46 protein-coding genes, 1 other RNA gene and 1 pseudogene (2 of these 48 running past the window's edge) are annotated in these 57,671 nt (G+C 33.2%); 24 read left to right on the forward strand and 24 right to left on the reverse strand.

Translation table 11 applies throughout. The features are described 5' to 3' along the window. A protein-coding gene (locus tag EDB96_RS08505; protein WP_208326188.1) for a DGQHR domain-containing protein crosses the window boundary here: on the reverse strand, window positions 1–140 show its start. 913 nt of this gene lie to the left of the window's left edge; the window shows 140 of its 1,053 coding nt (coding positions 1–140); it begins with the start codon at window positions 138–140; its stop codon lies off the left edge, out of view. 391 nt (window positions 141–531) lie between these two features. On the opposite strand from EDB96_RS08505, the gene pyrR reads away from it, so the two are divergent. From pyrR to EDB96_RS08535, 6 genes are all read left to right on the forward strand, one after another. After that, window positions 532–1,071: a bifunctional pyr operon transcriptional regulator/uracil phosphoribosyltransferase PyrR gene (gene pyrR, locus EDB96_RS08510; RefSeq protein ID WP_057116460.1), complete on the forward strand. Its 540-nt coding sequence runs from the start codon at window positions 532–534 to the stop codon at window positions 1,069–1,071. 104 nt (window positions 1,072–1,175) lie between these two features. Then, entirely contained in the window at window positions 1,176–2,102 is a 927-nt protein-coding gene (locus tag EDB96_RS08515) for an aspartate carbamoyltransferase catalytic subunit (RefSeq protein ID WP_029273654.1), read from the forward strand. A 258-nt stretch (window positions 2,103–2,360) separates the two neighbouring features. After that, window positions 2,361–2,693 carry a hypothetical protein gene (locus EDB96_RS08520; protein ID WP_057116459.1) on the forward strand — a complete coding sequence of 111 codons (333 nt, stop codon included), beginning with the start codon at window positions 2,361–2,363 and terminating at the stop codon, window positions 2,691–2,693. 105 nt (window positions 2,694–2,798) lie between these two features. Then, window positions 2,799–3,704, forward strand: coding sequence for a ribonuclease Z (locus EDB96_RS08525; protein WP_057116458.1), 906 nt, complete (start codon window positions 2,799–2,801; stop codon window positions 3,702–3,704). A gap of 209 nt (window positions 3,705–3,913) precedes the next feature. After that, on the forward strand, window positions 3,914–4,558 hold the full coding sequence (pdxH, locus tag EDB96_RS08530) for a pyridoxamine 5'-phosphate oxidase (protein ID WP_134140149.1): 645 nt from the start codon (window positions 3,914–3,916) through the stop codon (window positions 4,556–4,558). A 172-nt stretch (window positions 4,559–4,730) separates the two neighbouring features. Continuing rightward, complete coding sequence (locus EDB96_RS08535; RefSeq protein ID WP_166669281.1) at window positions 4,731–5,234, forward strand: CAP domain-containing protein; 504 nt, start codon at window positions 4,731–4,733, stop codon at window positions 5,232–5,234. Between the two features lie 121 nt (window positions 5,235–5,355). On the opposite strand, the gene EDB96_RS08540 is transcribed toward EDB96_RS08535, so the two are convergent. The 4 genes from EDB96_RS08540 to EDB96_RS08555 all read right to left on the reverse strand — a co-directional run bounded on the left by EDB96_RS08540 (window position 5,356) and on the right by EDB96_RS08555 (window position 15,398). After that, window positions 5,356–7,299, reverse strand: a complete 1,944-nt coding sequence (locus tag EDB96_RS08540) for an OmpA family protein (protein ID WP_134140151.1) — start codon at window positions 7,297–7,299, stop codon at window positions 5,356–5,358. Window positions 7,300–7,310: 11 nt separating this feature from the next. Then, entirely contained in the window at window positions 7,311–8,222 is a 912-nt protein-coding gene (locus EDB96_RS08545) for a type IX secretion system membrane protein PorP/SprF (protein WP_057116455.1), read from the reverse strand. A gap of 67 nt (window positions 8,223–8,289) precedes the next feature. After that, window positions 8,290–14,829: a gliding motility-associated C-terminal domain-containing protein gene (locus tag EDB96_RS08550; RefSeq protein WP_134140153.1), complete on the reverse strand. Its 6,540-nt coding sequence runs from the start codon at window positions 14,827–14,829 to the stop codon at window positions 8,290–8,292. A gap of 17 nt (window positions 14,830–14,846) precedes the next feature. Beyond that, window positions 14,847–15,398 carry a hypothetical protein gene (locus EDB96_RS08555; RefSeq protein WP_134140155.1) on the reverse strand — a complete coding sequence of 184 codons (552 nt, stop codon included), beginning with the start codon at window positions 15,396–15,398 and terminating at the stop codon, window positions 14,847–14,849. 498 nt (window positions 15,399–15,896) lie between these two features. Here EDB96_RS08555 and EDB96_RS08560 point away from each other — a divergent pair, with 498 nt between their 5' ends. The 6 genes from EDB96_RS08560 (at window position 15,897) to EDB96_RS08585 (ending at window position 21,414) form a co-directional block, all read left to right on the forward strand. Continuing rightward, a complete protein-coding gene (locus EDB96_RS08560; RefSeq protein WP_134140156.1) occupies window positions 15,897–16,382 on the forward strand; it encodes a SixA phosphatase family protein in 486 nt (161 codons plus the stop codon). 5 nt (window positions 16,383–16,387) lie between these two features. Then, complete coding sequence (gene ppk1 / locus EDB96_RS08565) at window positions 16,388–18,466, forward strand: polyphosphate kinase 1 (RefSeq protein ID WP_057116450.1); 2,079 nt, start codon at window positions 16,388–16,390, stop codon at window positions 18,464–18,466. A gap of 31 nt (window positions 18,467–18,497) precedes the next feature. Beyond that, complete coding sequence (locus EDB96_RS08570; protein ID WP_057116449.1) at window positions 18,498–19,388, forward strand: Ppx/GppA phosphatase family protein; 891 nt, start codon at window positions 18,498–18,500, stop codon at window positions 19,386–19,388. A 137-nt stretch (window positions 19,389–19,525) separates the two neighbouring features. Beyond that, window positions 19,526–20,098, forward strand: a complete 573-nt coding sequence (locus EDB96_RS08575) for a TMEM175 family protein (protein WP_057116448.1) — start codon at window positions 19,526–19,528, stop codon at window positions 20,096–20,098. Between the two features lie 16 nt (window positions 20,099–20,114). Next, complete coding sequence (locus EDB96_RS08580; protein WP_134140157.1) at window positions 20,115–20,675, forward strand: Crp/Fnr family transcriptional regulator; 561 nt, start codon at window positions 20,115–20,117, stop codon at window positions 20,673–20,675. Between the two features lie 160 nt (window positions 20,676–20,835). Beyond that, window positions 20,836–21,414 carry an NAD(P)H-dependent oxidoreductase gene (locus EDB96_RS08585; protein ID WP_134140159.1) on the forward strand — a complete coding sequence of 193 codons (579 nt, stop codon included), beginning with the start codon at window positions 20,836–20,838 and terminating at the stop codon, window positions 21,412–21,414. Between the two features lie 15 nt (window positions 21,415–21,429). Here EDB96_RS08585 and EDB96_RS08590 read toward each other — a convergent pair whose 3' ends face one another. Beyond that, window positions 21,430–21,873 carry a hypothetical protein gene (locus tag EDB96_RS08590; protein WP_057116445.1) on the reverse strand — a complete coding sequence of 148 codons (444 nt, stop codon included), beginning with the start codon at window positions 21,871–21,873 and terminating at the stop codon, window positions 21,430–21,432. Between the two features lie 248 nt (window positions 21,874–22,121). Continuing rightward, window positions 22,122–23,207 (reverse strand): DNA polymerase III subunit gamma/tau, encoded by a 1,086-nt coding sequence (gene dnaX, locus EDB96_RS08595; protein WP_134140160.1) that lies wholly within the window; start codon window positions 23,205–23,207, stop codon window positions 22,122–22,124. Between the two features lie 244 nt (window positions 23,208–23,451). On the opposite strand from dnaX, the gene EDB96_RS08600 reads away from it, so the two are divergent. The 5 genes and pseudogenes from EDB96_RS08600 to EDB96_RS08620 all read left to right on the forward strand — a co-directional run bounded on the left by EDB96_RS08600 (window position 23,452) and on the right by EDB96_RS08620 (window position 25,937). Continuing rightward, window positions 23,452–24,093, forward strand: a complete 642-nt coding sequence (locus EDB96_RS08600) for a DUF6000 family protein (RefSeq protein ID WP_134140162.1) — start codon at window positions 23,452–23,454, stop codon at window positions 24,091–24,093. Window positions 24,094–24,163: 70 nt separating this feature from the next. Next, the gene (locus tag EDB96_RS08605) at window positions 24,164–24,601 is read left to right on the forward strand and encodes a hypothetical protein (RefSeq protein WP_134140163.1); all 438 of its coding nucleotides are present in this window, start codon (window positions 24,164–24,166) and stop codon (window positions 24,599–24,601) included. 79 nt (window positions 24,602–24,680) lie between these two features. Next, a complete protein-coding gene (locus EDB96_RS08610; RefSeq protein WP_134140165.1) occupies window positions 24,681–25,160 on the forward strand; it encodes a BON domain-containing protein in 480 nt (159 codons plus the stop codon). 6 nt (window positions 25,161–25,166) lie between these two features. Continuing rightward, window positions 25,167–25,538, forward strand: a complete 372-nt coding sequence (locus tag EDB96_RS08615; RefSeq protein ID WP_134140166.1) for a LysM peptidoglycan-binding domain-containing protein — start codon at window positions 25,167–25,169, stop codon at window positions 25,536–25,538. A 143-nt stretch (window positions 25,539–25,681) separates the two neighbouring features. Further along, a pseudogene (locus tag EDB96_RS08620) lies at window positions 25,682–25,937 on the forward strand (type II toxin-antitoxin system ParD family antitoxin). A gap of 148 nt (window positions 25,938–26,085) precedes the next feature. On the opposite strand, the gene EDB96_RS08625 reads toward EDB96_RS08620, so the two are convergent. Next, window positions 26,086–26,379: a hypothetical protein gene (locus EDB96_RS08625; protein WP_057116439.1), complete on the reverse strand. Its 294-nt coding sequence runs from the start codon at window positions 26,377–26,379 to the stop codon at window positions 26,086–26,088. Between the two features lie 124 nt (window positions 26,380–26,503). On the opposite strand from EDB96_RS08625, the gene rnpB reads away from it, so the two are divergent. Next, an RNA gene (gene rnpB / locus EDB96_RS08630) (RNase P RNA component class A) lies at window positions 26,504–26,846 on the forward strand. A 31-nt stretch (window positions 26,847–26,877) separates the two neighbouring features. Beyond that, on the forward strand, window positions 26,878–28,128 hold the full coding sequence (locus tag EDB96_RS08635) for a cation:dicarboxylate symporter family transporter (protein WP_134140167.1): 1,251 nt from the start codon (window positions 26,878–26,880) through the stop codon (window positions 28,126–28,128). A gap of 108 nt (window positions 28,129–28,236) precedes the next feature. Here EDB96_RS08635 and EDB96_RS08640 read toward each other — a convergent pair whose 3' ends face one another. The 3 genes from EDB96_RS08640 to EDB96_RS08650 form a co-directional block, all read right to left on the reverse strand. Next, window positions 28,237–28,431: a hypothetical protein gene (locus EDB96_RS08640; protein ID WP_057116436.1), complete on the reverse strand. Its 195-nt coding sequence runs from the start codon at window positions 28,429–28,431 to the stop codon at window positions 28,237–28,239. Window positions 28,432–28,639: 208 nt separating this feature from the next. Further along, window positions 28,640–29,329 (reverse strand): response regulator transcription factor, encoded by a 690-nt coding sequence (locus EDB96_RS08645; protein WP_134140169.1) that lies wholly within the window; start codon window positions 29,327–29,329, stop codon window positions 28,640–28,642. 10 nt (window positions 29,330–29,339) lie between these two features. Continuing rightward, entirely contained in the window at window positions 29,340–30,698 is a 1,359-nt protein-coding gene (locus tag EDB96_RS08650; protein WP_134140170.1) for a sensor histidine kinase, read from the reverse strand. A 200-nt stretch (window positions 30,699–30,898) separates the two neighbouring features. On the opposite strand from EDB96_RS08650, the gene EDB96_RS08655 reads away from it, so the two are divergent. Further along, the gene (locus EDB96_RS08655; protein WP_134140171.1) at window positions 30,899–33,013 is read left to right on the forward strand and encodes an outer membrane beta-barrel family protein; all 2,115 of its coding nucleotides are present in this window, start codon (window positions 30,899–30,901) and stop codon (window positions 33,011–33,013) included. 114 nt (window positions 33,014–33,127) lie between these two features. On the opposite strand, the gene EDB96_RS08660 is transcribed toward EDB96_RS08655, so the two are convergent. Continuing rightward, window positions 33,128–33,733, reverse strand: coding sequence for an RsmD family RNA methyltransferase (locus EDB96_RS08660; protein WP_057116432.1), 606 nt, complete (start codon window positions 33,731–33,733; stop codon window positions 33,128–33,130). Next, complete coding sequence (locus EDB96_RS08665; RefSeq protein ID WP_134140173.1) at window positions 33,730–34,551, reverse strand: DUF3822 family protein; 822 nt, start codon at window positions 34,549–34,551, stop codon at window positions 33,730–33,732. The genes EDB96_RS08660 and EDB96_RS08665 overlap by 4 nt, the downstream gene beginning before the upstream one ends. A gap of 306 nt (window positions 34,552–34,857) precedes the next feature. Here EDB96_RS08665 and EDB96_RS08670 point away from each other — a divergent pair, with 306 nt between their 5' ends. The 3 genes from EDB96_RS08670 to kdsB all read left to right on the forward strand — a co-directional run bounded on the left by EDB96_RS08670 (window position 34,858) and on the right by kdsB (window position 38,025). Continuing rightward, complete coding sequence (locus EDB96_RS08670) at window positions 34,858–36,267, forward strand: ATP-dependent RecD-like DNA helicase (protein WP_134140174.1); 1,410 nt, start codon at window positions 34,858–34,860, stop codon at window positions 36,265–36,267. An 85-nt stretch (window positions 36,268–36,352) separates the two neighbouring features. Further along, entirely contained in the window at window positions 36,353–37,183 is an 831-nt protein-coding gene (gene ygiD, locus EDB96_RS08675; protein ID WP_134140175.1) for a 4,5-DOPA dioxygenase extradiol, read from the forward strand. A gap of 107 nt (window positions 37,184–37,290) precedes the next feature. After that, the gene (gene kdsB / locus EDB96_RS08680; protein ID WP_134140177.1) at window positions 37,291–38,025 is read left to right on the forward strand and encodes a 3-deoxy-manno-octulosonate cytidylyltransferase; all 735 of its coding nucleotides are present in this window, start codon (window positions 37,291–37,293) and stop codon (window positions 38,023–38,025) included. 196 nt (window positions 38,026–38,221) lie between these two features. Here kdsB and EDB96_RS08685 read toward each other — a convergent pair whose 3' ends face one another. The 10 genes from EDB96_RS08685 to EDB96_RS08725 form a co-directional block, all read right to left on the reverse strand. Then, window positions 38,222–40,633, reverse strand: coding sequence for a thiamine pyrophosphate-dependent enzyme (locus tag EDB96_RS08685; protein WP_134140179.1), 2,412 nt, complete (start codon window positions 40,631–40,633; stop codon window positions 38,222–38,224). 188 nt (window positions 40,634–40,821) lie between these two features. Then, window positions 40,822–43,572, reverse strand: coding sequence for an aminopeptidase (locus EDB96_RS08690; RefSeq protein WP_134140180.1), 2,751 nt, complete (start codon window positions 43,570–43,572; stop codon window positions 40,822–40,824). Between the two features lie 301 nt (window positions 43,573–43,873). Next, window positions 43,874–44,602: a TIGR00730 family Rossman fold protein gene (locus EDB96_RS08695; protein WP_057116425.1), complete on the reverse strand. Its 729-nt coding sequence runs from the start codon at window positions 44,600–44,602 to the stop codon at window positions 43,874–43,876. A 60-nt stretch (window positions 44,603–44,662) separates the two neighbouring features. Beyond that, window positions 44,663–44,788 (reverse strand): hypothetical protein, encoded by a 126-nt coding sequence (locus EDB96_RS21250; RefSeq protein ID WP_262487368.1) that lies wholly within the window; start codon window positions 44,786–44,788, stop codon window positions 44,663–44,665. A gap of 199 nt (window positions 44,789–44,987) precedes the next feature. Further along, window positions 44,988–46,082, reverse strand: a complete 1,095-nt coding sequence (locus tag EDB96_RS08700; RefSeq protein WP_057116424.1) for a hypothetical protein — start codon at window positions 46,080–46,082, stop codon at window positions 44,988–44,990. A gap of 12 nt (window positions 46,083–46,094) precedes the next feature. Then, window positions 46,095–48,926 (reverse strand): excinuclease ABC subunit UvrA, encoded by a 2,832-nt coding sequence (uvrA, locus tag EDB96_RS08705; RefSeq protein ID WP_134140181.1) that lies wholly within the window; start codon window positions 48,924–48,926, stop codon window positions 46,095–46,097. 143 nt (window positions 48,927–49,069) lie between these two features. Then, window positions 49,070–50,038 (reverse strand): tetratricopeptide repeat protein, encoded by a 969-nt coding sequence (locus EDB96_RS08710; protein WP_057116422.1) that lies wholly within the window; start codon window positions 50,036–50,038, stop codon window positions 49,070–49,072. Between the two features lie 95 nt (window positions 50,039–50,133). Then, the gene (locus EDB96_RS08715; protein WP_057116421.1) at window positions 50,134–51,918 is read right to left on the reverse strand and encodes a chloride channel protein; all 1,785 of its coding nucleotides are present in this window, start codon (window positions 51,916–51,918) and stop codon (window positions 50,134–50,136) included. Between the two features lie 73 nt (window positions 51,919–51,991). Then, window positions 51,992–53,677, reverse strand: coding sequence for a gamma-glutamyltransferase (gene ggt / locus EDB96_RS08720; RefSeq protein ID WP_134140183.1), 1,686 nt, complete (start codon window positions 53,675–53,677; stop codon window positions 51,992–51,994). 33 nt (window positions 53,678–53,710) lie between these two features. Further along, window positions 53,711–54,295 carry an ACP phosphodiesterase gene (locus EDB96_RS08725; RefSeq protein ID WP_134140185.1) on the reverse strand — a complete coding sequence of 195 codons (585 nt, stop codon included), beginning with the start codon at window positions 54,293–54,295 and terminating at the stop codon, window positions 53,711–53,713. A gap of 203 nt (window positions 54,296–54,498) precedes the next feature. Between EDB96_RS08725 and glmM the strand changes: the two genes are divergently transcribed. Continuing rightward, window positions 54,499–55,887 carry a phosphoglucosamine mutase gene (glmM, locus tag EDB96_RS08730; protein WP_134140188.1) on the forward strand — a complete coding sequence of 463 codons (1,389 nt, stop codon included), beginning with the start codon at window positions 54,499–54,501 and terminating at the stop codon, window positions 55,885–55,887. A gap of 1,082 nt (window positions 55,888–56,969) precedes the next feature. On the opposite strand, the gene EDB96_RS08735 is transcribed toward glmM, so the two are convergent. Beyond that, window positions 56,970–57,671, reverse strand: the 3' portion of a protein-coding gene (locus EDB96_RS08735; RefSeq protein ID WP_134140190.1) for a cellulase family glycosylhydrolase. 783 nt of this gene lie beyond the right edge of the window; the window shows 702 of its 1,485 coding nt (coding positions 784–1,485); its start codon lies beyond the right edge, outside the window — the gene reads right to left on this strand; the stop codon is at window positions 56,970–56,972.

Below are 57,671 nucleotides of genomic sequence, written 5' to 3' on the forward strand. Positions count from 1 at the left end.
CCTTCTTCTTCGTCCTTACCTCTAACTGCAACATAATAAATATGCAGTACATCTTTTATTTTCATAGTTTGAGTGAAGACAGTTAATTCTCCAAATTTTGTCTTCAAGGATTTTGTTTTAATTCTTTTAATTGGTGCCATATTTTTTATGAATTTTATAGAATTATAATTTACTGTGAAATAATGTAGTAGATAAAAAACTATTTCGCTATTATAAGTAAGTAGAGTTAATTTGAAGCTAAAATATAATTTTATACTTAAAATTATCTATTAAAATGAATTTTTCTTTTTTAATATCTTTTTGAGTTTTATGATTAAGTAAATGGCTATTGTTATATTTACTAAACAATTTAGTTTTATAAATCGGCAATATCAGCAAAAAAATCAATTTTTTAATACAATTGTTTATTAGTAAATAAATAAGTGATAAATGATTTTTTATCTAAATCCAAAAAAAAATATTTCCAACCCCAACACCCCAACAAATAAAATCAGATTCCGTATATTTGCAAACCAAACATTACAATTACTTATGAGCCAAAAAGTATTACTTAATTCAAAAGAAGTTACTATCATACTCCATCGTTTGGCTTGTCAGTTAATCGAAAAACATCTTGATTTCTCCGATACTATTTTAGTGGGAATTCAGCCAAGAGGTGTTTTTTTAGCTGAACGTTTAAAACAAATATTAGAAGACGAATACAAGGTTCCTGAAATTTCTTTGGGATATCTAGACATCACTTTTTTTAGAGATGATTTCCGTCGTACTGATAAACCACTTGAAGCCAATAAAACGCAAATCAATTTTATAGTCGAAGACAAAAAAGTCATTTTTATTGATGATGTATTGTTTACGGGGCGAAGCATTCGTTCTGCATTAACCGCGATTCAATCTTTTGGAAGACCATCAGAAATTGAATTATTAGTTTTAATAGACAGACGCTTCAGCCGTAATTTACCAATTCAACCCGATTACAGAGGCCGTCAAGTAGATGCTATTAATGGCGAAAAAGTAAAAGTGAGCTGGAAAGAAAATGATGGTGAAGATGTTGTTCACTTAGTAACGAATTAGTTTAATCGGTTAACCGGTTAATTGTTTAATCGGCAGATAGACCGATTAAACGATTTGAAAAAAACGATTAAACAATTCAAAGAATAAACAAATAAATAATAAAAATGAAAGAATTAAGCGTAAATCATTTATTAGGAATCAAATATATCAACGAAAATGATATTAACCTGATTTTTGAAACGGCAGATCATTTTAAAGAAGTCATTAACCGACCAATTAAAAAAGTTCCTTCATTACGAGATATTACCATTGCCAATATTTTCTTTGAAAATAGTACCAGAACCAAACTTTCCTTTGAATTAGCGCAGAAACGTCTTTCTGCGGATGTTATTAGTTTTTCTGCAGCGCAGTCATCGGTTAAAAAAGGAGAAACTCTGATTGATACTGTAAATAATATCCTTTCGATGAAAGTTGATATGGTTGTAATGCGCCACTCCAATCCCGGAGCGGCTTATTTTTTATCTAAAAATGTCAAAGCCAGTATTGTAAACGCTGGAGACGGTGCGCACGAACATCCAACGCAGGCTTTATTAGACAGTTATTCTATTAGAGAAAAGCTGGGTGATGTTGCCGGAAAAAAAGTAGTTATCGTTGGAGATATCCTGCATTCAAGAGTTGCCTTATCAAACATTTACGCTTTGCAAATGCAGGGTGCAGAAGTAAAAGTATGCGGACCAAAAACGCTGATTCCGAGATATATTGAATCGCTTGGTGTTACGGTTGAGCCGAATTTAAGAAAAGCATTAGAATGGTGCGATGTTGCCAACATGCTTCGTGTACAAAATGAACGTATGGATGTAAATTTCTTTCCATCAACACGCGAATACGCGCAACAGTATGGAGTTGATAAACCGCTTTTGGATTCTCTTGGAAAAGAAATTGTAATCATGCACCCAGGACCAATCAATAGAGGAGTGGAGATTACTTCTGAAGTAGCAGATTCTGATCATTCTGTTATCTTAAATCAGGTGGAGAATGGTGTTGCGATTAGAATGGCGGTTATTTATTTACTGGCTTCTAAGATTCAGTAGCTTCTAGTCGCAGTTTTCAGTCTCAGTAACAGTTTTTTGATCGCGTTTTTCAGTTTTGAAAGAATGTCACACTGAGCGATCCCGAGGCTTTGGGAGAGTGCTTTTTTAATACTAAAAGTGGCTTCTGCCGAAGCCTCGGGATCGCTCAGCCTGACAAACTTGAAATCTGAAACCTAAAACTTGAAACAAAAAAATAAAAAAACTTCGTACCTTAGCTCTTAGAAAATCAATTTTTATATAAGCCCCACAAATTAAAAAATGAAAGTAGATCAAAAAGGACATACCGTTACTATTAAAGATACACAAGGAGATGTAAATTCTTTCCTTGAAAAAGTTACGCAGCAGTTTAAAACCTTTGAAAAACAAAATATTATAATCGATTTATCATCAGATTCTAAGCTGTCAGAAAATGATTTAAAAGCTTTTTTACCGCTTTCTAAAGCTCACAAAAAAGCAAAAAAATCTTTCGTAATTGTTGCTTCTGATCTTGATTTTAATGCTATTTCAGATAAATTGGTTGTGGTTCCTTCTCTTTTAGAAGCGCACGATATTATCGAAATGGAAGAAATCGAAAGAGACTTAGGATTTTAGATTTCAGATTTTAGATTTTAGATTTTAGATTGTTACTAAATCTAAAATGCTTTTATCAATTCTAAAATATTTCATCAATCTAAAATCTAAAATCAACAATCTAAAATGAAGTTGACTATACTTGGCTGTTATGCCGCAACTCCCAGAACGCTTACCAACCCAACTTCGCAGGTTTTAGAAATTAAAAGCCGATTATTTTTAATTGATTGTGGAGAGGGAACTCAGGTTCAGCTTCGAAAAAATAAGATTAAATTCTCAAAGATTAATCACATTTTTATTTCGCATCTTCATGGAGATCATCTTTATGGATTGATCGGTACGATTTCGACTTTTTCCCTTTTAGGAAGAACAACCGATCTGCATATTTATGGTCCAAAAGGAATTAAAGAGCTTATTCTGCTTCAATTAAAATTGACAGAATCGTGGACAACTTACAGCCTGTTTTTCCATGAATTGGAATCAAAAGAAAGTGAAGTAATTTTTGAAGATAATAAAGTCATCGTTAAAACAATTCCACTGAAACACCGCGTTTATACCAACGGATTTTTATTTCAAGAAAAACCAGCTGAGCGCAAGCTGAATGTTGAAGCTGTTCAGCATTACGATGTTCATATTGCTTATTATCAAAAGATAAAAAACGGCGGCAATGTTACTCTGGATGACGGAACTGTAATTGAAAATGAAAAACTGAGTTTTGATCCCGAACCGCCAAAAAGCTATGCCTTTTGTTCAGACACAGTTTATAACGAAGATGTGATTCCGATTATCAAGGATACAGATGTCTTATATCATGAATCTACATTTTTAGAATCTGAAGCGCGTTTAGCATTAAAAACATTGCATTCCACGGCAAAAGAAGCGGCTAGAATTGCTTTAAAAGCCAATGTGAAATATTTGGTTTTAGGTCATTATTCAACACGATATGACGAAATTGAACGTTTTAAAGAAGAAGCTAAAACCGTTTTTCCTAATGTACTTTTGGGTGATGATGGGGTGAGTTTTGAATTTTGATCTAAGATTCTAAGGGGCTGAGGTACTAAGATACTAAGTTTAGGAACGCGAAAAATGGATGTCACCCTGAGCGATCCCGAAGCTCCGGGAAAAGGGCTTTTGTAGCACGAGAGGCTTCTCCCGGAGCTTCGGGATCGCTCAGCCTGACAACTTGAAACCTGAAACAAAAAAATCTAAAATCTGTAATCTAATATCTAAAATATAAAATCATGAATGATTTAAGTAATTATAGAAGATCCTACGAAAAAAGCGAATTACTGGAAACTAACATTCCTGAAGATCCTATTAATTTATTTAATAGATGGTTTCATGAAGCAGAAGATTTCGGAGGAAGTGGAGAAGTAAATGCCATGACAGTTTCGACAATTGGTTTGGACGGATTTCCAAAATCGCGTGTTGTTTTGTTAAAGAAATTCTCTGAAGAAGGATTTATATTTTATACCAATTATAATTCTGAAAAAGGAAAAGCGATAGAAGCGAACCCAAATGTTTGTTTGTCTTTTTTCTGGCAGGAAATGGAACGTCAGGTAATCATAAAAGGAATTGCACAAAAAACTTCTGAGATTATTTCTGATAATTATTTTGATTCCCGCCCAGAAGGAAGTAAACTTGGTGCAATTGTTTCTAATCAAAGTGAAGTGATTCCGTCAAGAACTTTCTTGGAAGAAAACTTGAAAAAACTAGAATCAGAATTTGAAGGAAAATCAATTCCCCGACCAGATAATTGGGGTGGTTATTTAGTTACTCCACTGCAAGTTGAATTCTGGCAGGGAAGAGCTAATAGGCTTCATGACAGAATACGCTATACAAGTCAATCTGATTTTACGTGGAAGATTGATCGACTTTCTTCTTAATTTGTAAGTTTTTTATAGGTAAAAGAAAAAAACACATGTAGTTCATCGATTAATTTTGTAGTTTAACGGTAAATTGAATATGTTTGGTACAGAAATCAGACGATAATTATTCAAAAATAAATTTAAAGGATTTGCCCCAACATTTACTTTAAACCGCTAAATGCTGTTGATTATGAAAAAGATTATGCGCATCATGTTGTTCATTGCGATTCTTATCGCAATGAACTCATGTTCTGCTGAGACTGCCGAAGGAAGCGTGGATAATACTCCTGTCGAAACGCTTGTTGCCAATTATACTTACAACGATACAGAAATACAAACCATGAAGCTAATAAACGAATACCGTGTGAGTATTGGTTTAAATGCTTTGGAACGCATTAATCATATATCTTATAAATGTGAAGAGCATAATAAATATATGATTGAAAATAATGTTGTAAACCATAATGATTTTACTGAAAGATCTAAAAATCTCACAGATGTTTTGGGAGCTAAAAAAGTTGGTGAGAACGTTGCCTACAACTATAAAACTCCCGAAGCAGCTTTGAGAGCCTGGTTGGACAGCCCTGGTCACAAAGAAAATATCGAAGGTGATTATTCGCACTTCGGATTATCTGTAACGACAGACGCTGCTACAGGAAAAAAATATTACACTAACATTTTTGTTAAGATTTAAATCGAATATTGAACAGGTTGGTTTTTTAGAGGTCGTTGTAATTCTTTGAATTGCAACGACTTTTTACATTAAAAAAGGCTGTCTTTTACAGACAGCCTTTTTAAAATGAAATGATCAATTTTTATAAAGCAGTAATAATAAATTCACTTCTTCTATTGGCTTGATGTTCTTCTTCGGTACATTTTACACCGTCAGCACATTGATTGACAAGCTGTGTTTCGCCGTATCCTTTGCCGGTTAATCGGTTTGGGGCTACGCCATTTTTAATCAGCCATTTTATAGTTGATTTTGCTCTTCTTTCAGATAAAACTTCATTGTATTGATGTGTTGCTCTGCTATCTGTATGCGAACGAATATCGAGTTTCATTGTTGGGTTATCGTTTAAAACAACCAATATTTTTTCTAAATCTAAAGCAGCTTCTGTTCTTATATTGTATTTATTCAAATCGAAATAAATCATTTTAATTCCAAAACATTTTCCGAGGTCATCTCCAACAGTAACTTTGCAGGTTGATTTTTCTAATGCAATTGGTAAAGTTGTTTTACCGCTTGTTTTGGCAATAGTAACATTAACTTCTTTTGTGGTGTATTCAGGCTTTTCTGCTCTTACATTATAGGTTTTGCCGCATTCTACAGGAAAAGAATATTTTCCTGAACCGTCAGAAACAGTAGAGTTTTTAACTGCCATTTGATTGTCGTATAAAGTAATTATTGCTCCAGGCAGAATTGCTACTGTTTCGGCATCTGTTATTATGCCTTCCAGTTCTTGAATGCATTTTAGTTTTTTGGTTTCTAAGAATTTATAAATATCATCAGAACCTTGTCCACCGTCTTTATTAGAGCTAAAATATCCTCTTCTGGAAACTGGATCAATGATATAGGCAAAATCATCATTTGGGGAATTCACATCTCCTCCGACATTTTGAATATTAGTGATTGTACCATTTTCTTCGATATTAGCAACAAAAATATCTAATCCTCCTAAACCTGGATGTCCGTCTGATGAAAAGTAGATTTCATTTTCATTTGTAACAAAAGGATAAGTCTCTTTTCCTTCTGTATTTATTGTATTTCCCAGATTCTCAGGAGTTCCGTATCCGCCATTAGAATTAATGCTCACTTTATACAAGTCTGATTGTCCTACTGAACCGGGCATATCTGATGAAAAATATAATGTTTTCTCATCTGGACTTAAAGCTGGATGTCCAGCGCTGTAGTTATCGCTGTTAAAAGGAAGTTCGGCAATATTGGTCCATTTGTTATTACTGTCCAATTCAGCTTTATAGATTTTGATTAGCGTAATCTTGTTATCGTCTTTTCCTTTTTTTCCATTGATGTAGTTATTTCTAGTAAAATAAACTGTTTTTCCGTCTTTGGTAAAAACTGGAGAAGCTTCATGGAATTTTGTATTTATAGCAGATTTAAACTTATTTACTTTTGCAGCTTTTCCTGTTTCAGGATTAAGATCTGCATTGTAAATATTCGTAAAATATTCTCCTGTCCATTTGTGTTTTCGTTGCGAAAAATTTCCTGTATCTCTTGCCGAGGCAAAATAGATTTTATTATTGTAAACAAAAGATCCGTAATCTGAATATTTGCTGTTTATTCCAGCATCTTCAATTTTATATCTTCCAGAATTTGCTTTAATTTCATCGAGATAATTGACATCATTCTTATAAAGTTTGGCTCTGGTATCGTTTTTTGATTGAGTATTAAATTCATCAAAAATTTTATTTGCCTTAGCAATATCTCCAGTAGACTTTAAAGATTGGGCGTATCGATAATAATACTCTGGTTCAACAACACTATTCATGGCAAATAACTCACCATACCATTTTGCGGCACCTTCAAAATCAGAATTAAAATAATAAGAGTTGCCTAATTTTTTAAACATGTCTTCAGATTTATAACCCTTATTGGCTACTTTTTCATAAGTTTTTATGGCATCAACGTAGGCGTAATTATCGTATTTTTTGTCTCCAGAATTTATTTTTGACTGCTGTGCATAACTGCTAAATGAAAAAGCACTTATGATTGTGAAGAAATATAGTGTATAGTTTTTCATAATACTTTTTTTTAGAAGAAACGAGGAGTTGTCATTTTACCATTGTTTTTAAAGAATTCAAAGCGCAGGAAAATTTCATGTGAGCCAGAATTGTAATTTCTTAATCGGGTCGTTTCATTATCATAGGCATAACCAAGATATAGTCCGTCTGTGAGTTGAAATCCTGCCATTGCACTTACAGCAGCATCCCATCTGTAAGCAACACCCAAGGTGAGTTTTTCAAAGAATAAAAAGTTAGCAGACACATCAACTTGAAGTGGTGCGCCTTCGACCATTTTAGTTAAAACTGCAGGTTTGAATTTTACTTCTTGAGAAAAATCAAAAATATAACCTCCCATTAAATAGTAATTTATTTTGTCTTTGTAAATGGCAACATCATTGTCGTCGTAACGATTGGTTTGTATAAAATTTGGAACAGATAATCCGATGTAAGCGTTATCAGAATGCCAATAAATACCTGCACCAATATTGGGTGAGAAATCATTGTTCAGATTCTGGAATTGCGGATCTCCTTGAGTTTCTGGATTTAGTTTTGTTACGTCAAGATTAAAAATATCGGCTGTACCTTTTATACCAAAAGAGAGTTTCCAAGTTTCTGAGGTTGGAACTGTATAAGACAGATCTACAGAAAATTGATTCTCATTTGTTGGACCAATTTTGTCGTTTACCAAAGACACTCCAAGTCCGACATTACTATTATTAATTGGGGTATTTACTGAAATTGTATTGGTTTTTGGAGCTCCATCAAGTCCCACCCATTGATCACGATGCAGCGCAAAAATGCTTAATGCACCACGAGAACCGGCATAAGCAGGATTGATATTTATGGTATTGTACATATATTGAGTAAACTGCGCATCTTGTTGTGCATGCCCCATATAGGTAACTAACAGAATGACGAAGAAAAATAATTTTGTTCTCATAGTAGATATATTATTTTAATGTTACTAATGATTTAAAAATCAGTTAGTTGTTTTATTCAAAATGGAATTATTTCGATAGATATAAATACCCGTCTAGTTTGTTATCTTGAATAGTGTTGTTTCCATCGACAGACTTATAATTAATAATATAAAAATAAGTACCAGTTGGGAGTCCGTCAGATTGCTTTACAGTTGTTCTTCCTCTTGAGTTACCGTCAAATGCATTTGTTGTATTGTTATAATTTTTGGTTTCAAAAACTAGAATTCCCCAGCGGTTATATATTTCAACTGTATTTTCTGGATAACAAGTTAAATCTTCAATATTGTCAATTTTGAAAATATCGTTCGTTCCGTCGCCATTTGGAGAAAAGGCATTATGAGGTAAAACATTGCCACAGGCTAGTACTTTACAATCATCGTTTACTTCCATATCTAGGACAATACTTCTTGGACATTTTTCATCTGCTATTATATACTCAAAAGAATAATTACCAAGCGCTATACCAAAAGGATTAAATACACTTCCCTGAAGGCTATTCGTATTATTTCTATCAATCCAAGAACCAGTAGTGGGACTGCCTTCTGGCAGTAAAGTTGTTAAGTTAATCAGGGTTGAATCATCAGTACAAGCTGTACTTTTAATTTCTGTAATTCCGTTTGGAACTACAGAAATAGTGACAATTGCAGTATCACAATTCTCAGCACTCAATTTGTCACAAATTCTATAGCTATAAGTGTAATTTCCTGCTGGTGTCAAACTAGAAACGGTTACATTTCCAGAAGCGTCAATTGTAATGTTTGGATCTGTTTTAGTATTATTTTCGTTAATAAGCATAAAGTTTACTAGTTGCAGCGTTGCAGGATTTAGCCCTTTGAAATCATTACTTAAAACATTGCCGACAAGTCCAAAAGTATTACATCCGATATTGTTGTAACTATCATCATTAGCCACAACTGGAGTAGGCGGAGCAGGAGCATCTAGAATTATGATAGTTACAATAGCTGTATCACAGTTTCCAAAATCGGCCTTTTCACAAATCTGATAAGTCAATATGTAAGTACCGGCAGGTGCATTGGCAGCAACGTCTACCGATCCGTTTGGATTTAATGTTAAAACTCCTTTAGGATCTGGCGTTACAATTGTTAATGTTAGATCATTAATATTTGCAGCATTATTGTTTAATGTATCGTTAGTAAGAACATTTACAATATTGGTAACTGCTCCAGGTCCTGTAATTGGTGCTGGATTATCGTCATTAGCATTAATTGCAAATGCTGGTCTGGCAGTACAATACGGATCTGCTGGAGGGTAATTAACAGTAATAGTTTCGGTTGGATTTAAAGATATTATCAGATTAGCTGCAGGACGTAATTTTTCAAATCCATCAGGACCTTGGATCCAAGTATTGTTTTCAAAAATCCATCCCGGCCAGTCAATTCCTTTTCCAGTTCCGTCGACAACAGCTCCAGGCCATAATACACGACCATTTAAGGGTAAATCGGTCATTGTTGTAATAATAGTATTGCTACTGTCTGCCCAAGCAATTGTTAATCCGTTCACAGGAGTGAAGTTTATAGGAGTAACCACATAATCAATGTAAGGAACGTCGTTGATACAAATAGGTGTTGCAGTAACCGTCATTTTTGGTGTTTCAATTGTAATTGTAACAGTTGCAGTATCACAGTTATCTGTTTGGCCTGCTTCACAAATTTGATATACTAATGTTAATGTTCCTGCCGGCGCATTTGGTAATACATCTACAGAACCATTAGGATTTAATTGTAAATAATTATTTGGTGTTATGGTTGTCAGTATTACATCGGTTGGAGTTACTGAGATACCTTCAACAGTATCGTTTGAAAACACATTCAAGACATTTGTGGTACTATGATTTACACCGGCAACTGGTCCAGCAGTATCATCATTCGCTACAATGACTTTTATAACTTTACAATTTACACTAAAGGTCTGAACCAATTTAGTGATGTTTCCAGCGCAATCTGTTAAAGTGTAAGTTCTCGTTACGATAGAAACATTTCCGTCGCACTCAGTACTGGTATCTGCTACAGTTATATTTACTGTTGGACTGCAATTATCAGCAGCATCTTTTATGTCTGATGGACTTCCGACAGGAATCAAATCTATACTGGCTAAATTATTTACATTCGCAGGAGCTGTTCCAGTCGGAGCCGTTTTATCTCTTACAGTAAGAATTTGAGTATATGATGCTGTGTTTCCACTACAATCACTCGTTTTCCATGTGCGGGTTAAAGTGTAGTTAGAAGCACATCCATTTTGAATATCCGATTTTGTTTCGGAGAATACAATTGGCAAATCTCCATTGCAATTATCTGAAGCATGCATCTCAGCTGGTTCAGGAACTGCGTCACAAGATACTTCGATATCCAAAGGAAGAGTACCTGTAAATATTGGTGCAGTTGTATCTTGAATAGTAATCACCTGCGTGAAAGTATCAGAAGTATTTCCGCAGTCATCTTTCACAGTCCAAGTATTGGTATAAGTTCCAGCATTTGCACAATTTGCAGAAGCTGTAAATGAACCGCTAACTTTTACAATATTGGTTACATCAGCATCACAAGTATCATACGCTGTTGGAAATAAAGCCTGCGCAGCTGTTAAAGCTGATGCGTCACTGCACTCAATAGTTTGATCTAAAGTTCCCTCTTGAGTTGTCCAAGTTGGAGGAGTATTATCTTGTACCATTATGCTTTGGCTAACAGGAAGCGAAATGTTTCCACAAGTATCTTTTGCGGTCCAAGTTCTTGTAGTTGTATACGATCCAGCACAATTTCCTGGCGTAATAGTATCAACGTAGGTTAATAAAGAAATAGTTCCATTAGTATCAGAAGCAGTTGCTTGTTCAAAAACAGGCGCTCCTGGACAATAAATTGTAGTTGTTTGTGGTAACGGGTTTATAATTGGTATAACAGAATCTCCATCAATAATTGTAAATGATTCCGAAAGCTGGCATCCATTTGCATCTGTGATAACAACGCTATAGTTTCCAGCAGTAAGACCAATTGCCGAAGCAGTTGTCTGCACAGGATTTGTATTCCAAGTATAAGTATATCCAGAAGTTCCGCCAGAAACCGTTACGGTAGCAGAACCGTTATTACCGCCTCCACAAGTAACATCAGTTTGTGTTTTTACTGCACTTAATGCATTTTGTGGCTGCGAAATTGTTACAGCATTAGATTGAGAAGAACAAGAATCGGTTACCGTTAAAGTATAAGTTCCCGCAGGTAGATTTGAAACAGAAGTTGTACTTCCTACTTCAACATTTGCACTGTTTTTCCAGGAATACGTTACTGTTCCCACAGCATTTGTAATTGTTCCTGCGGTTACAGTTCCAGTACTTTCACCAAAACATAAAACATCTGTTTTAGAAGAAATTCCCAAAGTTAAAGCAGCGAGTGGCTGATCGATTGTAACCGAATTAGATTGAGAAGAACAAGAATCGGTTACCGTTAAAGTATAAGTTCCCGCAGGCAGATTTGAAACAGAAGCTGTACTTCCTACTTCAACATTTGCACTGTTTTTCCAGGAATACGTTACTGTTCCCACAGCATTTGTAATTGTTCCTGCGGTTACAGTTCCAGTACTTTCACCAAAACATAAAACATCTGTTTTAGAAGAAATTCCCAAAGTTAAAGCAGCGAGTGGCTGATCGATTGTAACCGAATTAGATTGAGAAGAACAAGAATCGGTTACCGTTAAAGTATAAGTTCCCGCAGGCAGATTTGAAACAGAAGCTGTACTTCCTACTTCAACATTTGCGCTGTTTTTCCAAGAATAAGTTAGTGTTCCCACAGCATTTGTAATTGTTCCTGCAGTTACAGATCCAGTACTTTCACCAAAACATAAAACATCTGTTTTTGAAGAAACTGCAAGGGCTAAAGGTGCATTGGGTTGTAAAATGCTAATTGTTATTGTTCCTTGGCAGCCATTGGCATCAGTTGCTGTAACCTCATAAACTCCAAATCCCAAATTATTTAAAGTTTGAGAAGTTCCAGCATACGCAGAACCGTTCTTTTTCCATGAATAAGTGTATGGGGCAACTCCTCCAGAAGCATTATTTACAATAATTGAGCCAGTAGCTTCATTAAAACATTTTACATCTACGTGCGAAGCCGTTAATTCTGTAACTATAACGGTGCTTTTGGTAATTACGACTGGTTTTATATCGTAACAATTAGAAGAATTTGTTCCTTTGATATAATAAGTTCCAGGAACGGCAGTACTAAAATTGGCATACGGAATACTCGCAGCAGCATCAGTCCAATAGGTATAAGTCAAACCTGATGTGCTGCCAGCAGTGATATTTGCAGCGGTTAAATCTACTGTTGCTGCTGGTGCACAAATAGGAAGTGGATTGGTTATAGTTATTGTTGGTTTTGAATTTATATTGACTACAATTGCTTTTTTAGGACCAATACAAGCATTAGTTTTTCCTTCTGCAACATAATAAGTAAATTGTCCTGCAACAGCAGTAGAAGGTGTTAATGTCTGCTGGCCTGTTGAAGTGGCAGTTTGGTAATAGTATAATGTATACTCGGGTTTGCTTGGTACCGCAGTTAAAGGAAGCGCATTATCGCCAATACAATAGTTTACAGGATCTGTAACAGTTGGCATTGTTGTAATGCTTTCAACTTTAATCGTAAATTGAAAGTAACATCCGGCAGCAGCTCCGGGAGGAATTGCATAATAAGTTGATGTTCCCACTGTCGCAGGGAAAGGGTTGTTAATCGTATATTGGGTTGTTGTTCCCGCTACTACTGGGTATGCATTGTAAAATGTGGAACCAGAAGGAAACGAACCCGTTACATCTGTAATTGGAATTGAGGATGCATTATTACAAAAAGTAAAAGAAATAGTTGGTGAAGTAGCCTGACAATTCACATTTGTATAATTTGAAGAATCTATAGTGGTTTGAAGCGGTGCAGATATAGTAGTTCCTGTACAACTTCCAGAGGTTGTATAACCTAAAATTAAAGGTTTGTCGGTTACTGTTACAGTCGAATTTACACCTTGTCCGCTTAACGAGCCGTTTACTTGAACTACATTACTGCAGTTTGAGTTTTTAAGCAAAGCACAGTTTTCTGTAGATTTTAATTGGAAGGTCAGCTCCGCCAAAACAGTATTTGGATCAGATGGTAAAGGTAATGTGCCAATGTTCCAGACAATAGATCCGTTGGCGCCAATTGTAGGTTCGTAAGTAAGCAAATTTGGAGAAGGAGCTGGATTGAAATTCACTGTTTTAGCTAAACTTCCGCTAACAAATGTGGCATTGTACGGAATTGGAATAACAATCTTGCTGTTTTGAATCGCTTCAGAACCTCTGTTTTTTATTTGTATTTTATAACCAAGTTCTTGACCTGGCAAAACAGTGTAAGGACCAGCACCAGCAGAACTTCCGTTAATAGTTGTAGCTGTAAGAACACCTTCAATTTCTGGTACGTATGCATCAATTGCCATTACGATCGAGAAAATCGTATAGGTGTCAACCGTAGATCCATATTTAAAAGTCGTAGAGGTCTGATTGTTTCCAATAATATCTTTGTTACTGTTTGGAAGTTTAAACATGCTGATATCAAGTCCCGAATTATTGACCAAATTCGGATTTCGGTTGTTTCCACCAGTGCTAATAGAAGAATTAAAAAAGTTATTGGCAGAATTTCCAGTTCGGCTTAAGCTTAAATAATTGTTGGTATTCAATTTTTGAATCTGAAAGTAATCACCCTCATAGTTCACATCACCTTCGCCGGCCATAACTCCAAGTTTAACATCGACTGGCCCAGATGTTACAGAGTTAAAGCCCGAAACAGGAAAACTATGTTCTGCGGTTATATTATTTTGCACAAAAGCGTGTCCGTCAAAAACAGTAATATCTCTGTTTTTCATGTTAGAATTTTCATAAACCACGACCAAACCCCATCCCGCATATTTTCCTATCGCGCCTCCGTCAGCGCCTTCAGTTGCCGCAATGTTGGCCGCAAAATATTCACCAATTCCGTTTGTTCTAACATAATCCGTAACCTCCGCGTAAGCAGTAAACATATTGTTATCTGCATTTGTCGGAAAATAAATATCTGTCGCCGTAAATTCATCATAAGTACTGTCATTAGGCCCTTTAAACAGAATTTTTCTTTTATCTAAAGTTTTATTCACGCCATTTTTAGTCACATTAAAAGAGTTTGGGCTGTAAGCCGCATCAGAAACTCTCCCAGTCCAGTACAATCCAGCATAAACAATATTATAGCAGTTCGTTAACTTTACTCCGCTGTCATTTAGCAAATCCAAAGTTGCCGCAGAAGAGTTAACAGTTTGATTGTTATTATCCTTATCTACATATACCATCGGGAAAGGTCCGTTGGTTTCACCAGCGTCATAATTCTGCATAGTTAGATTAGTGTTTCCAATCATCGTAAAATCTCCTTTAATTTTATAAATCGTTTTGGTAGGAGAATAAGAAGATGTTCTTTCTTTAAACGGTTTTATAACCTGCGCATTTGCTTCAGTAATACCAATGATAAGCATCAACAAGAAATAAAAAACCGCAAAATATTGAGAGTAGATTTTTTTCATAATAGTAGTTTTTTAAATTATCCGCCTATAGAAATTTTATACAGAAGAACATATTTTGAAGTATCATTTTTTATCAAATTATTGATAACAGAAGGATTAGTCCCAATTCCTGAAATGATGAAAATGTATTTTAATTTTTCGAAAGCGGAGAAAGCATTCAGATCGATGGATTGGTTTAAATCTGTCGTTTTTTCAATTTTAATCGATACAATTTCGATGTCACTTTTTGTAGCAATAGAAGAATTAAGACTATTAACCGAACTAATATCTGTGAACAAAGCAGTAGGCTGGTCGCCGTAAATATTTATATCTCCAGAAGAAACATAAACAGCTGATTGTAAATCGTAAAGAAGATGTTTGAGATCACTAAGCTTAGAATCCTGTCCCGAATTTTCTAAGTTGGTTAAGTACGAATCCACATTTTCACTTTGAGCAAATGAAAAAGTTGTTGTTAAAAAAAACAGCACGAAAAAAATGTTTTTTTGAAAGATGTTCTTTTTGAACGAAAAAATAAACTTACAATTGTAAACAAATTTTACTGCTTTTTCAAGAGTAGATTTAGTTCTCATAACTTAAGACTTTGTTTTGAAGTATTTATAAAATTTTAACAGAATCAAAGTTATAGGGTCTATTTATTTTTGATTTTTTTTGTCTGTAACTAACCTAAAAACTCGTTGAAATGTATTTTTTGTATATAAAACAGCGTCAAAAAGCATTTTTTTTAACACAAAAAAGCCAAATTTTTAATACATTTTTTTTGCTTTTTTGTTGAAAACAGAGCGTTTTTAAATATTGTAAGTTGTTAAAAATCAAATATTTAGTTAAAATTTTGAAAATTTAAAGAATATCGACTAAATACTCATTTTATAGATGAAGTACATAAAAAAGAAAAATCTGCGTTTTATGTTATACTTAAAAGTTAACGATTAATAAACTATTCATTCTTGTTAAAATTTGGATATAATGTTAACACAAATAAAAAAAAGAAAAGGTTTAAAATATCTTTTGTAAATTAGAACTTAATTAAAAATATAAGTCTGCAAGTCAGGTTTTTAAATTTATTGTTTATGAAAAATCTTATTTTAATACGTCATGCTAAATCAAGTTGGGAAGCACCATTAAAAGATTTCGATCGTCCGTTAATGAAAAGAGGAATCTTAGACGCGCATGATGTGTCATTAAATATCTCAGATTACCTTCCTAAAACCTATATAATTTGGAGCAGTACTGCAGCAAGAGCTTCAGAAACAGCTTTAATCTTTGCACAAAACATTTCTTACCCTATAGAAAGCATCGTTTATAAGGATGACCTTTATACTTTTGATGACAAACAACTCGAAAAAGTTATCAAATCGTGTGATAATAGTTTTGAAAGCGTTATTCTTTTCGGACATAACGAGGCTATTACAAATTTTGTTAATAAATTTGGGGATGTTTTTATAGAAAATGTTCCAACATCTGGCTTTGTCTCATTGCAATTTGATGCCGACAGCTGGAACACAATCGATAAAGGCAAAACACATAAAACTATTTTCCCCAAAGATTTAAAATAATTACAGTGTACGAACAGAAATATATCGATAGAGAAAAAAGCTGGTTAGCGTTTAATGCAAGAGTGCTTCAAGAAGCAGCAGACAACACGGTTCCACTTTTAGACAGACTGCGTTTTGTTGGAATTTTTTCAAACAATTTAGATGAATTCTTTAGAGTTCGGTATGCAGCCATTCGTAGATTAAGTCTCTCTGGAATTTCTGGCGAAAAATATTTGGGAGGTATTTCTGCCCATCAATTAATTAAAGATATTACAGAAATCGTAATTCAGCAGCAGTCTGAAAGTTTACGTATTTTAGGAAATATCGAAGCAGAGCTTGAATCTGAAAATATTTTTATTATCAACGAAGATCAGATCACGCCAAAGCAGGAATGCTTTTTAAAAGATTTTTTCACCCAAAAATTAAGTCCAGAATTAGTAACAATTATTCTGAATGATTTGGCTGTTTTTCCAGTGTTAAAAGATACCTTAGGATATTTGGCAGTACGTTTGGAATTGAAAAATGATGAGGTTCGATATGCTTTAATCGAAATTCCGAAAAACATAAACAGATTTGTCGTTCTTCCTTCAGAAGACGAAAAACAATATGTAATTCTAATCGATGATGTTATACGTTTTAAACTAAAAAACATCTTCAATATATTTGATTATAAGACTGTTTCGGCGCATATGATCAAAATTACTCGTGATGCGCAATTGGACATTGACAGTGATTTGAGTAAAAGTATGCTGGAAAAAATTGCTACATCTGTAAAAGACCGCCGAATAGGAGAACCAGTTCGTTTTATTTATGATAGTTTAATCGAAGAAGATACGCTACGTTTCTTCCTAGATAAAATGAAAATCGTCGAAACAGATAGTATTATTCCAGGAGGAAGATACCACAACCGACGTGATTATATGAGCTTTCCAAATTTAGGACGTTACGATTTATTGTATAAGCCAAATGAGCCGCTTCCGGTTCCGGGTTTAAGTTTAGAAGGAAGTATTTTAGAAAAAATCAGTAAAAAAGATTATTTGGTACATGCACCATATCAGTCTTTTTCTTATTTGACAAAGTTTTTGCGCGAAGCAGCTTTAGATCCTAAAGTTACAAGTATTAAAATTACTTTATATCGTTTAGCAAAAAATTCACAGATTATCAGTTCGCTGATTAATGCTGCTAAGAATGGAAAAAGAGTAGTGGTTCAAATCGAGCTTCAGGCGCGTTTTGATGAAGCTTCGAATATTTCCTATGCAGAACAAATGCAGACAGAAGGTATCGAACTGATTTTTGGAATGAAAGGTCTTAAAGTACACAGTAAAATATGTGTTATTGAAAGAACAGAAGAAGATAAAAACCGACGTTACGGATTCATTTCAACTGGAAATTTCAACGAATCGACCGCAAAAATTTATACCGATGTTACGCTTCTTACCTGCCATCAGGGAATTTTGAAAGACACATCAAAAATATTTGAATTTTTTGACATTAATTATAGAGTTCACAGATACAAACATTTAATTGTGTCGCCGCATTATACCAGAACAAAATTTATAAAACTGATTGATCGTGAAATTCTTCATGCCTTAGCGGGTAGAAAGACACATATTAAATTAAAAATGAATAGTTTATCTGATTTTAAAATGATCGATAAATTATACGAAGCCAGTAATGCCGGTGTGAAAATTCAGCTTCAAGTGAGAGGAATTTGTTCTTTAATTCCTGGAATTCCGGGAATGAGCGAAAACATTGAAGCCATAAGCATCGTTGATAATTATTTGGAACATTCAAGAGTTTATATTTTTGGAAATGCAGGTTTAACAGAAGTTTACATTTCATCTGCCGATTTCATGACCAGAAATCTTGACGGAAGAGTTGAAGTAACGTGTCCGATCTATGACCTTGAAATTAAAAAAGAACTGATAGATAATTTCAACATTGCCTGGAAAGGAAACGTAAAAGTGAGATATCATTCGTATAAATTAGATAATAAATATAAACCTAAAAATCATCATGCCCCATTTAGAGCACAATTTGAGACCTATAAGTATTATCAGAATAAAATAGCAATGCTGGATGAGGTTCCTCAAAAAGTAAATTAATAATAAAACAATTTCAAATCATATAGTGAGCATGATTAATATAAGGAAGTTTGCAGCGATAGATATCGGTTCAAATGCCATGAGGCTTCTGATATCCAACGTTGTAGAACAAGATGGGAAAGAACCGCAGTTTAATAAAAGTTCCCTTGTTCGTGTACCAATTCGTTTAGGGCAAGATGCCTTTACAGTTGGAGAAATTTCGCCAGAAAATATAGACCGAATGGTTGATGCTATGAAAGCATTTAACCTTTTGATGAAAGTACATAAAGTAGAGCGTTATATGGCATTTGCAACTTCTGCAATGCGTGAAGCCTATAATGCAAAAGAAGTCGTGGCTTTGATTAAGAAAAAAGCCGACATTAAAATCGAAATTATCGATGGTAAAAAAGAAGCAGCAATTATTGCTTCTACAGATTTACATCATTTATTAAAAACAGACGAAACCTATCTTTTTGTAGATGTGGGTGGTGGAAGCACTGAATTTACATTATTCTCAGATGGAAAAATGATAAATTCGAGATCTTTTAAAGCTGGAACCGTTCGTTTGCTGAACAATATGGTTCATGATGTGGTTTGGGACGAAATCGAAAAATGGATCAAAACGAATACCGCTGGATACGAGGAAGTTACTTTAATTGGTTCTGGGGGAAATATTAATAAATTATTTAAAATGTCTGGAAAGCAGCAAGAAAAACCGCTTTCTTACATTTATATTAATTCACAATATGCTTTCTTAAATTCTTTGTCTTACGAGCAAAGAATTGCCGAACTAGGTCTGAATTCTGACCGTGCCGACGTTATTATTCACGCTACCCGTATTTACCTAAATGCGATGAAGTGGAGCGGCGCACGCCAGATTTACGTTCCAAAAATTGGACTTTCTGACGGAATCGTAAAAGCGATGTATTACGGAAAAATTTAAAGTACAATAACTTTTTTTGCCACGAATTCCACAGATTTACACGAATTATATTTTACAATAAGCATAAAAAAGTGTAAATCTGTGGAATTCGTGACAGACTTTTTTAACCTATAAGTTGAAAACTTAAATCTTAGTAAATGAATAAAACTAGACTTGAAGCCTTTAGTGATGGTGTTTTGGCAATTATAATAACCATTATGATCTTAGAAATTAAAGTGCCGGAAGGAAACGAGTTTGCAGATCTAAAACCATTAATACCTAAGTTTTTAAGTTATATATTGAGTTTTATTTACGTTGGAATTTACTGGAACAATCACCATTATTTACTGCACGGTTTATCTAAAGTAAACGGAAAAATTTTGTGGAGCAATCTGCATTTATTGTTTTGGTTATCTTTAATTCCGGTTTCGACAGGATGGATGGGAGAACATAATTTCTCAAAAGCAGCAATGGCATTATACGGAGTCATTTTGTTGTTGTGCGCAATAGCTTTTGTAATTCTTCAAAAAATAATTGTTGATACAGAAGGAAAAGATTCGCTCTTGGCTAAAGCATTAGGAAAAGATTTGAAAGGAAAAGCTTCTGCAGTTTTGTATATAATAGGAATAATAGCTTCATTTTATAACGAATGGATCTCAGGAGCTGCTTATTTTATAGTAGCAATGCTATGGCTTATTCCTGATAAAAGAATTGAAAGAGTTTTTTCTTAAAGTTGATATTTAATAAATGAGGTCAATTTTCCAGTCCATTCAAGATTTTTCTCAGGAAGAATTAGATCTTTTAGATGATTTAATCACATTTCGAACACTGAAAAAAGGCGAACTTTTATTAACAGAGAATCAGGTTTGCAATGAAATTGTATTTATAAAGAAAGGAATTCTTCGTTCCTTTTTTATCAATCATAAAGGAGATGAAATCACCATTTGCTTTGCCTTTGAAAATGAATTTATGGCTTCGTTTGCCAGCTTTATAACAGAAGAAAAAGCAGAAGAAAGCATTCAGGCCTTAGCAGATACAGAATTACAGGTTTTAGATCGAAAAAGCCTGGAAGAATTATATAAATCAAGTTTCAACTGGCAGGAAACGGGCAGGAAATTAACAGAACTAGAATTTGTAAACCTTCAAAAGAGAATGATTTCTTTTCAGAAATTATCAGGCGCACAGCGTTATGAAGAGCTTTATAAAAATCAGAAAAAATATATTGAGTTAATTCCATTGCAATATTTAGCTTCCTATTTAGGAATAACTCCAAGACATCTAAGCCGAATCAGAAAAGCAGCGATATAGTATTTTTTGTTTTACACAGATTTTGCAGATTACGCAGATTTTTTCAATCGTTTCTTTAGATAAAAAATCTGCTAGAAAATTAAATCAAGCAATCTCAATATTCAGGACATTTGTCCAGTAAAAGAAATAAGTCGAATAGTATTTTTGAAAAAAGAACAATATGAAAAAAATACTGATTATAAATGGGCATCCGAATCCTGACAGCTTTAATTTTGGCATTGCAGAATCCTATAAAAATGGAGCCGAAGCTTCTGGCGCTGTAATAGAAACTATTACAATTGCATCTCTAGATTTTAATCCCAATTTAAAATTTGGTTACCAAAAACGAACCGAATTAGAACCCGATTTGTTGGAATCTTGGGATAAAATCAAAAGAGCAGATCATTTGGTATGGATACATCCCGTTTGGTGGGGCGGACTTCCAGCTATAACAAAAGGCTTTATCGATCGTTTATTTCTTCCAGGAATGGCTTTTCAGTACAGAGAAAATTCAGTTTGGTGGGATAAACTGCTAAAAGGAAAAACGGCACACATAATTACAACTTTAGATCAGCCGAGCTGGTATTATAGATTTGTTTACGGAAGACCAAGTGTTAATCAGTTAAAAAATTCTACTCTAGAATTTTGCGGTGTAAAACCTGTAAAAGTCAGTTATATAGGAGTTATCAAAGGTTCTAAAGAAAAGCAGAGAAAAAAATGGCTTGATAAAGTTTATAATTTCGGAATTAGAAATCTGTAAGCAGAAACAAAAAAATTAATCTTTCAAATCCAATCCAAATGTTGAACGTAACAATTCGATGTTTGGATTGATCTCTAAGAAACGATTGTAACGGTCCTGATTGTTATAACTTCTTTTAGCTTCTACTTTTTCATTTACAATTACTTCAATAGTAATATCATGATTGTGTAAATGTCCTTTTAAATGCCCTAATAATCCATTAATCTGACTTTCAAATTCTAGTTTTGAACCTTCGTTTGGCAGTTCGTAAAGAATTCTTGTACCATCCAAAACAGGATCGTTAATTAATAGGATAGATTCCATAATTTTGAATCCTTTTTGACCTAAACGTTCTGCATATTTGTTCCAATGCAATAACATTTCAGTTTCTGTAAATTCTTCAGTAGGTAAAACAGATGAAGGTTTTACGTAAGATTTACTGCTTGCCTCAAGTTCTTTCTTTTTTCGGATACTTGCCAATGAAAATGCAGAAACCTTAGGCGTATTGCTTGTTTCTGTTTTCGGAGTTTCCGCAGTTTGAGTTTTTGGAGCTTCTGTAGCTGGAGTACTATTTCCAGTTTTTGGAACGTTAGAATTATCGTTTTCACTGCCATTTTGATTGACATCGATATTGATTTTTTCTTCCGTATTTGGATTTTGGGATTTTAAATCTGGGGTTTTAACTTCCGTTATAGAGAAGCTTCCATTTTTATAATAAGTAGGCGGAATTATGAATTGCTCAACTTTTTTTTTTCTCCATCAAAGTTGATAGAGGCCAATTGCATCAAACATAATTCTACTAAAAGTCGCTGATTCTGACTCAATTTGTATTTCAAATCGCAGTCGTTTGCAATATCAATTCCTTTCAATAAAAATTCCTGAGAACATTTTTGAGACTGAGCGCCATACATTTGCTGTGCTTGTTCTCCCACTTCTAATAAAGCAATGGTAGAAGGCGTTTTGCTGACTAGTAAATCTCTAAAATGAGAAGCCAATCCAGCAATAAAATGATGTCCGTCAAAACCTTTTGCAAGAATATCGTTGTATGCTAATAAAAGATCTGGAATTTTATTTTCCAAAATCAAATCGGTAATCGAAATGTAAGTTTCGTAATCTAAAACGTTTAGGTTTTCGGTTACGGCTTGACGTGTTAAATTAGTTCCGCAATACGAAACCACACGGTCAAAAATAGACAAAGCATCACGCATTGCACCATCTGCTTTTTGAGCAATAATGTGCAGTGCATCATCTTCAAAATTGATTCCTTGACTTTTTGCAACTTCAGCTAAATGTTCTTTAGCATCTTTTACTGTAATTCTTTTAAAATCAAATATCTGACAGCGAGATAAAATCGTCGGGATAATTTTGTGTTTTTCTGTTGTTGCTAAGATGAAAATAGCATGTTTTGGCGGTTCTTCTAAAGTTTTAAGAAAAGCATTAAAAGCAGCCGAAGACAACATATGAACCTCGTCAATAATATATACTTTGTATTGTCCAGTTTGCGGCGGGATTCGAACCTGATCAATCAAGCTTCGAATGTCATCAACTGAGTTGTTTGAAGCAGCATCTAACTCAAAAACGTTAAAAGCAAAATCTTCATTTGGATCGTCATATCCAGGCTGGTTTATTTTACGGGCCAAGATACGCGCACAGGTAGTTTTTCCAACTCCACGTGGTCCGGTAAACAAAAGGGCAGAAGCAAGGTGATTGCTGTCAATAGCATTCAACAAAGTGTTGGTAATGGCTTTTTGCCCCACAACATCCTTAAAGGTCTGCGGGCGGTATTTACGAGCCGATACTACAAATTGTTCCATATTCTGTTTTTATTCGATAGCAAATATAGGCTGAAAATTACCAAATCACAAATCTGAAAATCATAAAACTTTTAAAGGTTTTTTGAGTGGATTGAGTATTAGAAGATAATAGAGTTTATTAGCTAAATATCTTTTTTAATTAAGTCATTTTATAGGTTGAAATGAATATTTTTACAGAAGTAAATTATTTTAAAGTGAGATAAGTTTATAATTAAAAAACTCAATTAAATGAAAATATCTTGAGATGAATAAAAAAGAATTGAATGAACTAAAATTGCATGTTGCGGGTGCAACAGTAAGTCACAAGTCTCCTTTTGAAAATTTATATTTGTTTAAAAATGATTTTGAGTTAACGGAAAATTTTATTAAAAGATGGGTAATGCCATTCTACATGAATATTAACGATATAAGTGAAGAGTGGATTAGAAAATTGATTGATGTAAAAAATGAAATCTCACCTGAAATTATTCAAAGCAATCTTGGTGATTTTAATTGGCGAACAAGGCAAACCGGAGCTTTTTTTTCTGCAATCACAAATCAAACACAATTTATAGATATTATTGGAACTCATCTATTAAAAAGTGAAGTCTGTTATGCAGGAACTGTATACTGTAAAGTCTTAGCGCACTTTAATTCAGAAAAATGTGTCGAATATTTGAATTTATATCTCGATTATTACTTAATAAAACCAGATTTATGGTTTGATCAAAGATCAGCACTGGAGGCTATTGTATATTTAGATAAAGTAAACTCAACAAATCATTTCGAAAGACATTTTGATAATTGGATGAAATTTTTAAATAACAAACCATTTTGGAGTAAAGAAATTTCAACAGTAAATTTAGAAAAACAGCTGGAATTAATTGAGTTGGTGGAACGTTTTTAATTAATGTAATTTATCAAATAATACCTTAAATTTAAAAGTAAAAAAATCTCCGTTCTTAGTGAGAGTAGTGATGTTTTCCTTAGCTTTTTCTTTTTTTATTGCACCTTTGGCAGGTTTGATTTTTGCTATTGTATTTACCACTGTTTTTAATATTGGCTATTTTATTGTAACTGGAATTTTCTGGATTATCGGATTTTATACACTTAGAGTTTCTCTGTGGAATACTTACGGCGAAGAAAATATTCAGTTTTTAGAAAACAAAGTCATTTATGAAGCCAATTATGGCTGGTTTAAAGATGGAAAGAAGGAAATATCAATTTCAAATCCAAAATTTTATGCTTTAGCTGCAGGATATGAAGAAGATAAGGAAGGAATTTTAGTAATAACTTCTAATGAAGCTGAAATTGATACTGTTGTAAAAATGCCAATGACTGAAGTAGGTGAATTAGTCTTACTGTTAGAAACTCTCAAAAATAAATCTAGCTTATTTTTACTGGAAAAGATATAAAACTCATTAGCATATCCTATAATGTTTTGATATTTAAACTGTTTAATTTTAGATAGTTAATTATTAAAACTTTATTATTATGAAAATCAAATCAATTTTATTGGGAATCGGTCTTTTTGTTTCACTTGCAGCATGCGCCCCTAAAGATGCAGATATAGAAAAAGCAATCAGCGAAAAATTAAGTGACACAACAAACATACAAGTTACTGTGCATGAAGGTGTCGCAACAATTACTGGAACTTGCGACGACGAAATTTTCAAAAAAAATATCGAAAAAAGTGTTAGAGCAACGAAAGGTGTAAAATCTGTAGTGAATACCTGCGAAATTGCAAGAGCTAATCAAGAACCTGCTGCAGCAACTGTGGTAATCAATTCAGATGCTGAATTAGATAAATCGATACATAAAGTAGTAGATGCTTACGATGGCGTAAGTGCAACTGTTGTAGGAGGTGTTGTAACACTTTCGGGAGAAATTAAAAGAGATAAATTACAGCCTCTATTACAAAACATACAGGAATTGAAACCCAAAAAAGTTGATAACAAATTAACTATTAAATAAAGCATCATGAGTTTACTAGATAAATATAGAGAATTGACAAATTTGGCAGCTGAATTAGGAATCGCCAATTTGCAGTTAAGAGAGCAGGATAACGTTTTATATATTGACGGAGAAGCAAAATCTGCTGAGGACAAAGAAAAACTTTGGAATTCTTACGCTAAAATTGATCCAGATTACAGATCTGGCGATGTGGTAATGAATATTCAAGTTGTCGCAAGACCTACAACAGATTATACTGTAAAAAGTGGTGATTCGCTTTCTAAAATTGGAAAAGAATTTGGAGTTTCCTGGCAGACAATCTTTGAAGCTAATAAAGATGTTATTTCAAACCCAGACTTAATTCAACCTGGTTGGAAATTGAAAATACCAACGGCGTAAATTAAATTACGCTTTTTGCATAAAAGTCCGTTTTATTGACGGGCTTTTTTTGTGGAGCATATTTAAAGTAAAAAGACGTTATATTAAAAGAGAGTAGAGGGAATTACCAATTTTTGGTAACTTTATAATTCTAAAAATTAAGCATGGGAAGAAATACTTCTATATCATTAGGAAATCATTTTGAAAATTTTACTAAAAATAGACTTTCTGAAGGAAGATATAAAAATGCAAGTGAAGTTGTGAGAGCTGAATTGCGTCTTTTGGAAGAAGAAGAAAATAAATTATAATATTAAAAAAAGCTGTGAAGAAGGACAATACAGTGGTCATGCAGAAAACTTTGATCCAATAAAACATCTTAAAAGTTTAAAAGCAAAGAAAAAAATGGATTTAAGTTTTTAATGTTTTGAATCAGTTTTTAAGGTTAAAACTAACACATTTTTACAATAATTCTTTCCATTTATATCATTTCGACGAAAGAGAAATCGCATTTTACTTTACAGCATTTTAGTGTGATTTGTTTTTCGTCGAAATGACAAAAGTTAATAAACTACCTTCCTCTAATACTTAAATCAAATAAAAATTTAGCTGTTTCCTGATCTGAATCGGCTGAAAAACCAGCTACATACACGCCCTTTTTGCCGTTAGTAGATTTAATTCCGTATACAACTGCCTCATCCGCTGGGTCTGATTCCCCTTCGTATCGATACACATGAACAATTTCAAATTTCTCAGGATTCTTTTTAATCATGTCTGCATTTCGATTAAAATCGCATGTAAATCCTTTTTCATTCAATTGATCTAAAGCCTTTGAGACAGTTGCGTAATGATACATTCTTTTCATGATAACTGAATTTAAATTAATAGATTTTTAAAGATAACTAATTTAAAATTAAAAAGTTATGGTAAAGCTCATAAAATGGGAAATTTAAAACCAATATAGTTAAGTGATAAAATTGTACTTTTGCTGCGCAGACCGCCTTATCGTCGTTCCAATTTATTGGGAGGGAGGAAAGTCCGGACACCACAGAGAAGCATAGCGGGTAACACCCGTCGGTCTCGTCCCGAAGTCTCGGGATCGGGATTAGGACAAGTGCAGCAGAAAGTATGTACAGGTAATGCTGTAGTGAAAACAGGTAAACTCTATGCGGTGAAATACCAAGTATATCAGCATTTAAGGGCTTCTCGTCCGTTGCTGAAGGGTAGGTAGCTTGAGTTCCGAAGTAATTCGGAATCTAGATAAATGATAAGGTATTGTCTCGTTGTAAAATGAGACAAGAACAGAATCCGGCTTATAGGTCTGCATTTTTTATATATTTGTGAAACTATCTAAACCTGCTTCATGAATATTTCTACTCCAAATCCTTCTTCCAAAACTAATAAAAGTCTTTTCCGCGCTGTAATTACCAATTTGACTTTTTGGGTTTTAATTGCAATTATTGCAGGTATTCTGCTCGGACATTTTTCACCAGAAAATGGTATGAAAATGGAAGTTTTGGGCAAAAGATTCGTTGATCTTATCAAGCTTTTTATTGGACCAATTATTTTCCTGACGATTGTTTTGGGAATTTCTGGAATGGGAAATCTAAAGAAAGTAGGACGCATTGGGATAAAAGCTCTTGCTTATTTTGAGGTAGTTTCTACAATAGCATTGGCAATTGGCGTTGCAGTTGCTTATTTATTTCAACCTGGAAAAATTGATAAATCGGGATTGACTCTCGGAGATGCAAGTCAATATACAAATGCGAATGCTGAAAATTTTTCTTGGCTTCAGTTTTTCTTTTCCAATTTTACACTGCAGGTTTTGCTGGCAGCAATTATTTGCGGAATTGCTTTGAATTTCTACCAAAAAAGAGAACAAACTATTTTGGTTTTGGAACGTTTTTCTAAAGTTGTTTTTACCTGTTTAAAATATGTAATGTATTTAGCGCCAATTGGTGCATTTGGCGGAATGGCTTACACAATTGGGAAGTTTGGATTAGCAACTTTAATTCCGCTTGGGAAATTAATGCTTTGTGTATATTTAACCATGGCACTTTTTGTGTTTGTAATTTTAGGAAGTATTCTGCGGTATTATAAAATCAGTATTCTTTCGATTTTAAAATATATCAAAGAAGAACTTTTATTGGTTTTAGGGACTTCCTCTTCAGAAGCTGCTTTGCCGAGTATTATGGTAAAACTAGAAAGAATGGGCTGCAGTAAATCGGTTGTAGGATTGGTAATTCCGACTGGATATTCTTTCAATCTCGATGGAACTTCGATTTATCTTTCCATGTCAGTAATTTTCTTAGCACAGCTATACGATGTACATTTGAGTTTCTTCGAAATCCTAACCGTTATCGGAATTTTAATGATTACTTCGAAAGGTGCGGCGGGAGTTACCGGAAGCGGTTTTATTGTTTTAGCATCTACATTAACGGCGCTTCATAAAATTCCCGTTGAAGGTTTGGCCTTTTTATTGGGAGTTGATAAATTTATGAGTGAAGCCAGAGCAATTACAAATTTGATAGGCAACACAGTAGCAACCATTATAATTTCTAAAACAGAAAGAGATTTTACAGAATTGAATCTTGATCCAGTTTTAGAAGAGTAGATTTTTTAAGGTTCAAAGGCTCACAGTCACAAAGGGACAAAGTTTTTAAATCCTTTGAACCTCTGCACCTCTGAACCTTTGTTACTTTAAATGTTGCTTTAAAAGAAACTAAGCCTCATCTTTTGTAGCACGAACCAAACTGATTCCTGACATAAAAAAAACGATTCCTAGTACACCGTAGATAATTAATGATTTGATATCTCTTGTTTCTCCAGATGTGCTGGCAAAAATTACAGCAGTATATATAAGTCCTACTATTCCTAGGATTGTCAATAATCCTCCGAAAAATCTTTTTAGGTTCATGATTGTTAGATTTAAAAGTTCTTATTCAAATGTATAATTGAAATAGACAAAAGTTGTTATACAATTGTTGGTGAAAGATTATATGATTACAAGCAAGAACTTGTGAGAAAATAAAATAAGGTTTTAAAGTTTTACATTGTTCAATTGCTATTTTTAACCAATTGATAGACAATGAATAATAATTCTCAAATAAAAAAACCTTGATACGTCAAGGTTTTTCTATTTTAAATTCTAAGCCGATATTACGAACGCTTTCAATTTTGATTTTTGGATCTGAATTAAAATATTTTCGAAGCCTGCTGATAAAAACATCCATGCTTCGGCCTGAAAAATAATCATCTTTTTTCCATACAGACATTAAAATTTGATCTCTCTTTAATAACTGATTGTGATTCAGATATAAATACTCAATAAGAGAAGCTTCTTTCTCTGTAAGCTGTTGTACGTGATTTTTATTGTTGAGTGTTAATCTTTCATTATCAAAAATATAAGAACCAATTTCAATAATATTGTTTCCTTCCAGACTTCTTTTTTGTTCGATTCTTTTTAGAATATTCTGCAAACGGAGAAACAGCTCATCGACTTCAAAAGGTTTTACGATATAATCGTCCGCGCCTAATTTTAAACCAATGATTTTGTCTTCTTTTAACTTTCTTGCCGTCAGGAAAATAAATGGAATTTCAGGATTGATCGTAATTATTTTTTCAGCCAATGAAAATCCGTCCAATTTGGGCATCATCACATCAAAAACACAAATATCAAAAGTCTGGTTTTTGAAATACTCTAAAGCTATTTCGCCATTTTCTGCCCAGATTACTTCAAATTGATGCAGTTCTAAGTATTGTTTTAAAATTGCTGCAAAATCAAAATCGTCTTCAGCTAAAAGTAATTTTTTCAAAATAAGGTAATTAAACTTTTAATAAAATAGTAAACTGTGTTCCTTTTCCTAACTCACTCACAACGTTGACAGAGCCTTGATGCGCTTTTATAATTTGAGAAACATAATACAAACCTAATCCTAAACCTTTTGTATTATGAAGATTTCCTTGTTCTACGCGATAGAATTTGTCAAAAAGAAACGATTGTTTGTTTTTAGCAATCCCAATTCCATCATCTTCAATGCTTATCGCAAACTGATTTTCAACTATTCTAGTTTTGATAGTAATCGTACTGGAACCATATTTTACGGCATTTTCCAACACATTCAAAAAAGCAGTTGTCAAGTGAAATTTATCTAAAACTAAAATCGTTTTCTGGGTTTGAAAATCGGTTTTTAGAGTGATTTTTGGAAACGTAATTTTAAAATCATTTACAATAGAAAGCAGAAAATCTTCTGTTTCGATTCTTTCTTTTTGTAATTCCAATTCATTTTCTGCCAAAGAATTTGCCATAACCTGATCAATCAAATTTTGAAGGCGATTGTTCTGACGCGAAATTGTATTGACAATTGCATTGAAATTTTCATCGTTGTCACGAATGTTCTTCTGCTCCAAAATTTTTGTTGAAATTCCTAAAGTTGCCAAAGGCGTTTTGAGTTCGTGTGTGATATTATTGATGAAATCGGTTTTAACATCACTTACTTTTTTCTGTTTAATTAGTGCTTTTAGCGCAATTACAAAAAGTGTGATCAGCGTGAGAATCGATAATAATGACAAAATTAAAATGAATGTCATTCGTCTTAAAATAATCATTTCCCAATCGATAACCGAGACGTACATCGAATCTTCTGTCAGTAATTTATATTCTTGATTATCAAAGTTTCCGTTTGTGGTTCCAACATAACTTCTCACCAAAAAAGCATTGTTTAACGAAGTCAGATTACCGTATAATTTATTTTGGATAAAAGGTTTTGCAGAGAAAATGGTATCAGCTTTTGCAGCGTTTTTGTAGAGTATAAATTTATTGAGAACAATCGCAAAATCAATTTTGAAATTGGGCAAATCCCTTTCGAATTTTCGTTTAATTTTCTGTGTTAATGCATTTTCGAATTCATTTTCTAGAATTCCATTTTTAATATCCAGTTTGGATTTTTTTCCTTTAAGATAATTCTCAGACAGACTTTTATAAAGTGCTTCTTTTCTAGCAACCAACGCCGAATCGATATCACTGTAATTATTACTAATCTGTGCAATTTCATTTTTAATCTGCGTATGAAACTGCGCCACTTTATATTCGTAAGCGGTTTTTACCAAATAGCATTGTACCGTCATTAAAACAATTAATGCGACGACAGAAAAGGCGATTAATAAATTGATTCTTTGCTTCATTTATAACACGGCGATTAAGCTGCTTTTTTTGTGAAATTCGCATGCTGATCTTTAAAAATTGCGTTCGATTTCTCGATTCAAAAATAATGCTTTTAAAAGACAATCTGGAGATTAACCCCGCATTAACCTTCAATTAACTTTCGGAATTGGTTTTTCAAAGCACTTTTGCATTGTCATTAACCAAAACTTTTATTTCAAAAATGAATATTTACCTGCCGCTAAAACTTTTGATAGCTTTTATGCTTTTTTGTCTTTCATTTATGGCAAACGCTCAAAACGAAACTCCTAAAGATTCCATCTCGCAAAAACTAAATGAAGTTGTTATTACTCAAAACAAAAAGACTTTTACCAATTCAAACGGCAATATAAAAGTGGATGTTGCCAACTCAATTTACAACGCAATTCCCAATCCTGTTGATTTGCTTTCCAGACTTCCATTGGTGCAGGTAAGCCCAAATCGTGAAAGCGTTTCAATTGTAGGCAAAGGAAATCCGCTTATTTATATCGACAATCAAAGAGTGGGAATGAATGAGTTAAATACTTTAGCTGTCGCTGATATCAAAACGATTGAAATCATTCAAAATCCGTCTTCAAAATATGAAGCTGAAGGACGTGCGGTCATTTTGATTACCAGAAAGTTGAGTAAAAAAGATAGTTTTAGAACTGAAATTAGCGAAACAGCTTCCTTTAAGAAAAATTACAATAATTACTTAGGTTTCAATTCGAGTTTCAAAAAAAATAAACTGGAATGGAAAGCTAATTTTAATTACAACAAACTCGAACGGTGGGAAAATCATAGTATTGCGTATCGAATTCCTCAAGCGGGAATAATTTCAGATTATGATGTTTCGGCAGTTACCAAAAGAAATCAATATATTTTTGGCGGAGGTTTATTTTATAAAATAAATGAAGAAGATTACTTCTCGGTGAACATAAATGGTAAAAGTCAAGGCGATAATTTTGATATTAATACCTTTACTTTTAATAAAAATCAGAACGAAGAAAACAACGTTTATACTTTTAGCGATAATTCTAGCTCAAAGAATTTTATCAATTCATTTGTCAATTATTCAAAAAAAATAAAAGCAATCGATACTAAGCTTTTTGCAGGTTTTCAGTATTCCAATTTCAATCAGCATTTGTGGAGCTTGGTGCAGAATAATTACAATGAAACCGAATTGGAACTATCTCAAGGCCGTGATCAAAAATTTAATGTTGATGCTTTTTCGGGAAGAATTGATTTAGAAAAAAAGTTTAAAAACGAAATGAATTGGGAATACGGCGGACTTTATTCTGCCGCAAAATCAAAATCTAATTATGATGTTTTTGATTATGATAAAAATGAAAACACCACTTTTGATTATAATTTTAAAGAAGCCAATTTAGCAGCATATTCCCAGCTTTCTGGAAAAATTAAAAAAGCAGCATTCTCGGTTGGACTTAGAATTGAAAACACCAATGTCAAAGGAAAATACAGTACAGACAATTCTTTTTTAATTGATAAAAATTATACCAATCTTTTTCCAAAAGCACAGTTTTCTTATGCGATAGACAGTACTAAAAGTTTAAGTGTCGATTATTCTAAAAGCATTTCGAGACCCAATTATTCTTCGTTAAGTATGATTGCAACTTACATAAATCCGTATTTTATTTATGGCAGCAATATCAATTTAGGGCCTACTTTTATGGATGTTGTTTCGACGGTTTTTCAGTATCATGATAAGTCTTTAAAAGTAACTTTATATCAAAATAAAAATCCTGTTTATCAAGATTTTGTTTTTGACAATCAGAATAATGTGCTGACTTTTACGGAGAAAAATTTTCAAAAAGAGTCAGGGTTTAATATCGAATTAACAGTGCCTTTTACCTATAGATTTTGGACCAATACAAACTCTTTAGTTTTTACTAAAAACAAAATTGAAGATGAAAATGCATTATTCAATTCGTCTAAACCTTATCTATATTATTACTCTAACAATACTTTTAAGCTTCCAAAAGATTTTACATTTGTTCTGTCTTTTTGGGGAGCAACCAAACAAAAAGAAGGTGTTTTTGAACGAAATGCAAAGCTGATTTTTGATATGTCGCTGGCAAAATCCTTCGGTAAAAACTGGAATTGTACTTTAAGCTATAATGATATTTTTAAAAACACGATTTATACAGAGCGATTCACAATCAATGACATAGTATCTAGAGCGAGATATTTGGTTGATGCGAATGAAGTTTCAATTACACTTCGTTATTCTTTTGGAAAAATAAAAGAAAGTGAATTTAAAGAAAAAAGCGTTAATGAAAATGAGAGCAGGATTCGATAGCTCGATTGCGTGTAATTATTTGCGGAGATTTCTCTTTCGTCAAAACAGTCATTTCGTTTAGATATAAACGTAAAAAGAGTCTAATTTTAGACTCTTTTTATATCTTTTAAAAAACTATCCTTCGTCTTCTTCAGTATCTTTTTTAGAACTGTCATGTGGCAGTTCTTCATCATCATCGGTTGAATTTAGTTCGAAGAAACTAAAAAACGAACCGCCGTAACTTTTTTGAAAAGAAAAATTACTCAAATGATCCATTTTAGTATACTTTGAATGCTCGATAATCATCATGCCGTCATCTTCTAGTAAACCTTTTTCAAAAACCGTTAAAACAACTTTTTCGAACGTAGCCTGGTCCAATCCGTATGGCGGATCTGCAAAAATAATATCGTATGTAGTTTTGCAGTTTTCCAGAAATTTAAAAACATCGCTTTTAGTTGCAGCAATATCAAAGTCATATTCTGATGAAATTTGCTTGATGAATTTAACGCATCCGAAATCGCCGTCAACAGACGTAATTGGCGCGCTTCCACGTGAAGCGAATTCATAACTAATATTGCCAGTTCCCGAAAATAAATCCAGAACCTTTAAGCTGTCAAAACTAAAATGATTATTCAAAACATTAAACAATGCTTCTTTACTCATATCAGTCGTTGGTCTTACAGGTAGATTTTTTGGCGGAAAAATTCTGCGTCCTTTATATTTTCCTGAAATGATTCTCATGATTGAAATAAGATATAATGTTTTTGATTTTGAGCAGTTGTAAAATTGTTCTTTTCCTGCAGTTTTGTTACGTCTAGAAAAGAAATATGACGGATATATTTGTATGCAATTGCATAGAAAGGATCATTTTCTGTAATGGTTCCCAGCAATTCTAATTGAAAACTTTCTGGATTCAGACTCAATTGTTCTGCGGTAAACAAAATGTAATAAATAAAATCTTCCGGAGTATTGTATTCAAAAGAATTAAACAATAAAAGCTTCTGATTTTGAACAACAATGATTTCGAAATTTCCCGGATTGAAATTCACAATCATTTTCTTATCATCATTATTACGAGAATTATCCAAAATCTTTTCGACCAAAATACTGTTCGCATGTTTGTAGTCAAAAGACCCAACGTTATCAATCAGGAAATTATTGATATTCACATACGGAATATAAACGGCATTCATTTCATAATTAGAAATTTGATCGAAAGTAAAAAAGTCAGTTTCAAATACTTTTGTAGTGTATTGAAGATAACTTCCTAAATAATTTTCATCAAACAAAGCAGTCGGAACAAAAGTTGAAAGATTGTTGGTATGAATAACCATTACTTCATCGTACGTGTTTTTTAATTCAGGATTATTCTTAAATGCATCAGCAAATAAGTCCTCAATTTTTGTTGATTTATTCGAATTGTCAAATTGAATTTCTTTAAAAGATGTGATGACATTATTTAAAGTATCAAAACAGCAATATGAAAATCCAGTCAGAGAAACCTGAATAGAAAGTTTTTTGTAATTTTTTGAAGTAATGTTAGTGTTTTGTAATGACATAGTTGATTTACAATTCGTTACCTGTTTTAAATCAAGAAAGAATTTAAGCGACCACAAACTTACAAATTAAAAAGGAACAATTATAACTGCAATTTCAAAAAACAAATGGAATTAAACTTTAATCTAAGGTTAAGAAAAAGTTTATTTATTTGAAATTAAATAAGTTAGGGTGTTTGCTTTTGATTATTTGTGGATTCTGTATTTTAAATTTAAAAGTTCGGAATTTGGAATTTGATTTTGGAATTTAAAATTTGAATTTTGCCATTGCCGTTTAAAAAACCGATCTTTGTCTTTCAATAATATTATATGAATTCTGCACTGTTTTACGGTATTTTACAAAAACGATTTCCTTTTGCTCCAACTCACAAACAGGATATTTTTTTTCAGAAGATTGCAATTTTTTTAACGGAACCTCAAAACGACACCATTTTCGTTTTGAAAGGATATGCTGGAACGGGAAAAACAACCGTAATCTCTACTATCGTCAATAATTTAGGAGATATCAATAAAAAGTTTGTTTTGCTGGCACCAACTGGACGCGCCGCAAAAGTAATCGCAAATTATTCAAATACGCCAGCGTTTACGATTCATAAAAAAATATATTTTCCTAAAAAATCATCGGGTGGAGGAGTGGCTTTTACCAAACAGGTTAACAAGCACAAAAACACCATTTTTATCGTCGATGAAGCTTCTATGATTTCAGACAGCACCTTAGACAGCGGTTCACTTCTGGACGATTTAATTAATTATGTCTATTCTGGAAACAATTGTAAAATGATTTTGTTGGGAGACACGGCACAGCTTCCGCCGGTAAACTTAGATATTAGTCCAGCACTTGATATTCAGACATTAGGAATTCATTACGATAAAGAAATTGAACATATCGAACTAGACGAAGTAATGCGTCAGGAAGAAAGTTCTGGAATTTTATATAACGCCACAGAATTACGTGAATTGCTGAAGGAGAGTTTTATAACCGAGTTCCGATTTAATGTAAAAAAGTTTAAAGATATTATTCGTTTAACGGATGGCTATGATATTCAGGATGCTATAAATATGGCGTACAGTAATTACAGCATTGAAGATACTGCTTTTATTGTTCGTTCGAATAAAAGGGCAAATCAATACAACGAACAAATTAGAACCCGAATTTTATTCAAAGAAAGTGAACTTTCGGTGGGTGATTTTTTGATGGTTGTAAAGAATAATTATTTCTGGCTCAAAGAAACCGATGAAGCCGGATTTATTGCCAACGGAGATATTATCGAAGTTTTAGAGTTATTCGGAATCAAAGAATTGTACGGATTTACTTTTGCTAAAGTAAAAATAAGAATGGTCGATTATCCCGATCAAAAACCTTTTGAAACGGTTTTGATTTTAGATACTTTAAAAAGTGAATCTCCATCTTTAACTTACGAAGAATCAAATCGTTTGTACGAAGAAGTTATGAAAGATTACGAGGATGAATCTACAAAATACAAGCGTTTTCAAAAAGTAAAAGAAAACGAATATTTTAACGGATTACAGGTGAAATTCTCGTACGCCATTACTTGTCATAAATCGCAAGGAGGGCAGTGGAACACGGTTTTTATTGAACAGCCTTTTTTGCCAAACGGAATCGATCGCGATTACATACGATGGCTATACACAGCAATGACACGTGCTAAAAATAAGTTATATTTGATAGGATTTAAAGACGAGAATTTTGAAGAGTAAAAACACGAATTTCACGAATTAGCACGAATTAAATAAAAAACAATTTGTGTAAATCTGTGAAATTGGTGTTTGAAATTATATAGCAATGACAACATTAAACGATTTACATTCGATTTCATCAACGTTTTCGAATACTGATAAAATGCCAGTTTTGTTTTTAGGACACGGAAGTCCGATGAATGCAATTGAGGAAAATCAGTTTGTGGCGGGTTTTCGTGATTTGGCTAAGACATTGCCGCAACCTAATGCTATTTTATGTGTTTCGGCGCATTGGTTTACAAAAGGAACGAAAGTTACGGCAATGGAAATGCCCAGAACCATTCATGATTTTGGAGGTTTTCCGCAGGCACTTTTTGATGTGCAGTATCCCGCAAAAGGGAGTCCCGAACTAGCAGTTGAAACACAGAAAATCCTAGATCCTGTAATGGTCGAATTAGATGAACATTGGGGATTAGATCACGGTGCTTGGAGTGTAATTAAACATTTGTATCCGAATGCAGATGTTCCTGTAATTCAATTAAGTATCGATTATACCAAATCGGGTCAGTATCATTTTGAATTGGCTCAGAAATTACAGGCATTGCGATACAAAGGCGTTTTAATCATCGGAAGCGGTAATATTGTCCACAATCTTAGAATGGTCGATTTCAGAAATTTTGATAAAGACAATTACGGTTACGATTGGGCAATTGAAGCTCGTGAAACTGTGAATAATTATTTGCTTGATGGAAATTTCCAACCTTTAATTAATTTTGAAAAATTGAATAAAGCCATTCAATTGGCAGTTCCAACACCCGAACATTATCTTCCGTTATTGTATACGTTAGGATTAAAAGATAAAGGTGATGATTTAAGTCTGTTTAATGATAAATTACTGGCAGGTTCATTAAGTATGACTTCAGTAAAATTGATGTAAAAAAACTTTGAGAATCTCTGTGAAAACTCTGTGTATCTCTGTGGTAAAGTTATAACGCAAAGTGTCACAAAGATTCGCAGAGAAAAAATAAATTTAAAAATAGAAGAATGAAAATAATAGCGGTAATTCCAGCCCGATATGCTTCAACTCGTTTTCCTGCAAAATTGATGCAGGATTTAGGAGGGAAAACTGTGATTTTAAGAACTTACGAAGCGGCAGTTTCAACAAATTTGTTTGACGATGTTTTTGTAGTAACCGATTCTGATTTGATTTTTGAGGAAATCGTTTCAAATGGCGGAAAAGCGATTATGAGCATCAAAGAACACGAATCTGGAAGCGACCGAATTGCAGAAGCTATTGCAGATCTTGACGTTGATATTGTGGTGAATGTTCAAGGCGACGAACCTTTTACAGAAGCAGAACCTTTGGCACAAGTTTTATCTGTTTTTGAAAATGATACAGATAAAAAGATTGATTTAGCTTCGCTAATGCGAGAAATTACTAATGAAGATGAAATCAATAATCCGAACCATGTAAAAGTTGTCGTAGACCAATCGCAGTTTGCCTTGTATTTTTCTCGTTCAGTGATTCCATATCCGAGAGAGAAAAATGTTGGAGTGCGATATTTTCAGCATATCGGAATCTATGCTTTTAGAAAGCAGGCCTTATTAGATTTTTATAGCCTTCCTATGAAATCTTTAGAAGCTTCTGAGAAACTAGAGCAGTTACGATATTTAGAGTTCGGAAAACGCATTAAAATGGTCGAAACAACTCATGTTGGTATTGGGATTGATACTGCAGAGGATTTGGAAAGAGCTCGAGCAATGCTGCGTGATATTTAGACACGGATAAAACGGATTCGCTTTCGCGAAGACGCTGATTTAAACGGATTTTTATTTCATTGCAAACAATCTCATTTGCTAAGTTCAAATTATAGAGAGATTGCTTCGTTCCTCGCAATGACTCTAACTTTGTGTATATAAAAACAAAAAGCTCCAAATATTTGGAGCTTTTTTAATATCTAAAACATTCTAAATCTTAGTATAAACTAGGAAACTTAGAAGGATTAACTTCGTGCATCATATCATATACTTTCTCAAAAATATCTTCAGCAGAAGGTTTAGAAAAATAATCGCCATCAGTTCCGTAAGCTGGTCTGTGTGCTTTTGCAGCTAGAGTCTGTGGTTTGCTGTCTAAATATTTATAAGCATCCTGCTCTTCTAGAATTTGCTGTAAAATGTAAGCTGAAGCGCCACCAGGAACATCTTCGTCGATTACTAAAAGACGATTTGTTTTGGCAATACTTTTTACAATATCTTTATTGATATCAAACGGAAGTAGAGATTGAATATCAATTACTTCACAGTCAATTCCTAAATCTAATAATTCGTTAGCTGCTTGCTGCACCAGTCTTAAAGTTGATCCGTAAGAAACTAAAGTAATATCAGCACCTTCTTTTAAGGTTTCTACAACACCAATCGGCGTTTTAAATTCACCAAAATTCAGAGGTGTTTTTTCTTTTAAGCGGTAACCGTTTAAACATTCAATTACCAAAGCAGGTTCGTCGCACTCTAAAAGTGTATTGTAAAACCCTGCGGCCTGCGTCATGTCTCTTGGAACCAAAACGTGAATACCACGAATTGCATTGATAATCATTCCAATTGGAGAACCAGAATGCCAGATCCCTTCCAAACGGTGTCCGCGGGTTCTAATGATTAATGGTGCTTTTTGTTTTCCAACAGTTCTATATTGTAAAGTAGCTAAATCGTCACTCATGATCTGAATAGCGTACAATAAATAATCTAAATACTGAATTTCAGCAATTGGACGTAAACCTCTCAAAGCCATTCCAATTCCCTGTCCGATAATAGTTGCTTCACGAATTCCGACATCGGCAACACGAAGTTCTCCGTATTTTTCCTGCATGCCTTCTAAACCTTGATTTACGTCACCAATGTTTCCAACATCTTCACCAAAAATTAAAGTTTCTGGATATTTAGAAAATAAAGCATCAAAGTTATCACGAAGAATCATTCTTCCGTCCAAATCTGGTTTAGCATTTTCGGCATATTTAGGAAGCACTTTTTCTACAGAAAATACATTTTGAGAAGATTCAGAATGCAGATTGCTGCTGAATTTTTCCTGAGTTTCTGCAATGAAATTTGTAATCCAGTTTGATAAAAGCAATTTGCTGTTTGGAACTTCAATAAAACGAAGAATTTTTCTAGCGTAAACCAATAATTCCTTTTTTAAAGGAGCTTTGATAGCGCCTAATTCAGAAATCAATTTTTTGATTCTGTCTTTATGATTAATGCTTGCTTCAGCAATTTGTTCTAGTAAGCTCAGAAGATTTTTTTGATCTTCTATAATTGGGTTAATGAAAGAATTCCAAGCCTCTTTTTTAGCTTCAAGAACCTCTTTCTTTATTTCAAAATCAAGTTCTGCCAATTCTTCTGGAGAAGCAATATTAATTGCAATCATCCATAAACGCATTTGACGAATACAGTCAAAATCTTTTTCCCAAGCCAGTCTTTCTGCATTTTTGTAACGTTCGTGAGAACCAGAAGTAGAGTGGCCTTGTGGCTGCGTTAATTCGTTTACGTGAATCAAAACCGGAATATGTTCTTCGCGTGCAATTGCTCCAGCTCTTTCATAAGTTGAAACCAATTCGGCATAATCCCAGCCTTTTACTCTAAAGATTTCATAACCTTTAGCGTCTTCATCGCGTTGATATCCTTTTAATATTTCAGAAATATTTTCTTTAGTAGTTTGATGTCTGGCGTGAACAGAAATTCCGTATTCATCATCCCAAACACTCATTACCATCGGAACTTGTAAAACCCCTGCAGCGTTTATAGTTTCGAAAAATAAACCTTCAGAAGTACTTGCATTACCGATAGTTCCCCAGGCAACTTCATTTCCATTTACTGAAAATTTGTCTTTGATGGTAATTCCGTCAACATTTCTATAAATTTTAGAAGCCTGCGCCAATCCTAATAATCTTGGCATTTGTCCTGCAGTTGGAGATATATCTGAGCTTGAATTTTTTTGTTTCGTTAAGTCTTTCCAAGAACCATCTTCGTTTAAACTGTGCGTTACAAAGTGCCCGCCCATTTGTCTTCCGGCAGACATTGGATCATAAGCTAAATCGGTATGACCATATAAACCAGCAAAAAACTGTTTAGCATCCAGTTCGCCAATAGCCATCATAAAAGTTTGATCGCGATAGTATCCAGAACGGAAATCACCATTTTTAAAAGCTTTTGCCATTGCCAGCTGTGGAACTTCTTTTCCATCACCGAAAATTCCAAATTTGGCTTTTCCTGTTAGTACTTCTTTTCGACCTAAAAGACTACATTCACGGCTTGTTACAGCAATTCTATAGTCATTCAATACCTCAGTTTTGAAATCTTCAAATGTCAGTGTAGTATTGTTTTTTTCTTTTATCATAATCTTGAAGGGTCATGTTTATGTCGCGAAATTACTTAAAAACAATCAATAATCATAATTCTTTAAACTAAATATAATTTAATTATTTGTATTTAAAATCAAAAAACTACGTACTTTTTTTATGCTATTTCTATTTAAAATTTATTATTATTGATAATTTCGCAAGTTTTTGTTTAAAATTTATTCGATTAAAACCATTTTCGGGTAAAAAGTGTGACTAAAGTTTTTGGCGAAAAAGTGATAATAAATCGTATTTTTTCATTGTATTTTGTTTGTGCTATTTCCCATCCGTTATTAGAATAAACAGGAAAATAGAGTTCAAAGTAGTCTGGAACAAGATTTAAACGCACACCAGTATCATAAGCAAAGAACTCTTTTTGGTGTTTATTTTTAAGGAAACCAATATCGCCATAAAGTTCAATCCAATTCCAAACGGCATAACTAGTATTCAAAGTGGTCATCCATTGATTGGCAAACGCAGGTTCTAATTGTGATTTAAAACCTCCCTCTGCAATTACATACTGCTGACTAAAAAAACCGCTGGTTTCAGATCTTCCAAAAAGATTGTAATCAAACAAATAATCGGTTGGCCGGTCTAGACCAAAACTAAAATAATCTGAATTTGTTTTGTTGTACAAGAAACTTCCAGCGTACAATCTTAAGTTTAGTTTACGATTGTTCTCAAATAATCTTCGGTATTCAACTTCTCCTGATACTTTTCCAAATCCACCCGAAAATTGCAAATCGGTCATAAAACTAAAATGGTCAATCAGTTCAGTTTTGGTGTTTGAATAACGTGCATTAAAAACAGAATAATTAGGCTCAGAGTTATCCGTAATAAATTCGCTCGCTTCTCGCTTTACAATAATCTGGCGAAATAAAAATTGTTGTTTTCTATTGTCTCTAAAATCTTTTTCGCGAATGCGGAACAGCACCATCGGATTCAATCTCAAATAAGTAGCGTCTGGTGCGTAATGAAAATAATTTTGACTAATGGAATAACGAACATTGTATAAAGTGGAGTTTCTGTAATATTGATTCCAAGAAAAAGCAGACGAACCAGATATCGTTCCCGCTTTAAGGGAATAAGCTGGATTAATATCAAAATTAAAAGGTTTGTCTAAAATCGTCTTATTGCTAAAGCGAATTCCAGGCGTAAAACCATCATAATAATTATAAGTCAGCGTCGGAAGATATAAGATCTGATTGTAAAAAGGATCTTCTAAATCTTTGGCGAAGTTAAATTTAATTGGGCGATTGGTTACTGCAATATGTTTTAGCGATTTCCAATTATTTCTTTGGTTGTATTCTGGAACTTCATTATCGTAGTTTAAAACAATTTTATCAGCATTCTTTCTGTCGAATTCATAAACAGAATCCTTTGTTTTAGGTTCGATCCATTCTTTAAAAACAACTTCCTTTTTTTTAATTCCGTAAACGGGAATCGGAGCGTAAAATCCAGTTTTGTTTTTAATTGAAAATTTAACGCTGTCTGCAGTTCTAGAAACATTAGAGAATTTATAGTCGATAATGTCTCGAGAATCAATAATAGTATTAAAGAACCAATCTAGATTTTTGGGACTTTTTTTGGTTAATATTTTTTCAAAATCGTAGCGGTTTGTTTGTTGTTGTTTGTTGAGATTGTAAAATTCCTTTACACTTTCTGGAACAATATCATGATTCAGATAATCATCTAAATAACTCAAACTTAATCCAGCTCGATATTTACTGGCAATCTGTTCGTTGAATTTGATTAAAGTATTCTTGGGATCTCCCAGAGGCTGATCTAAATTTTTACGAGCCATTAACATGTAATAATAGCTGTATTGCTCATTAAAAGTTAAGTTGGTAATGTTGTAACTTTTAAAAAGCTTCATGTTTGAAAGTCTTCCCAGCATTTTTTGATCCAGGTGATTCTCTTCCATATATTTCATCATGGCATAAATCTGAATTCCATCATAAACCCAGTTGTCTTTTCGCGGATCCAAACGAAGACTGTTTTGGAGATAAGTATTTAAAAATGTCTTTAAAAACTGAATTTCAAATATAAAATCATCTGAAAACGGACTAATAAAAGAAGGAAGCTGATTTAATCCATAAAACGGATTTCGATCATAATCTATTTGAGAAACTGTTATTTTTTCATGCGGATATTTACCAATAAAGTTTTCTGCAAAAGAAGAAACTCGATCAATAATTATAGCTTTTTGAATTTCATCGATCTTCTTGCTTTTCAAATTAGTTGCAATTTCTATTGATTCATTCGCATAAGTTCGAAATCCGTTTTGCTTTTCTATAAAAAGACTAAAGTCGGTTCTGTCTTTACCAGAGAAGGAATAAATACTGTAATCGCTATTGCTTACATCTTTAGAAACCGAATTAAGGTCTGTTGTAATAGAATATTGATTCGGGATTTTAATAGCAATTTCGTAACTAGTTACTGCGTTGGCAATATCATCAAGATTGAAATTGTTGTACTTTATAAAATTATGATCTTCAAAACGCGCAGGACTTATAAACCAATTTTTCAAAGCCATTCCGCCATTTTGGTCAAAACCAAAACGAGTAAATTTGTCGTTTGGAATTTTTGAAATGTAAGTAAGATGTAAATCTATTTTTTCTCCAGGCGCCAATTTCCTGTTTAATTTTACCGTAATATAATCTGGATTTTTACCGTCTCTTTCCCATTCAAGAGCTATAAAATTGGGATCCAAAAGGTTTAGAATTGTAGTTTTTCCCCTGTCAGCAGCTTTGGCCAAATGAAAACCTCTATAAAATTCATCAGAAAATCGTTTTGCCAGAGGTGTGTTTTTATCAGCAAAAGCATTATTCCAGTCGTTTAAAACAATCGAGACTAAAGAATCATTCGAAGTATTGTAATACGTAATATCTTGTTTTACATTCAGTGTTTTCAATTCAAGATTTACCGCCACCTCCATCTTAGACAGATGTTGTGCATGAAGTTTTATCGAACTGAATAAAACTAAAATAGAGCAGATAATTTTAAAAAAGAATTTCAAGAATGGCGCAAAATTTATGAGTTATATACTTAAGTTACGTATATAAAGTTACTTCGGATTTTTGTAAAAATAGCATAAAAAAAGCTGTTTAAAAAAACAGCTTTCAATTTTTACGTATTTGAAGTAAAATTTAACCATATAAGTTATATAAGTTCATATAAAAGTATTGTTTTAAACGTTGCGCTTAAACGCTTATATCACTTATCTGTATAGCTTAAATTTAGAAATTCGGACTTAAATCGTATTTCTTGTAGAATTTATCTAATACGTCAACAACTTCATCTTCAGTATCTACAATCTTAAATAAGTTTAAATCTTCTGGGCTTACTGTATGCATTTTTTCAACCAATACCGTTTTTACCCATTCGATTAAGCCAGACCAAAATTCAACTCCAACCAAAATGATTGGGAATTTTCCAATTTTCTTAGTCTGAATCAATGTGATCGCTTCAAACATTTCGTCCAAAGTTCCAAAACCACCTGGCATAACCACAAAACCTTGCGAATATTTAACGAACATTACTTTTCTCACAAAGAAATAATCGAAATTCAAGTTTTTATCATGATCGATATACGGATTAAAATGTTGCTCAAAAGGAAGTTCGATATTCAATCCAACCGAAGTTCCACCGCCCAAATGTGCGCCTTTATTTCCAGCTTCCATAATTCCGGGACCACCTCCTGTAATCACACCGTAACCTGCTTTACTAATTTTGTAGGCAATTTTTTCAGCTAGTAAATAATATTTATCATCTGGTTTGGTTCTCGCAGATCCAAAAATCGAAACACAAGGACCAATACGTCCCATTGCTTCGTAACCATTTACAAACTCAGACATAATTTTAAAAATCGCCCAGCTGTCATTGGTTCTAATTTCATTCCACGTTTTTTGTTTCAAACGGTCCTGAATTACTTTATCTTCATCATTATCAAAATCTTCTAATCTCATTTTAGGTATTTTAATTTATTATTTTATTATGTTTTTCCTCATTGTCATCATGAACTCAGACTATGAATAAGGAGCTGATTCCTGCTGTCCGCTATATTCCAGATAAACAAAAACTATGGCTAAAAAGCCTTGTTTTTCTAAATCGGGAGATGCCGCTCCCATCAGGGCTAGGGCAGTTGGTTCCAAAATAAACAATTGGTTTAATTTAAAGATCTCTCTTTAAAACTTTGAAGTTTTCAGAAAAAGCGGATACTAAATTAACGCTTTTTTCTAGAATTGTTATAAAATGAGGGATTAATTAAATTGTAAAAGTAACAGAATTCGACTTTTTTTGTGTATGCGTGTTGAATACCAGTGGCTTGTGAAGTAAGTAAAATATTTTTTTTTAATAATAATTTATCTTTCTAGTTCTTTTAGAATGGATAGATCCATTTCTAATAATTGTGATTGTAATCCAATTATCATTCATGTCATATTGATAATCGTATTCCAAACCATTAGAATCTTTATCGTAGTTACTATCAGATTTTATTATCTCAGAAATAACATTATTATTTTCGTCATATTTATAATTAAAAATTACCCCTTCATTAGATAATTCAACAATGTTGTTTTTTGCATCAAATTCAAAGCCATAAGTACCAGTGACTTTAAATTTAGTCGAATTAACTGAATTAATTCTGTTGAATTCGTCATATTTTATAGTGATTGAATTTTCTATTTTATTTGAAAAAAAATGATCAATTTTTGAAAATTCACCCTTTTTATCTAAATAGTAAATCTTTTTTTGAGGATTTGAATTGAATATTGTTGAATCTTTTTTTAATTCTTGAATGCTATGATTCTTATCTCCAAAATTATATGTTTTTTCAGTAATGGTATTATCCGCATATTCAAAAAGAGATAAAGACCCAAAAATGAATGGTACATTTTCTCTGATCTCATATTGATATTTTTTTACTAATTTATTTTTGTCTATGTATTGATAATCTTCAATATGTCTTTCGATAATATTTTGTTTTTGATCATAATTGGTAAGTGATTTTTTTATGATATTATTGTTGTAATCGTAGAAAATACTATCTGTAGAAGATAATTTATCCGCAATATTGGTTCCAATAGCGTAGGATTGTCTTGTAATAATTTTGTTGGAGTAATTGAAAGTTATTTTTTTATGGTAATAAAAATTCTCAATCTTTTGTATTTTACCATCACGTGTAAACTCTATGAAATACATTTTAGCTTTATTATTATTGTAATAATAACTAACATCTTTAATAGGTTTGTTTTTATTGAAAAAAAAGTCTTCTAAATTAATTTCAAAATAATAATCATAATAAGCCTGATAATTCGGTGTTGGGTTAATGCTAAATTTATTTTTAATGCTTCGATAAGTATTTTTCGGATAATTAAAAGTTTCTATTTGCTGACTAAATATAGCATGATTTACAAATAACAAAATGTAAAAGATTTTCTTCATATACTTAAAATATTACTCCAATTCTTTTTTCAAAAACTTAGCCGTATAACTTTTTTTATTCTTTGCTACTTCTTCAGGAGTTCCTTTAGCAACCAATTGTCCGCCGCCTTTTCCTCCTTCTGGGCCAATATCGATAATATAATCCGCAAGTTTTATAACGTCCATATTGTGTTCGATAACCAGAATTGTATTTCCTTTATCAACTAGTTTGTTAATTACTTCCATTAAAACGCGAATGTCTTCAAAGTGTAATCCGGTTGTAGGTTCGTCTAGGATATAAAATGTATTTCCAGTATCTTTTTTAGATAGTTCTCCAGCCAGTTTAATACGCTGTGCTTCTCCTCCAGAAAGAGTTGTACTTTGCTGACCAAGAGTAATATAACCTAAACCAACATCTTGGATAGTTTTAATTTTACGGTGTATCTTCGGAATATTTTCAAAAAATGGAACTGCTTCATCAACCGTCATGTCCAAAACATCAGAAATTGATTTTCCTTTGTATCTAATTTCTAAAGTTTCTCTGTTAAAACGTTTTCCCTGACAAGTTTCGCATTCTACGTAAACATCTGGCAGAAAGTTCATTTCGATTGTTCTTACTCCAGAACCTTCGCAGGTTTCGCAGCGTCCGCCTTTTACGTTAAAGCTGAAACGCCCCGCTTTATAACCACGAATCATGCTTTCAGAAGTCATGGTAAACAGATTTCTAATTTCTGTAAAAACTTCGGTATAAGTCGCTGGATTTGAACGCGGTGTTCTTCCAATCGGACTTTGATCTATATCAATTACTTTGTCAATATGTTCTAAACCTTCAATCTTTTTATAAGGCTGTGGTTTTTTTACGCCATTAAAATAATACGCATTTAAAATCGGGTAGAGCGTCTCGTTAATTAAAGTCGATTTACCACTTCCAGAAACTCCAGTTACGCAGGTTAATTGTCCCAAAGGTATTTCAATAGAAACATTTTTCAGGTTATTTCCTGTTGCGCCGGTTAGTTTTAAGAATTTCCCATTTCCTTTTCTACGCTTTTTCGGAATCTCTAATTTCATTTTACCATTCAAATATTGAGCAGTAATGGTATTTGATTTTAAAGTTTCTGCCGGAGTTCCAATACTGATGATTTCTCCGCCGTATTTCCCTGCTTTTGGACCAATATCAATAACGTAATCAGCTGTTTCGATCATGTCTTTATCGTGTTCTACCACAATAACCGAGTTTCCGATATCACGTAACTGCTCCAAAGATTTAATCAGTTTTTCGTTGTCTCTTTGATGTAAACCAATACTTGGTTCATCCAGAATATAGAGAACTCCAACCAATTGCGAACCAATTTGTGTTGCCAAACGAATACGCTGTGCTTCACCACCAGAAAGCGATTTTGAGCTTCGGCTTAAAGCCAGATAATTCAAACCAACATTCATCAAAAAGTTCAAACGATCTTTTATCTCTTTTACCACTTCAGAAGCAATCAAAAGCTGTTTGTCTGATAAATGATTATTCAAATCCTGAAACCAGGCAGTCAAATCAGATATATCCATATCACACAATTCGGTGATATTTTTTTCATTCACTCTAAAAAACTGTGCTTCTTTTTTCAAACGAGAACCATCACAAACGGGACAGTTAATTTCGTCCATAAAATCTTTTGCCCAGCGTTTTATGCTTGTTGTGGCACTTTCATCGTATTGATTTTTGATGAAATTAGAAATTCCTTCAAAATCAATTTTATATTCTCTCGTTACGCCAAGATCTTTTGAGTTTACGGCAAATTTATCTTTTCCGCCATACAAAATCATAGTCATGGCTTCTTCTGGAATTTTCTCGATTGGATCCGTAATTTTAAATCCGAATTTTTCTCCAATGGTTTCTAACTGCTTGAAAATCCAAGAAGATTTATATTCGCCAAGCGGAGCAAAACCACCGCTTTTTATCGATAATTTGGGATTCGGAATAATCTTTTTTACATTGATTTCATGAACAGTGCCTAATCCATTACAATGCGGACAAGCTCCTTTTGGAGAGTTGAAAGAGAATAGATTCGGCTCTGGATTTTGATAAGATATTCCAGTCGTTGGACACATTAAATTTCTACTGAAATAGCGCACTTCATTACTGTCCTGATCTAAAATCATTAAAACATTTTCACCATGATGCATTGCTGTATTAATACTTTCAGCCAACCTTTTCTGATTGTCAGGTGTGTCTTCAATCTGCATTCTATCTACAACAATTTCAATGTCATGGGTTTTGTAACGATCCAGTTTCATTCCAGAAACTAAATCCTGAACTTCGCCGTTTACGCGGACTTTTAAAAATCCTTGTTTGGTAATCTGCTGGAATAATTCGGCATAATGTCCTTTTCTGGCTTTAATTACGGGAGCGAGAATATTAATTCTTTTTCCTTTGTAATCCTGAGTAATCAAATCTTTAATTTGTTCATCAGAATACGAAACCATTTTTTCGCCAGTGTTGTAACTGTAAGCGTCTGCACCACGTGCGTATAGAAGTCGCAGAAAATCGTAAATTTCAGTGATAGTTCCAACAGTCGAGCGTGGGCTTTTGCTGGTAGTTTTTTGTTCAATAGCAATTACAGGCGAAAGTCCGTCGATTTTATCTACATCAGGACGTTCCAACCCGCCGAGGAATTGTCTGGCATATGCCGAAAAAGTTTCAACATAACGACGCTGACCTTCAGCATAGATAGTGTCAAACGCCAAAGACGATTTTCCAGAACCAGATAAACCAGTAATTACAACTAGTTTTTCTCTCGGAATAGAGATATCGATATTTTTTAGATTATGAACTCTTGCACCAAGAACTTCAATAGTATTGTCTTTTTCTAACATAAATTTGAGCAAAACGCAAAGTTACCACTTTGATTTGTTCTTTTTGCACTAGACTATAGAAGTTTATGTTAAAAATTGTAACAAAATGCGCTGATGAAAATCAGCGCATTTTTTACTTTTTTCTATTAAAAAAATAATCTAAATTATTTTGTACTAATATTATTTGATGCTAAAATTTTATTAAAAGCATCTTCTTTCCCATCTTTTTTCATTTGAGCATAAATCATTTGAATTATTTTTTCAGCATCAGTACGATAGGGCGATTTTTGGTCTATATAAATATTATATGCTTTACACATGTTATCTAAACCTTTTTCTGAATCGTTTAAATGCAAGGCATACATTTGTCCAATTCCATAAAAAACTTCTGGATTGTTAGGTTCTATTTGTGCTAGTTTTTCGTATGTCTTTACGGCCTTTTTATAATCTTTTTTATAAGAGTAAACAACAGCAATATTTTGAAGCGGCATTAAACCGTTCGGATCTATTTTTAGTGATTTTTCGTAAGCATCAATCGCTTGGTCGTACTGCTCTAACCTGCGATAGCAAATTCCCATATTATCATATGCAAAAGCAAAATTAGGATCAATTTTTACAGCTTTTTTATAATATTCAATTGCTCCTTTGTAGTTTTCTTTTTTTGTTTCTTCAATTGCGAGCTGATAATTGTCTAAAGCTTCTTTGTTTTTAGAAACAGAGTTCGTATTCTCTTTGTCATTAGCTGCTATTTTATCTTTTAGAGGAACACAATTTGCCATTAAATAACGTTCGATTTTATAATAAATATCCTTGAACTCTGCGGAGTTTTGATCAAAATTCATTTCCATATTTATCTCCTTGTTGCCGCTTGAATCTGTTGCTGCCTTTGATAAATCAAGATTTGCAAATTTTTCTCCCAATTGGTATGCGCCAACTCTTACGCTTATACAAGAATGTATATCTGCAGTTACAGAATCTCTTGCTCTATCTATTGTTGAAATAGAATCAATACATTTACAAGCTTCATCAGCTATTTCAGCCAGCAATTTTTTTGTGTCAATTTTTGATGTTTCCTGCGATTGAGCATTTTCCAATCCAGCAAGTAAAAGAAGAATAATAAAAATGTTTTTCATTCTTAATGGTTTTTGGTTAGTTTTTTTAATATTAAATCATAACCAAATATAGTATATTCTGTATGAATATGTCTATTAATATTTTACCATAAAAATTATTCAATCGTCATAGAACGAAGTTTTGTTCTATAAGCTTCAAGTGCTATTGATTTGGAAATGAAGCCGTGATATTTGCCGTTTCTTAAAACAGGAAGAAATGCCGATTTCGATTTTTCAAATTTACTCATCACGATTTCCATACTGTCAAATGAAGAAATTGTAGCAGCTGGCGTTTTCATTACATCTTTAATCTGGGTATATTTTACGCGGTAAGCATTGAAAATAATTTCTCTAATATCATTAAAATGTACAACGCCGACTAAATCTTTATCATTGTTAACAACTGCGAAAACAACTTGGTTAGAATGTGAAATAAGATCGACCAATTTACTTAAATTTTCATCGGGATGAACGGTTAAATAATCACATTGAATGATGGTGTCGATATCTAAAGTTGAAAGAATATTAGAGTCTTTATTACTGGTAAAGGCGTGACCTTTTTTCGCTAATCCTTTTACGTCAAGCGAATATTTTTCGTAACGTTTAGAAATCGCAAAACTGATGGAAGATACTATCATAAGCGGAATCATTAATCCGTAACCTCCTGTTATTTCTGCAATCAAGAAAATAGCGGTCAAAGGAGCATGAAATAAACCACTCAAAATTCCAGCCATTCCGACCATCGTGAAATTGGTAATAGGAAGTTTTGATAAACCAATAAGTGTTATAAATTTAGAAAAGAAATAGCCTAAATAAGAACCTAAAAATAGAGAAGGAGCAAAGTTTCCTCCATTTCCACCACTTCCAATAGTTAATCCTGAAGCAAAAACTTTAACCATCATTGTGGCTCCCACAAAAAGAAGTAAAACCCATTGGTTGTTTCTAAAATCTGCAAACAAAGTATTGTCTAATAGTTTTCCAGGATCTGTTTCAGACAAAGTTTTGATACTTTCATATCCTTCACCAAACAACGTTGGAAAAATAAAAATTAATAAAGCTAAAAGCGATGAACCAATTAACGCTTTTTTGTATGGATTAATCTGCTGCTTGGAAAAATAATGCTCAACTCTCTGAAAATTTCGAGAATAATAAATAGCAACTAATCCCGTAAGAACACCTAAAACAACGTAAAAAGGAATATTATGAAAATCGAACGTTTCTTGCTTTTTAAAACTCAAAAGAATCGTTTCGTCTAAAACAATTGCGGAAACTAATGCACCTGTTGCAGCAGAAATCATAATGGGTGTAAAGGCAGAAATACTAACATCTACCAGTAAAACTTCAATAGCAAAAAGAACTCCAGCAATTGGAGCATTAAAAGCAGCTGAAATTCCAGCCGCAACGCCACAGCCAATTAATAATGTTCTGTCTTTGTACGGCAGTTTGTAATTTTGAGCGAAATTTGAACCAAATGCAGCTCCAGTAATCACAATCGGACTTTCTAAACCTGCAGAACCTCCCAAACCGACGGTTAAGGAACTGGTAACAATCTGAGCATACATCTGTTTTCTCGGAATAATGCTGGCTTTTTTTGCAACAGCATAAAGTATCTGTGAAGTCCCTTTTTGTATAGAGCCGTTAAGTACTTTTTTTACCACAAAAACCGTCAGTAAAATACCAACAATTGGCAGAATACTATTAATGAAACTTAGTTTTAAAATTCCGTTGATGTAAGTGGCAAAAGAAAATACGCTGTGAGCAAAAGTTTTTAAAACGATTACTGCTAAAGAGCATGAAATCCCAATTAAAACACTTGATAAAAAAATAAACTGCTTTGGAGTCATTAACGATTGCGCCAAAGCAATTATGCTTTCGAGTCTTCTGAAATATTTTTTTAGCATTAGGTTTTAAAAATTATCGTTCTTACAAAATTAGGCTATAATCTTAGATTAAAAAAATAAAAAGGCAGAACTATTAAAAACCAACGGCAGTATCATCTCCACGAAAATCAGCTCCGCCTTCAAGACTTTTATTTGGAAGAACTAAAATTGCATCCACTTTTCCGATTATAGGAGTTGGTTTTTCGTTGATTAGATAATTTTTAGCTTTAAGCTTGTCAATTGTTTTTGTTTCGAAGGTACTAGGTTCAAAAGTAATTAAATCGGGAAGCCACTGATGATGGAAACGTGGTGCATTTACAGCTTCCTGCATACTCAAATTATATTCGTAAACATTTAAAATGGTTTGTAAAACAGACGTAATAATGGTTGAACCTCCAGGAGTTCCTACAACCATAAATAATTTTCCGTCTTTCTCTACGATTGTCGGTGTCATTGAACTTAACATGCGTTTTTGCGGTGCAATGCTGTTGGCTTCATTTCCAACTAAGCCAAACATATTAGGAGAACCCGGTTTAGCGCTGAAATCGTCCATTTCATTGTTTAAGAAGAAACCTAATTCGTCACAATAGTATTTTGAACCGTAACCATCATTTAAAGTTGTAGTAGCAGCAATTGCATTTCCGAATTGGTCTACAATAGAGTAATGAGTTGTTTCTGTACTTTCGGCATAATTTACTTTTCCTTCTTTTATTTCAGAAGATAAAGTGGCTTTTTCTGGATTGAAACTAGCCATTCTATTCTGTAAATAATTTTTATCTAATAATTCTTTAATCGGAATTTTTACAAAATCTGGATCTCCTAAAAAGAAACTGCGGTCGGCATATGCTCTTCTTTCTGCTTCTACAATAACCTGAATAGATTCAGCTGTATTATGTCCCATTTTTGCTAAATCGTATGGCTCCAGCATTTTTAAAATTTGTGCCAGACAGATTCCTCCGCTGCTAGGAGGTGACATCGAAGTAATTTTTAAATCTTTATAAGTAAATTGAAGTGGTTTTCTCCATTTGGCTTCATATTTCGCTAAATCCTGAAGGGTAATAATACCGCCTTTTTTTTGAAGATAATCTACAAGAATTTTAGCCGTTTCGCCTTTGTAGAATTCATTTCTTCCTTTTTTCTGAATTCTTTTTAAAGTCTTAGCTAAAGCTGGATATTTAATAGTATCATTCTCTTTAAAATTTCCAGACAAGAGAGAAGTTTCTCCGTTTATCTTTATAATGCTTTCGTGATAATCTCTTAAGCTTTTTTCTTGTTTTTTGGTCACTACAACTCCTCTTTCTGCAAGAGCAATTACAGGTTCTAGAATTTTAGAAATTGGCATTGTTCCGTACTTTTTATGTACCGCAAAAACTCCGGCAATAGTTCCAGGAACACCAATAGCAAGAGCTGTTTCGGTACTTTTTCCTTTTATAACATTTCCTTGGCTGTCCAGAAACATATCTTTTGTTGCTGCCAAAGGTGCTTTTTCGCGGTAATCTAAAGAACCAACTTCTCCATTTGCTTTTCTATACACCATAAATCCGCCGCCACCAATATTTCCAGCAAAAGGGAACGCGACTGCAAGCGCTAATTCGGTTCCTACCATGGCATCAAAAGCATTGCCGCCTTTTTTCATAATATCGGAACCAATTTTAGAGGCTTCTTCGCGTGCAGAAACGACCATTGCTTTTGTGACAACTAATCCCGTTGGTGCTGTATTTACCTGCTGTGCATTGCTGCTAATATAAATAAGGGCTATTAAAAGCGTAATTTTTTTCATGTGTGTAATCATTTTGTAAATGAGAAAAAGCAGTTAAAGAGAAATCAATTTTGCTTTTGCTTGTATTTTTATTTCTTCAAAAAATGAAGTAAATTCTTCTTCAAATTCGTCGTAAAATTCATTAAGTTCTTCTATCGCATACTGCATTTTAGAAATGTTTTTGGATCTTCGATCCATCTGTGTTAGAATCTGGTGAATCCCCTCTGTAGTTCTGTAACTTAAAAGCCAGTTTCTTTCGATCATATAAGGCATTAGTCCTTGTGTTTTTTCGGTCAGAATACTATAATTATCATGTAAAGAGTTATAGAATCGATTAATAAAACTTTCTAATTTTTCTTCCGAATAATTACTCCAGTTTTTGGCCAGAAAATGATCGTAAACGATATCTACAATAACTCCCGAATAATGGTGGTATCTATCGTGTAAGCGTTTGGTACTTTTTCTGAAAATATCGTGAGAATCGGTATAAGTATCAATGAATCGATGCAGTAAAATTCCTTTTTGGACATCTTCGGGAAAATGCTCAAATTGTTTCCCGCGAATTCCATCGGCCATAAAATTTCCAATTTTGATCAAATCATTTTCTCCAGAAAGATATATGTGGGCTAAGAAATTCATTTTTTTGAGTTGCTAAGATTCTTAGAGGCTAAGTTTCTAAGTTATTTTAGTAAATGTATAAAAACTTTTTTAAATCATTTTGTTATAAAATTGTGTTCTTTCAAAGCAAAACCGTACTGCAATTTCAAATTCTTAGAAATTTACTGCGGGAGTAACTCAGTAACTTTTCTATATTTGTAATAAAATAACCCTAACTCACAAAAATGACTCTAATAAAATCTATTTCTGGAATCCGTGGGACGATCGGAGGAAAAGTAGGAGATAATTTAACTCCTGTTGATGCGGTAAAATTTGCGTCGGCATACGGAACTTTCTTAAAAAATAATATTTCTAAAGATAAATTGACAGTTGTAATTGGTCGCGATGCCAGAATTTCTGGGCCAATGATTCACAACTTAGTAGTAAATACTTTAATTGGTTTAGGGATCAATGTAATCGATCTTGGACTTTCGACAACTCCAACGGTTGAAGTTGCCGTACCTTTGGAAAAAGCCGATGGCGGAATTATTTTAACGGCGTCGCATAATCCAAAACAATGGAATGCTTTAAAATTATTAAATGCAAAAGGAGAATTTTTAAGCGGTGCAGATGGTGCAAAAATCCTTGAAATTGCTGAAGCTGAAGCTTTTGATTTTTCGGATGTTGATAGTTTAGGTGAAATTATACCAAACGATGCTTACATGGATATTCATATTGATGAAGTTTTAAACTTACCATTGGTAGATATCGAAGCGGTAAAAGAAGCTAAATTTAAAGTGGTTGTAGATGGTGTAAATTCTTCTGGAGGAATTATTATTCCAAAACTTCTTAAGCAAATGGGAGTTGAAGTGGTAGAATTATACTGTGAACCAAATGGACATTTCCCTCACAATCCAGAGCCTTTAAAAGAGCATTTAACTGATATTTCTGAATTGGTTGTAAAAGAAAATGCAAATTTAGGAATTGTTGTCGATCCAGATGTTGACCGTTTGGCTTTTATCAGCGAAGATGGTGAAATGTTTGGGGAAGAATATACTTTGGTTGCCTGTGCAGATTATGTTTTGAGTAAAACGCCAGGAAACACAGTTTCAAACATGTCGTCTTCTCGCGCATTGCGTGATGTAACTGCAAATCATAACGGAAGTTACGAAGCAAGTGCAGTAGGAGAGGTGAATGTTGTTGAATTGATGAAGAAAAACAATGCTGTAATTGGCGGTGAAGGTAACGGCGGAATTATTTATCCTGAATTACATTACGGACGTGACAGCTTGGTTGGAGTTGCTTTGTTCTTAACGCATTTGGCTAATAAAAAAATGTCGGTTTCTGCATTGAGAGCTTCTTATCCAGAATATTATATGAGCAAAAATAAAATTGAATTAACACCTCAGATTGATGTTGATGCAATTTTAACTCAAATGACACAGAAATATAAAAATGAAGATATTTCGACAATTGATGGTGTGAAAATTGATTTTGCAACAGAATGGGTTCATTTAAGAAAATCGAATACAGAACCAATTATCCGTATTTATACAGAAGCACCTTCTCAAGATGCTGCAGATAAATTGGCTCTTCGTATTATTGATGAGATTAAAGTAATAGCTGGAATCTAAGATTTTAGTTTTTTTATATATTCAAAGGGTTGTCTTAAGTAAAGACAGCCCTTTTTTTTAAATCAAACGTTCCTACGGAACGTGAAATCTGTTGCTATTATAATTTTTCTACCGACGAGATGTTCCTACGGAACAATATTTACAGTATTTTACTCAATTTTTTTAGTTTTATTTACGGTCATCATTCCGTAGGAACATCTCGTCGGTAGAAAAAAAATAGCACATGCATGTATACGTTCCATAGGAACGTTTGAGATTAGATTGTTAAAAATGCGGTCAAAAATCAAACGTTCCTACGGAAAGTGAAATTTGGTGACGTTATATTTTTTTTCTACCGATGAAATGTTCCTACGGAACAAATATTTTTACAATGTTCACTCAACTTTTTACTTTTTATATTTACGGTTATCATTCCGTAGGAATGTTTCGTCGGTAGAAAAAAAAAATAGCACATGCATGTATACGTTCCATAGGAACGTTTGAGATTAGTATTGTTAAATATGCTGTCAAAAATCAAACGTTCCTACGGAACGTGAAATCTGGTGACGTTATATTTTTTTTCTACCGATGAAATGTTCCTACGGAACAAATATTTTTACAATGTTCACTCAACTTTTTAGTTTTTATATTTACAGTTATCATTCCGTAGGAATGTTTCGTAGGTAGAAAAAAAAATAGCACATGCATGTAGACGTTCCGTAGGAACGTTTGAGATTAGATGTTAAAAATGCGGTCAAAAATCAAACGTTCCTACGGAACGTAAAATCTGATACTATTATTTTTTCTACCGACGAAATGTTCCTACGGAACAATATTTACAGCATTTTTACTCAATTTTTTTAGTTTTATTTACGGTCATCATTCCGTAGGAATGTTTCGTCGGTAGAAAAAAAATAGCACATACATGTAGACGTTCCGTAGGAACGTTTGATATTAGATTGTTAAAAAGGAGGTCAAAAATTCAGACGTTTCTACGGAACGTGAAATCTGGTACTATTATAATTTTTTCTACCGATGAAATGTTCCTACGGAACAAATATTTATAGACGATTTTAATTTCTAAAAATTGAAGAATTAATATCTTAGTTTTTAATAATCTTAATTGATTTTTCAATTTTACCATAAACAGCATTTACAATATAAACCCCTTTTGGTAATTTGTCACCAATTTTTACTTCTTGATTGGTAAAATAAGCATCTGAAGAAAAAACGGTATTTCCATTCATATCCACAATTTTTAATTTTACTGACTCAGTTTCTACCGATTTGATATGAAGAATAGAATGATTTTTTATTGGATTTGGATAAACTGTAAAACTGTTTTTTTCCAGTTCAGATTCTCCAACACCAAGATTAGCGGCAACAACATCAATATAATTAAAATTGATATCGTTTGATTTGAATTTTATTTTCAAGTAAACTTCACCTTTTGGTAATGCAACTCCGTTTACAACTTTGTCTCCATAAGTCTGCCAGTCGCCAGTTGGCGGAAAGGTTTCGTCTGTTTTAACAATTACATCATTTACAAGTATATCAAATTTTCCAGTATTAACGGGTGAAGCAACTCTAAAAGTCAAATTATATGTTCCAGCATCAGGAACATTTAGCATAAATTCATTCCAGTCTCCATCATTGATAAAACAAACATTTTGCCCCGTGTTAGAGTCTAACGTTGCCTGTAAGCCGGTTCCTTTTCTTCTATAGTGTTTGTTTGCTACAACACGGCCGGGAACAGTTATTTTTTTTGTTGTATAAGGGACATTGATATATTCAATTCCAATTGG

This window comes from Flavobacterium sp. S87F.05.LMB.W.Kidney.N (genome assembly GCF_004366435.1).
In the GTDB taxonomy this organism is placed as follows: domain Bacteria; phylum Bacteroidota; class Bacteroidia; order Flavobacteriales; family Flavobacteriaceae; genus Flavobacterium.

Excerpts from the sequence above, each read along its gene's own strand:
- pyrR (WP_057116460.1), top strand. The coding sequence starts at position 532 with ATGAGCCAAAAAGTATTACTTAATTCAAAAGAAGTTACTATCATACTC.
- EDB96_RS08515 (WP_029273654.1), top strand. The coding sequence starts at position 1,176 with ATGAAAGAATTAAGCGTAAATCATTTATTAGGAATCAAATATATCAAC.
- EDB96_RS08520 (WP_057116459.1), top strand. The coding sequence starts at position 2,361 with ATGAAAGTAGATCAAAAAGGACATACCGTTACTATTAAAGATACACAA.
- EDB96_RS08525 (WP_057116458.1), top strand. The coding sequence starts at position 2,799 with ATGAAGTTGACTATACTTGGCTGTTATGCCGCAACTCCCAGAACGCTT.
- pdxH (WP_134140149.1), top strand. The coding sequence starts at position 3,914 with ATGAATGATTTAAGTAATTATAGAAGATCCTACGAAAAAAGCGAATTA.
- EDB96_RS08535 (WP_166669281.1), top strand. The coding sequence starts at position 4,731 with ATGAAAAAGATTATGCGCATCATGTTGTTCATTGCGATTCTTATCGCA.
- EDB96_RS08540 (WP_134140151.1), bottom strand. The coding sequence starts at position 7,299 with ATGAAAAACTATACACTATATTTCTTCACAATCATAAGTGCTTTTTCA.
- EDB96_RS08545 (WP_057116455.1), bottom strand. The coding sequence starts at position 8,222 with ATGAGAACAAAATTATTTTTCTTCGTCATTCTGTTAGTTACCTATATG.
- EDB96_RS08550 (WP_134140153.1), bottom strand. The coding sequence starts at position 14,829 with ATGAAAAAAATCTACTCTCAATATTTTGCGGTTTTTTATTTCTTGTTG.
- EDB96_RS08555 (WP_134140155.1), bottom strand. The coding sequence starts at position 15,398 with ATGAGAACTAAATCTACTCTTGAAAAAGCAGTAAAATTTGTTTACAAT.
- EDB96_RS08560 (WP_134140156.1), top strand. The coding sequence starts at position 15,897 with ATGAAAAATCTTATTTTAATACGTCATGCTAAATCAAGTTGGGAAGCA.
- EDB96_RS08570 (WP_057116449.1), top strand. The coding sequence starts at position 18,498 with ATGATTAATATAAGGAAGTTTGCAGCGATAGATATCGGTTCAAATGCC.
- EDB96_RS08575 (WP_057116448.1), top strand. The coding sequence starts at position 19,526 with ATGAATAAAACTAGACTTGAAGCCTTTAGTGATGGTGTTTTGGCAATT.
- EDB96_RS08580 (WP_134140157.1), top strand. The coding sequence starts at position 20,115 with ATGAGGTCAATTTTCCAGTCCATTCAAGATTTTTCTCAGGAAGAATTA.
- EDB96_RS08585 (WP_134140159.1), top strand. The coding sequence starts at position 20,836 with ATGAAAAAAATACTGATTATAAATGGGCATCCGAATCCTGACAGCTTT.
- dnaX (WP_134140160.1), bottom strand. The coding sequence starts at position 23,207 with ATGGAACAATTTGTAGTATCGGCTCGTAAATACCGCCCGCAGACCTTT.
- EDB96_RS08600 (WP_134140162.1), top strand. The coding sequence starts at position 23,452 with ATGAATAAAAAAGAATTGAATGAACTAAAATTGCATGTTGCGGGTGCA.
- EDB96_RS08605 (WP_134140163.1), top strand. The coding sequence starts at position 24,164 with ATGTTTTCCTTAGCTTTTTCTTTTTTTATTGCACCTTTGGCAGGTTTG.
- EDB96_RS08610 (WP_134140165.1), top strand. The coding sequence starts at position 24,681 with ATGAAAATCAAATCAATTTTATTGGGAATCGGTCTTTTTGTTTCACTT.
- EDB96_RS08615 (WP_134140166.1), top strand. The coding sequence starts at position 25,167 with ATGAGTTTACTAGATAAATATAGAGAATTGACAAATTTGGCAGCTGAA.
- EDB96_RS08625 (WP_057116439.1), bottom strand. The coding sequence starts at position 26,379 with ATGAAAAGAATGTATCATTACGCAACTGTCTCAAAGGCTTTAGATCAA.
- EDB96_RS08635 (WP_134140167.1), top strand. The coding sequence starts at position 26,878 with ATGAATATTTCTACTCCAAATCCTTCTTCCAAAACTAATAAAAGTCTT.
- EDB96_RS08640 (WP_057116436.1), bottom strand. The coding sequence starts at position 28,431 with ATGAACCTAAAAAGATTTTTCGGAGGATTATTGACAATCCTAGGAATA.
- EDB96_RS08650 (WP_134140170.1), bottom strand. The coding sequence starts at position 30,698 with ATGAAGCAAAGAATCAATTTATTAATCGCCTTTTCTGTCGTCGCATTA.
- EDB96_RS08655 (WP_134140171.1), top strand. The coding sequence starts at position 30,899 with ATGAATATTTACCTGCCGCTAAAACTTTTGATAGCTTTTATGCTTTTT.
- EDB96_RS08660 (WP_057116432.1), bottom strand. The coding sequence starts at position 33,733 with ATGAGAATCATTTCAGGAAAATATAAAGGACGCAGAATTTTTCCGCCA.
- EDB96_RS08665 (WP_134140173.1), bottom strand. The coding sequence starts at position 34,551 with ATGTCATTACAAAACACTAACATTACTTCAAAAAATTACAAAAAACTT.
- EDB96_RS08670 (WP_134140174.1), top strand. The coding sequence starts at position 34,858 with ATGAATTCTGCACTGTTTTACGGTATTTTACAAAAACGATTTCCTTTT.
- ygiD (WP_134140175.1), top strand. The coding sequence starts at position 36,353 with ATGACAACATTAAACGATTTACATTCGATTTCATCAACGTTTTCGAAT.
- kdsB (WP_134140177.1), top strand. The coding sequence starts at position 37,291 with ATGAAAATAATAGCGGTAATTCCAGCCCGATATGCTTCAACTCGTTTT.
- EDB96_RS08685 (WP_134140179.1), bottom strand. The coding sequence starts at position 40,633 with ATGATAAAAGAAAAAAACAATACTACACTGACATTTGAAGATTTCAAA.
- EDB96_RS08690 (WP_134140180.1), bottom strand. The coding sequence starts at position 43,572 with ATGGAGGTGGCGGTAAATCTTGAATTGAAAACACTGAATGTAAAACAA.
- EDB96_RS08695 (WP_057116425.1), bottom strand. The coding sequence starts at position 44,602 with ATGAGATTAGAAGATTTTGATAATGATGAAGATAAAGTAATTCAGGAC.
- EDB96_RS08700 (WP_057116424.1), bottom strand. The coding sequence starts at position 46,082 with ATGAAGAAAATCTTTTACATTTTGTTATTTGTAAATCATGCTATATTT.
- uvrA (WP_134140181.1), bottom strand. The coding sequence starts at position 48,926 with ATGTTAGAAAAAGACAATACTATTGAAGTTCTTGGTGCAAGAGTTCAT.
- EDB96_RS08710 (WP_057116422.1), bottom strand. The coding sequence starts at position 50,038 with ATGAAAAACATTTTTATTATTCTTCTTTTACTTGCTGGATTGGAAAAT.
- EDB96_RS08715 (WP_057116421.1), bottom strand. The coding sequence starts at position 51,918 with ATGCTAAAAAAATATTTCAGAAGACTCGAAAGCATAATTGCTTTGGCG.
- ggt (WP_134140183.1), bottom strand. The coding sequence starts at position 53,677 with ATGAAAAAAATTACGCTTTTAATAGCCCTTATTTATATTAGCAGCAAT.
- EDB96_RS08725 (WP_134140185.1), bottom strand. The coding sequence starts at position 54,295 with ATGAATTTCTTAGCCCACATATATCTTTCTGGAGAAAATGATTTGATC.
- glmM (WP_134140188.1), top strand. The coding sequence starts at position 54,499 with ATGACTCTAATAAAATCTATTTCTGGAATCCGTGGGACGATCGGAGGA.